The organism is Antarcticibacterium flavum (assembly GCF_006159205.1).
GTDB lineage: Bacteria > Bacteroidota > Bacteroidia > Flavobacteriales > Flavobacteriaceae > Gillisia > Gillisia flava.
Genome location: NZ_CP040812.1, coordinates 403700 through 461370, shown reverse-complemented (window position 1 = coordinate 461370; position 57671 = coordinate 403700). Strand labels below are relative to the sequence as shown.

The following is a 57671-nucleotide window of genomic DNA, read 5'->3' as shown; positions in this document are numbered from 1 at the left end:
AAGTTCAGCTACATCAGCTACTGGAGCCGTAACATCATCAACAATTACTGTTTGAGTTTGAGTGGAAGTGTTTCCGTTTCCATCGTTGAAAGTCCAGGTTACAATATAAGTTCCCTGTTCAGTATAAGTAAGAGCATCTTCAGTAGTTCCTTCTATAGTTCCACCGCAATTATCAGTGGCAGTTGGAACAGCAGCTACAGTTGCAGAACATTCACCTGTTACGGTTGGAAGTTCAGCTACATCGGCTACAGGAGCAGTTACATCTTCTACAATTACAGTTTGAGTCTGAGTGGAAGTGTTTCCGTTTCCATCATCAAAAGTCCAGGTTACGGTATAAGTTCCCTGTTCGTTATAAGTCAACGGATCTGAAGTGGTACCGTTAAATTTCTCACCACTGCAATTATCGGTTGCAGTTGGAATAGCATCTACAGTTACAAAACATTCCGCAGTTATCGTTGGAAGGTCATTCAAGTCCGCCACCGGAGCGCTGGTATCATTCACTTCCACAGTTTGAGTCTGAGTGGAAGTATTTCCGTTCCCATCATCGTAGGTCCATGTTATAGTGAAGGTACCTTGCTCTTCATAAGTTAGAGGATCATTGGTAGTTCCTTCAATAGTTCCTTCGCAGTTATCAGTTGCGGTAGGTACAGTAGTTACTGTTACTGAACAACCTCCAGTTAATGTTTCTAAAGTTGTTACATCAGCTACAGCAGCAGTAACATCTTCTACAATTACAGTCTGCGTCTGAGTGGAAGTGTTTCCATTTCCATCATCAAATGTCCAGGTTACAATATAAGTTCCCTGCTCGGTATAAGTAAGAGCATCTTCAGTAGTACCGTTGATAGTTCCACCACAATTATCAGTGGCAGTTGGAACAACAGCTACAGTTGCAGAACATTCACCAGTTACGGATGGAAGCTCAGCTACATCGGCTACAGGAGCAGTTACATCTTCTACAATTACAGTCTGAGTCTGAGTGGAAGTGTTTCCGTTTCCATCATCAAAAGTCCAGGTTACAGTATAAGTACCCTGTTCAGTATAAATAAGAGCATCTTCAGTAGTACCGTTGATAGTTCCACCACAGTTGTCGGTGGCAGTAGGAACAACAGCTACAGTTGCAGAACACTCACCGGTTACGGTTGGAAGTTCAGCTACATCGGCTACAGGAGCAGTTACATCTTCTACAATTACAGTTTGCGTCTGAGTGGAAGTGTTTCCATTACCATCATCAAAAGTCCAGGTAATCGTATAAGTTCCCTGTTCGTTATAAGTCAACGGATCTGAAGTGGTACCGTTAAATTTCTCACCACTGCAATTATCGGTTGCAGTTGGAATAGCATCTACAGTTACAAAACATTCCGCAGTTATCGTTGGAAGGTCATTCAAGTCCGCCACCGGAGCGCTGGTATCATTCACTTCCACAGTTTGAGTCTGAGTGGAAGTATTTCCGTTCCCATCATCGTAGGTCCATGTTATAGTGAAGGTACCTTGCTCTTCATAAGTTAGAGGATCATTGGTAGTTCCTTCAATAGTTCCTTCGCAGTTATCAGTTGCGGTAGGTACAGCAGTTACTGTTACTGAACAACCTCCAGTTAATGTTTCTAAAGTTGTTACATCAGCTACAGCAGCAGTAACATCTTCTACAATTACAGTCTGCGTCTGAGTGGAAGTGTTTCCATTTCCATCATCAAAAGTCCAGGTTACAGTATAAGTTCCCTGCTCAGTATAAGTAAGAGCATCTTCAGTAGTTCCGTTGATAGTTCCACCACAATTATCAGTGGCAGTTGGAACAACACTTACAGTTGCAGAACATTCACCAGTTACGGATGGAAGCTCAGCTACATCGGCTACAGGAGCGGTAACGTCATCAACGATCACTGTTTGTTCCTGTATTGTGATATTTCCATTACCATCATCAAATGTCCAGGTTACAGTATAAGTTCCCTGCTCGGTATAAGTAAGAGCATCTTCAGTAGTTCCGTTAATAGTTCCACCACAATTATCGGTGGCGGTTGGCACAACAGCTACAGTTGCAGAACATTCACCTGTTACGGTAGGAAGTTCAGCTACATCAGGCACAGGAGCAGTAACGTCATCAACAATTACTGTTTGTTCCTGGGTAGTGATATTTCCATTTCCATCATCAAAGGTCCAGGTTACGGTATAAGTTCCCTGCTCGTTATACGTAAGTGCATCTTCAGTAGTTCCTTCTATAGTTCCACCACAATTGTCAGTGGCAGTAGGAACAACAGCTACAGTTGCAGAACATTCACCTGTTACGGTTGGAAGTTCAGCTACATCTGCTACAGGAGCAGTTACGTCCTCAACGATCACTGTTTGTTCCTGTGTGGTGATATTTCCATTACCATCATCAAAAGTCCAGGTTACAGTATAAGTTCCCTGCTCGTTATACGTAAGTGCATCTTCAGTAGTTCCTTCTATAGTTCCACCGCAATTATCAGTGGCAGTTGGAACAGCAGCTACAGTTGCAGAACACTCACCGGTTACGGTTGGAAGTTCAGCTACATCGGCTACAGGAGCAGTTACATCTTCTACAATTACAGTTTGAGTTTGAGTGGAAGTGTTTCCATTTCCATCATCAAAAGTCCAGGTAATCGTATAAGTTCCCTGTTCGTTATAAGTCAACGGATCTGAAGTGGTACCGTTAAATTTCTCACCACTGCAATTATCGGTTGCAGTTGGAATAGCATCTACAGTTACAAAGCATTCCGCAGTTATCGTTGGAAGGTCATTCAAGTCCGCCACCGGAGCGCTGGTATCATTCACTTCCACAGTTTGAGTCTGAGTGGAAGTATTTCCGTTCCCATCATCGTAGGTCCATGTTATAGTAAAGGTACCTTGCTCTTCATAAGTTAGAGGATCATTGGTAGTTCCTTCAATAGTTCCTTCGCAGTTATCAGTTGCGGTAGGTACAGTGATTACTGTTACTGAACAACCTCCAGTTAATGTTTCTAAAGTTGTTACATCAGCTACAGGAGCAGTAACATCTTCTACAATTATAGTTTGCGTCTGAGTGGAAGTGTTTCCATTTCCATCATCAAATGTCCAGGTTACAATATAAGTTCCCTGCTCGGTATAAGTAAGAGCATCTTCAGTAGTACCGTTGATAGTTCCACCACAATTATCAGTGGCAGTTGGAACAACAGCTACAGTTGCAGAACACTCACCGGTTACGGTTGGAAGTTCAGCTACATCGGCTACAGGAGCAGTTACATCTTCTACAATTACAGTTTGAGTTTGAGTGGAAGTGTTTCCATTACCATCATCAAATGTCCAGGTTACAGTATAAGTTCCCTGCTCGGTATAAGTAAGAGCATCTTCAGTAGTACCGTTGATAGTTCCACCACAATTGTCGGTGGCGGTTGGCACAACAGCTACAGTTGCAGAACATTCACCTGTTACGGTAGGAAGTTCAGCTACATCAGGCACAGGAGCAGTAACGTCATCAACAATTACTGTTTGTTCCTGGGTAGTGATATTTCCATTTCCATCATCAAAGGTCCAGGTTACGGTATAAGTTCCCTGCTCGTTATACGTAAGTGCATCTTCAGTAGTTCCTTCTATAGTTCCACCACAATTGTCAGTGGCAGTAGGAACAACAGCTACAGTTGCAGAACATTCACCTGTTACGGTTGGAAGTTCAGCTACATCTGCTACAGGAGCAGTTACGTCCTCAACGATCACTGTTTGTTCCTGTGTGGTGATATTTCCATTACCATCATCAAAAGTCCAGGTTACAGTATAAGTTCCCTGCCCGGTATAAGTAAGAGCATCTTCAGTAGTTCCGTTGATAGTTCCTCCACAATTGTCGGTGGCAGTTGGAACAACAGCTACAGTTGCAGAACACTCACCTGTTACAGTTGGAAGTTCAGCTACATTAGCTACAGGAGCAGTAACATCTTCTACAATTACAGTTTGAGTCTGAGTGGAAGTGTTTCCGTTTCCATCATCAAAAGTCCAGGTTACGGTATAAGTTCCCTGCTCGGTATAAGTAAGAGCATCTTCAGTAGTTCCGTTAATAGTTCCACCACAATTATCGGTAGCGGTTGGAACAACACTTACAGTTGCAGAACACTCACCGGTTACGGTTGGAAGTTCAGCTACATCGGGTACAGGAGCTTCATTATCAGTTACGGTTACAGTAAAACTGGTAGTAACCGAGTTTCCTGAAGCATCGGTAGCGGTATAAGTAACGGTGCTAATTCCTACCGGGAATTCACCTCCGGAGGCTAAACCTTCTGTTAAGCTCACTTCAGTTCCTTCGCAATTATCCGTAGCAATTGGAACTTCATAGTTCACAACGGCACCACATAATCCTGCATCAACGTTTATATTTATATCCTCTAATTCTGAAAGAACCGGATCTTCTGTGTCGGGAATTTCAACTATTTCAATTTCTGTAGTAGCTGAGATACAGTCTCCATTTATAAATCTTGCACTTATATAGTAATTGTTTGGCGACAAATTATCGAAATTACCAGTAGATTGGTAGTTCTCTCCATCTATACTGTACTCAACTCCATCCATTACAACAATTGAAATTGTACCATTGTTGAGATCACAGGTTGTGTCTAAAGTGGAAGCTACAACTGGGGAATCCGGTGTATGAGATTGTGCATTTACAACGACATCTTCGCTTGCAGCAGAAGTACAACCACCTGTATTGGTTACAGTAAAGTTGTAAGTTCCTCCATTGGCAGTTACCAATCCTGAATCTGAAATGCTAACTACATCAGGATTGAAGTTATAAGTGTTAGCTGAATCGAAATCTGCAATTTGAAAAGATCCGGTTGCAACATCGCAAGTTGGTTGAGTAACTGTTCCTTCAATTGCTCCTACTGGTGTGTCTCTAACTTCAACAATAAACGGTATATAGCAGGTGGAAGAACCTTTTAAGGTTGCATAATAAGTAGTAGAACCTACAGTATTAGGAAGACTTACGTTATATTCTATAGCCTCATTGATAGGAAATTGATTATATATACGAGAACCTTCAGGTAAAATTATTTTAATATCAGTTACAGGAATTTCAGATTCACTCTTGCAATAATTAAATACTAAATCATCTGGAGTTTCCTGACAATTGTCGGCTATGTAAGAGGTTGCATTAATTTTCACCATTAAATTATCGGAAACAGGTTGGCCCTGGCATGCCCCATCTTTCTGATATCCCTGAATAACACCCACATTATTGAAGGTGGTACCGGTAATTTTTCCTTTACCGCTTAAATTACCAGTGATAGGAATTGTAAAGCCATCACCGCATACAGAATTTTTCAGTATAGTACAATTGGTGGTTACCTTAAACTTTACTGTAAGATCTGCCAATATATTATTGGTATTGGAACTTACCGGAAGACTGCCTATGTTCCACACAAGGGAACCATTGATACCCAAATTAGGATTGTAAGTCAAATTATTTGGGGACGGAGCAGGCGTAAAGTAAATATTATTTTGAACCGAATTTGGAATATATTCCACGTTAAAGGGAACGGGAATTATCAATTCAGCATTATCAATTGCTTCCGTTCCTTTATTCTTTACTTCCACTTTATAAGTGATCTCTTCTCCGGGCTGGGCACTATAGGGAGCGTTAACCGGATTATTGTTAATTGAAGTAATGGAGCCCACTCCTTCAATTTTGGGAATATAGGCATCTACCGACATTACCATGTTAAAGATGATATAAGTATCCTGAGTAGAACCGTACCGGAATTTTGTAGAAGTTTGATTATTTCCTATAACATTATTGTTGGCATTTGGGATGGTAAACATACTTATATCCAATCCTGTATTATTGATCAAATTTGGATTTCGGATCCCTTCGGTTTCTATAGAGGAATTGAAAAAATTATTAGTTGCGTTTGCACTGTGGCTAAGGCTTAACCAACCATTATCACTCTTTTTCTGAATTTGAAAATAATCGCCGGAAATAGCATTGTCACCTTCCCCAGCCATAAAGCCTAATTTTACATTTACATTTCCGCTTTGTGCAGTGTTAAATCCTGAAACCGGCAATTCATAATTGGTGGTAATATTTCCTGCTACAAAAGCATAACCATCAAAAACTGTCACATCGCGAAGGTTCATTTGCGCATTTTCATATATTACAACCATTCCCCAGCCGCCGTAAAATCCTATTGCCCCACCATTTCCAGTGGTAAGTTCCATATCAGCAACCCAATAATCCCCTGTTCCTCCGGCTTTCACTAAATCTGTAACTTCTACATAAGCCACGTACATATTGTCATCTCCTGGAAATCTTATATTATCCGGATTTGCAGTGAGCTCTTTGTAAGAAGCATCTGGAGCTTTAAATTTAACTGTTCTCTTGGATCTACTGCTGTTATTGTTGGCGGTTCTTCCCGTCCAGTACAATCCGGCATATACTACATTAGAGCATATTGGATTTGCATCATTTTCAGTTGAAAATGTAAGTTGCGCCATCGACGAATTGCTGGTATTGCTGTCATTGTCTACATCTACCAGAATCATGGTATTATTACTGTTTGTCCTGCTGGTAGAATAATTTTGAAGGGTCAAGTTGGTGTTCCCTATCATGGTAAAGTCACCATTAAGGTTATAGACCTTTTTATTTGGCGTACTTGTAGAAGTACGCTGATTAAAATCTACCCGTACCTGTGCATATATTTGCACAGAATTTCCTAAAATAACAACAAGAAGCAGTATCCAGAAATTTTTTAAACTTCCAGGAATAGCTTTGAAATAGTTTTTTTCCATAGTAACTCTTTTTAAAAAAAGGGAAATAAATGTTTATTCAGGGGTAGCAACCAGATAGATTACCGTAAGATTTCCGGTATTAAGAAACATATTTTCAATTCGGGAAATAGTGCAATTAGAGGCGCATTCCACATAAATAAACTTAAGATTTTTAAAAGACGTAAGGTTAGAAATGTCAATGGGAGCAGAGATTTCACCGGCATCATTAAGTTTAAAGGCAAGCAATTCTACTGTATTAAATAAAATATTTTGTGTCGTTAATAAATCTACCGAATTTGCATAAACTTCAGCCTTAACAGGATTTTCTTTATCAAAGGTCTTTATCTTTTGATCTTCAATATATAAAGTTGGTTGTAGGTTGTAAAAAAGCTTACGAAATTCTTCAGTCTTTGCAGCACTTAAACTTTCACTTGTACTATAATCAGCACTAAATAGATGTTCTAAATTTAATAACTCGGAATTTTGTGAGAATAAACTTATCGGGCTAAAGAGAAAAAGGAATGCCGTTATTAAAGAAGTAGTTTTCCAAATCATAGTATACATTTTTGAATTATATATTCAGTTTAGTTCGGGATAGCGCATAGACGACAACCCCAACAAAAATTGGTTAATTTTAAATTCGTTTGTTTTTCTTAGAGGAATAGTAGGGTTACCATCATCTAATTGTTCAATTCTATGGAACAACATGATCAATACCCGGAAGAATCTGTGGGGGGAATCTAGGTCAAATCGATTTGGGGAACCAATTTGGATTGTATCAATCACGATGTAAAGATTATACGAATCCGCAGTAAAAAAAAGAAAAGACTAAGGTTTTAGATGAGATGTACGTTTTTTGGCATGAAATGCACAAATATTTAATTTTCTATAGGGGAATTCCCCTATTTTTTTGGCTAAAAACCTGTTCCACAGTCATGAAGTTCACTATTTCAATGGGGGATTTCTAGTATTTTAGACCACATTTTTACTGCCTAGAAGGATTTCTCTTAAATGGTTTCCAACCCAAAAAAGCACAATTTCTGAAGGTCATTTTTTATGTACCCCGATCTCTTTATTTTGTTGCTATTAGCTGATATTTATCATAAAAGTTTTGAGATTGGATTTTCTTTCTTACTTGCAAAACTTGTAAATTGCACCAAAGTGTATCGATATGAGCAAAAATCTTGCTAATTACAGGCGTGTATATTCAAAAGGAAAACTTCTGGAAACTGAAATTCCGTCAAATCCCATGGAACTTTTTAAGGATTGGTTTGAAGAAGTAGAAGAAGGTAGAGATCCAATGGAGGTAAATGCCATGACTATATCTACCATAGGAAAAGATGGATATCCAAAGAACAGGGTGGTTCTTCTTAAAGAATTTACTACTGAAGGTTTTATATTCTATACTAATTATGCTTCCGATAAGGGACAGGCCCTTTCTCACAACCCTCATATCTGTATTTCTTTCTTCTGGCCACAAATGGAGCGACAGGTGATAATAAAAGGGAAAGCTGAAAAATATTCAGAAGAAAAAGCCATAGAATATTTCAATTCCCGTCCTCGTGGAAGCCAATTAGGAGCCTGGGCTTCAAATCAAAGCAGTGAAATAAAATCCAGGGAAGTACTTGAAAATCGGCTAAAGGAACTGGAAGAAGAATATGAGGGAAAGGAGGTTCCTAAACCCGATTCCTGGGGAGGATATCTTGTAAGACCAATAGACTTTGAATTTTGGCAGGGTAGGCCCAACAGGCTGCACGACCGTATTTATTTTGAAGTAAAGGATAACCACTGGAAATTTAAAAGACTGGCGCCATGAAAAGATTGATCCTGGTAAGACACGGGAAGTCCTCCTGGAAATATAATGTGGCAGATGATAAGCGGCCATTAAAGAAAAGAGGGTTTAAGGATGGGGAGCTTATTTCTAAAGCCTTCCGGAAATTCTATAGTAAACCTGTTACAATATGGACCAGTCCTGCTGTAAGAGCCCTGGAAACGGCAAAGATCTTTAAAGAAGAATTGGAAGTAGGGGATAGGGATTTTATCATAAAACCTAACCTTTATACTTTTAATAAGAAAGATCTCCTGGCACAAATAAATACTTGTGATCCTGCTGTGGAAAAACTTATTGTCTTTGGACATAATCCCGCTATGACCGGCCTGGTGAATGAACTGGGAAATAAATCATTTGATAATATTCCCACGACGGGACTTACGGTCATAGATTTTGAAACAAATTCCTGGAAAGACCTTCAAAATGGGGAAACTATTCTTAATTTGTTTCCCAAAAATCTGCGATAAATTACATGGGTAACCACCAATACATCAACCGGGAATTAAGCTGGCTACAATTCAATGCACGAGTTCTACAGGAAGCTGAAGATGAGACAGTTCCCCTAATAGAACGTCTTAGGTTTCTTGGGATATTTTCTAATAACCTCGATGAATTTTTCAAGGTTAGGTATGCAACGATAAAGCGCATTGACCTTGCAGGAAAGACAGCTAAAAGCATTTTAGGAGGTATAAAAGCCGGAAAATTGCTGGAGGAAATTACACAAATCGTGATAGACCAACAATCTGAAAGCCTCGAGGTACTGGATAAGATCCAGAAACAACTGGAGGATCACGATATTTATATCATCAATGAGAAGCAGGTATCCTCATCACAGGAAGCTTTTATAAAGAATTATTTTTTATCTAAAGTAAGCCCTGCACTGGTAACAATTATCCTGAATGACCTGGTGGAGGCCCCAAGTTTAAAAGATAGTGCTGCCTACCTGGCAGTAAAAATGGTGATGAAGGAAGAGGTCCCGCAACACGGGATCTCCAGGTTGCTCAAGAGAGATGCACGGGACAAAAAATATGTTCTTATAGAAATACCCAGAAGTATTGATAGGTTCGTGGTCCTGCCTGAAGAGGATGGCAAGCAATATATTATCCTGCTGGATGACCTTATACGTTTTAACCTGAAGACTATTTTCAACATTTTTGAATATGAGAGCGTAAGTGCTCATATGATCAAAATTACCAGGGATGCAGAGCTGGATATTGACAGTGACCTCAGTAAAAGTTTCATTGAAAAAATATCTGCCAGTGTACAGGATAGAATAAAAGGGGACCCGGTACGGTTTGTTTATGATATGAACATAGATGAGGATACCCTGAGTTTTCTAATGGGAAAAATGGGTATTGACTCAACCGATAGCATTATTCCCGGGGGGCGATATCATAACCGCCGCGATTATATGAATTTTCCCAGCCTGGGAAATGAGGAATTACTGTATAAAGCTATAGAACCTTTACCAATACCGGGACTTATTTTACAGGGTAGCCTTTTGGGAATGATTGGTAAAAAAGATTATTTGCTTTACGCACCTTACCAGGCTTTTCAATATGTCGTAAAATTTCTTAGGGAAGCAGCCCTTGATCCAAAGGTAAGATCAATAAAGATCACCATTTACAGGCTTGCAAAAATCTCCCACATAGCCAGCTCCCTAATAAATGCGGTTAAAAACGGAAAGAAGGTTACCGTTCAAATCGAGCTGCGGGCAAGATTTGATGAAGTTGCCAACATTCGTTATGCAGAGCAAATGCAGCAGGAAGGGGTAAATCTTATTTTTGGAGTAACAGGTCTTAAGGTTCATTGTAAAACCTGTGTGATCGAAAGGGAAGAAAAAGGAAAATTGCGTAAGTACGGTTTCCTTAGTACAGGGAACTTCAATGAATCGACCTCCCGTATATATACAGATTATACGCTCTTCACAGGGAACCAGGAAATTCTAAAGGAGATAAATAAAGTATTTGATTTCTTTGAGATCAATTATAAGGTTAGTAGATATAAACACCTGTTGGTATCACCACATTATACAAGAACTGCGCTCCTTAAGCTTATTGGTACAGAAATTGAAAATGCACAGCGGGGAAGACCTGCAGGTATAAGACTTAAGCTAAACAGTTTAAGTGATTTTACATTGATAGACAAGCTATATGAGGCTAGTAATGCCGGAGTGAAAATAAGGCTTATCGTAAGGGGGATATGTTCATTAATACCGGGAATCCCTGGATTAAGTGAGAATATTGAAGCAATAAGTATTGTGGATAAATTCCTTGAACATCCCAGGGTGTATATATTCGAAAATGAAGGAGATCCTAAAATTTATATTTCTTCTGCCGATTGGATGACGCGTAATATGGATTACAGGGTAGAGGTATCCTGTCCTATTTATGATGAGGATATCAAACAGGAGATCCTGGAAACCTTTGAGATAAGCTGGAGTGATAATGTTAAGGCCAGGGTACATTCCAGGGACCAGGACAATGCATACCGCAGAAATGACAATCTGCCGGTGCGGTCGCAGTTTGCGCTCTATGATTATTATAAACAAAAACTTGAAAATTTTAACGGGTGATTGAACAAAGAAAATTAGCAGCCATAGATATAGGTTCCAATGCTGTGAGGTTATTGATAATGACCGTTACAGAGCAGGAAGGAAAAGAGCCGCTTTTCAAAAAAACTTCCCTGGTAAGGGTGCCAATAAGACTGGGAGCAGATGTTTTTATCTCCAAAGTTATTTCAGAAGAAAATACCACCCGAATGGTGGATACTATGCAGGCATTCAAATTATTGATGAAATCTCATAAAATTGAGGCATATCAGGCTTGTGCCACATCTGCCATGCGCGAAGCAAATAATGGGCAGGAAATAGCAAATCTTATTGAAAAGGAGACCGGAGTAACAATACAAATCATCGATGGTAACCATGAGGCCGCAATTATTGCAGCAACAGATCTTCACGCCCTTATCCAGCAGGATAAGACCTATTTGTATGTTGATGTGGGGGAGGTAGTACAGAGTTTACACTATATAGCAGTGGGGAAACCATAGCCTCGAGATCATTTAAACTTGGAACAGTGCGCTTGCTTAAGAATAATGTGGATGATGACCTTTGGGAAGAGGTGGAGTCATGGATCAAGAAGGTAACTGCAAACTATTCCAAGATAGATCTTATAGGATCTGGGGGGGGAATATAAATAACATATTTAAAAGCAGCGGAAAATCTGTAGGTAAACCTTTAAGCTATCTTTATTTAAGTTCTTACTACCAGCTTCTTAATTCATTTACCTATGAGGAAAGGATCACCGAGCTTAATTTAAATGCAGACAGGGCAGACGTTATTATACCTGCTACAAAAATTTACCTTTCTGCCATGAAGTGGACCCGGGCTAGGAGGATCTATGTGCCCAAGATTGGTCTTGCAGATGGGATTATTAAATCCCTATATCAGGAAAGAAGTGCGGTGAACAATTAACCGTGAATGCTTTCTTTTTTACCAAGGTCTTTCATCACTTCGGCTTCAAAGTCAAGAAGTTCCTGCCATTTCTTATTTACTATTTCCCTTTCCCCATATTGCCTCGCAAAATTAAGGAAGAGGGTGTAGTGATTGGCCTCACTAATCATGAGTTGGCGGTAAAAATCCCGTAATTCTTTATCTTCCAGTTGCTCAGAGAGAAGTCGAAACCTTTCGCAACTTCTCGCCTCTATAAGTGCGGCTATAAGAAGCCTGTGTATTAATTGGGTGAGCCGGCTGCCTCCTTTAGGCAAGAATTCCCGTAGCTGCAGTACATATTCATCCTTTCGATCCCATCCCAGTTTAATCCCCCTTGCCAGGATACGGTCGTGAACCATTTTAAAATGGCCCATTTCTTCCCTTACAAGAGCTGTCATAGCAGTTACAAGTTCACTGTATTCAGGATAAGTTACTATAAGGGATACCGCTGTTGAAGCCGCCTTTTGCTCACACCAGGCGTGGTCAATAAGAATTTCCTCTATGTTCTTTTCTGCTATTCTGGCCCATCGCGGGTCTGTGGGTAATTTTAAACCTAACATAATTAAAGATCAAGATCAAAGGTTGTACGCAATTTCTCTATTAAAGGATTTTTTTCCTTTAGCTTATTATATTTCTCAATATTGGTGAAGGCATATTGCTTGGCCTTGGTTTCGTTTACCTGTATATCCAGGGTAATAAACGTATTTTGAAGTTTCTTTTTAAGATAGCCCATAAGGGGGTTCATTCCCCGTTCGAGATCCTTCCTCATAGTATCTGCAGGAAGTTCAATGGTAATTGCTGTCCCTTCCAGCTTGGGCATATCTGTTTCCATGATGGAAGCCAGAATCTTTTCTCCTTTATTTTTCAACCTGTGAATATAATCATCCCAGGCAGCGTGAAGCTGGGTTTCATTGAATTTTTCATTCTTCTCCTCAACCGTCTTTTCGGTATGGCCCTGTTGCTTCGCGAGCAATTCCTTCTTTTTTCGGATACTCGCCAGGGAAAGTCCGCTTACCTTTTCTTTGGAGGTTATGGTCGCTGCCGGTGCAGGGGAGGGTGCTGGATTTTCAGCAGGAGCTTCAACAGGAGCTTCTTCAATGCGACAGGTAGATTTTTCAGGATCTGGCAAGCCTTCAACAGGGGAACTTTTATCTTCCTGTCTTTCAGTTTTAAATTCTGTGTCCGGGACCTGAACTTCCGGTTTGGGAGCAGAATTACCCTGCCCGTATTCGTTATCCCTTACAACTACTTTTTCTTCAGAAGAAAGTTTTAAAGAAGCGGCAGGAGGGAAGTTCTTATAATTTTGAGCAGGAATTATAAACTGCTCAGGCTTTTTTTTTTCTCCATCAAAGGTGATAGAGGCGAGTTGCATTAGGCATAATTCTACCAACAGCCTCTGGTTACGGCTGCTTTTATATTTAAGGTCGCATTCATTTGCGAGTTCAATTCCTTGCATTAAGAATGCTTCGCTGGTCTTTTGCGCCTGTTCGTAATAACTGGTCTTGGTATTTTCTCCTACTTCCAGCAGGCTTATAGTCTTTGGATTTCTGCACACCAAAAGGTCCCTGAAGTGGGAAGCCAGTCCTGCGATAAAATGGTGGCCGTCAAATCCCCTGGCAAGAATTTCGTTGTATTCTACCAGCAGCTGCGGGATATTATTTTCCAGGATTAGGTTGGTTACATTCAGGTAGGTTTCATAATCCAGAACATTCAGGTTTTCAGTAACTGCCTGCCTGGTAAGGTTTGCACCGCTAAAACTTACCACCCTGTCGTAAATAGAAAGGGCATCCCTCATAGCGCCGTCTGCCTTTTGGGCAATGATATGAAGGGCATCCTCCTCTGCTTCAACACCTTCCTGCTCTGCGATATATGCCAGGTAATTGCGGGCATCTGTCACCGTGATCCTTTTAAAGTCAAAGATCTGGCAGCGGGAAAGTATGGTAGGGATTATCTTATGTTTTTCTGTGGTTGCAAGAATGAATATCGCATGCTTTGGTGGCTCCTCCAGGGTTTTAAGGAAAGCATTAAAAGCAGAGGCAGAGAGCATATGGACCTCATCAATGATATACACCTTATACTTTCCTACCTGTGGTGGTATTCTCACCTGGTCAATAAGATTTCTTATATCATCAACAGAGTTATTGGAGGCAGCATCGAGTTCAAAGATATTAAAGGCAAAATCCTCATCTGGCTGTTGTGTGCCGTCGTGATTGATCATTTTTGCCAGGATACGGGCACAGGTTGTTTTTCCTACCCCTCTTGGCCCCGTAAACAAAAGGGCCTGCGCAAGATGATCGTGGTTAATAGCATTTAAAAGTGTGTTGGTAATTGCCTGCTGGCCCACCACGTCTTTAAAGGTTTGGGGGCGGTACTTTCGTGCCGATACAACAAAATGCTCCATTTATAATTTTTGAGTAACAAATATAGAAATACCATTTTTAAGAAGTAAATGTATTATCCGGTTTTTCTTCTGGTTGACCGAATTTTCTTCTGGTAAATTTGTCAGGAATTTTTCCTTTCTTAGTCTAAGCTACAGTATATTTGCGCCGAAGCAGGCCGCCTTATCGCTACCCCGAATTAAAGCGGGATAGAGGAAAGTCTGGACACCATAGGGCAGCATAGTGGGTAACGCCCACCGGTCGTGAGGCCAGGACTAGTGCAACAGAAAGGATGTACAGGTAATGCTGTAGTGAAATCATGTAAACTCTATGCGGTGCAATGCCATGTATACCGGCATTTAAGGGTAGCCCGCCCGTTGCTGGAGGGTAGGCAGCTAAAGGTCTTTGGTAACAAATGATCTGAGATAAATGATAAGGTATTTTTGAAGCAATTCAAAAATAACAGAATCCGGATTACAGGCCTGCTTTTTTATTATTTATAACTTCATCTTTCCAGTCGAGCGCTTCTTCCAGTTCGAGAAAGATACCATAGGGAACTTTTGAAAAATTTTGTTCAAACCCTGCCATCATAAGGGAAGAGGTTTTGCTGCTTACAATCGCTATTCCTGCAAGATTCTCAACAAGATCAAGATTTAGATAGATCGTGGGATCTACATTATAATTGGTAACCCGCTCTGAGATGTAGACAAAATCGCGGCCTTCAAAGAAATTCGAACAGACTTCCACAAGATCCCTTACCTGTTTCTTACTAAAGACTACTCCCTCACGTACACGTGAAATTACATAATCATCGTAAAATTCAAGAATGGTATATTCCAGTTCTATTTTACGTTTTACGTCCTCCATTAACCTAAGGTAAAGAAAAAAAACTAAAAACCGAGTTTCCGTATTTTCTTCCTTCTCTAAAATTAGGCAGTTCAGCCAGTTTCGTGTGTTTTGAATGTTCAACAACAAGAATACCGCCTTCAGTTAAAATATCCTTTTCAAAGACCAGATCAACAATCTTTTTAAACTGCAGGTCCTCAAAATTATATGGCGGGTCTGCAAAAACGATATCACTTTTTATGAAAGCTCTTTCCAAATACTTAAAGACGTCGCTTTTTATAGGGGTAATATCGGCCTCCAACTCTGCAGCAGTTTTTTTGATAAATTTAATGCACTCAAAATTTTCATCTACAGCGGTTATGGGACCAGCCCCTCTGGAGGCAAATTCATAGGAAATATTTCCTGAGCCCGCGAAAAGGTCCAGTACTTTTAACTGGTTAAAATGATATTGATTGTTAAGGATATTGAAAAGAGCTTCCTTAGCCATATCTGTTGTAGGGCGTACAGGTAGTTTTTTGGGTGCTGTGATCTTTTTTCCTCTGTATAGGCCTGAAATTATTCTCATTCTAATGACTTTAGTTGTAAAAATGCTTCCCGCACCAAAAGAGGATTATTGAATTTTTCATTTTGACCGGAAAAAGGTACCTCCAGAAAATGCAGGTATTTTACATAAGTATATAAGATCTTGTAATTTGGAGAATCTTCTGTAATATTTCCCAAAAGATAAAGGTCCAGGGATTCCGGCTCCAGTTTTAATTGTTCCAGGGTAAAAAGAAGATAGTAAATGAAATCCTCTTTTGTATCATACGTAAAGGTATTACAAAAAAGGAGGTCATTACCTTTAACGATGACAAGATCATAATAGCCCTTAAAGCTGTTTAAAATGGCTTTTGTTGACTTGTTTTCCCCTATTTTGAATGCTTCCTCCACCAGCACAGAGCTGCTATGCCTAAATTCGAACTCCCCGTATTTCTCAAAAAAGAAATTATTGATATTCGTATATGGTATATAAACATTCACCAGTTCCCTGTCTTCCAGGTGATCGTGTGCAACCACATCTGTCTTAAGGATCTTGGTGCTGAATTTTAGATATGTGGAAGCTTCATCTTCCACAAAGAACTCTTTGGGAACAAAAGTGTACAGGTCATGAGAAAAAAGCAAATTAACATCCCTTACAGGAAAATTAAGCTGCTCCACAGTGTTGTATAACTTCTCAATATGCTGCAGGATCTTAACAGGATTATATTCCTTATTAAAGTCTTCATTATAGTACCACGTGATCTCCCCGGTTGTTGAATCACGGGTACAAAAAGAAAGTCCATTCAGGCGCACCTGAATGGACATCTTTAAATTACTGTTATTTTCTTTACTGCTCTCTTCCTTTTCCATAAGAATCTGGCCAGTTTGCAGCGGTAGTTACATCTTCCATGGAACCAACACTAATATAAGGACCGTTCACCTGGTCTACAGAAACGACCTGTCTTTCCTGCAGCACAAGATCCCTATCCTGGTCGTGAAGAACAACAGCCTTATCAACTTTTACTTCAAAAACAGGAAGCCTGTTCTCTCTTTTTACTACAGTACCGGCATCCATTTCGAATTCTGCATCAATTCCATCTACAGGGACCTTGCTCATATTCTTATAACGTCCATCCTTGAAAAGAGAATCCTTTACAGATGCATACCCCAAAGTATCAATAAGCACAATGTCTTTATATTGATCTACATTATAAGTTCTTCTATATTCCTCATCGAGTACAGTAGTGTCCCTTCTTTGTGTAAGAACGAATTCTGCGGTATCAATAAAGCGAACCAGGCCATCAAAATCCTTGGCAAATCTCCCTGTAACTTCCTGATGAGCTATTTGGGCAGCACGAATATCCTGAAGACGTTCAATTACCTTAGCGTATCTTTTTTCTTTAACCTTATTAAACTGGATTGGTTCATAAACAGCGTTAAAAACCAGGTAACCCAGGAAAATAATCACAATCCAGAGCAGTAATTGAATGATAAGTTTCATGCTTTTTTAATTTATGTAAATATTAAGAGTTCATCGCAAATCTACAATTTTTTTTTATTCGTAAAAGTTTCTGCCCTAAAAATCCATTGCTATCTTTGATAATTCGAAGAAATTGTATGGAAACTATAACTGCTGAAAAGTTTTATAAGCTATTATTAAATGAATTAGGTTTTTCAGCAAAAATAAAACAGGACATAGCTTTACAGCAACTTGCCTCATTTGCAGTTAATCCAAAACCAGATTCCCTTTTCCTTCTCAAAGGCTTTGCCGGTACAGGAAAGACCACTATAATAAGCGCCCTGGTTAAGAATCTTTGGAAGATAAGGAGAAGCGGTATCCTGCTGGCCCCCACAGGAAGGGCTGCTAAGGTGATCTCCCTCTACTCCGGGCAGGAAGCACAAACAATTCATAAAAAAATATATTTCCCAAAAAAGACTGGGGGTGCAGGAGTGCAGTTTGTGCTGCAACCAAACAAACATAAGAATGCTATTTTTATAGTGGATGAGGCATCGATGATCCCCGATGAGGATCCAGATACAAAACTCTTTCAAAGCAGCGGATTGTTGCCAGATCTTATTGATTACGTAAACTCCGGCCAGAACTGCTCTCTTATATTAATTGGTGATACAGCCCAGTTACCCCCGGTGAAGCTTGATATGAGCCCGGCGCTAGAGGAGAGGAAACTAAGGAATCATTATGATAAGGAGGTAGTGCATATAGAACTGGACGAGGTAGTAAGACAAAGTGAAGAAAGTGATATTCTTTTGAACGCTACGAGAATAAGAGAGGCCCTGGCAATGGAATTCTATGAAAGCTTCAGGTTCCAAATTACGCCGCGGGCAGATGTCGTAAGGCTATTGGACGGGCAGGAAATACTGGATGCCATACAGGATTCCTATGATCATCTTGGACACGAAGATACCTCTATAATCGTACGTTCAAATAAGAGGGCCAATCAATATAACCAGCAAATAAGATCAAGGATCCTGTTCCAGGAGGAAGAGATCTCTGCCGGGGATTATTTGATGGTGGTGAAGAATAATTATTTTTGGATAAAACCTACTTCTGAAGCGGGTTTTATTGCCAATGGGGATATTATAAAAGTACTGGAGATCTTTGCAATTAGAGAACTCTACGGCTTTAGATTTGCTGAAATAAAGGTGCAAATGGTGGATTATCCAAAAATGAAGCCCTTCGAGACCGTTGTAATACTTGACACTCTGGAAAGCAATTCCCCTTCTCTTACCTATGATGAATCGAATAGACTTTACCAGGAGGTGATGAAAGATTATGAAGATGAAACTTCTAAATACAGGAAATTTTTAAAGGTCAAGGGGAATAAATTTTTTAATGCCCTTCAAATCAAATTCTCATATGCTATGACCTGTCATAAATCTCAGGGTGGACAGTGGCATACTATTTTTATAGAGCAACCCTATTTACCTAACGGAATAGACAAAGACTATCTGCGATGGTTGTATACAGCCGTCACCAGGGCACAGGAAAAACTTTACCTTATAGGTTTTAAAGATGACTTTTTTGCCGATGATTAGAAGAGGGTTGCAAAATTTAACAATCATACCAAAGACACAATATGAAGATACCTAAAGAAAAGATCATAGCAATGATCCCTGCCAGATATGAAGCCTCACGTTTCCCTGGTAAACTTATGCAGGACCTCAATGGTAAAACGGTTATAAGAAGAACCTATGAGGCTGCCTTAAATACCGGGTTGTTCGGAGAGGTGTATGTGGTTACAGATAGTGATATAATCGTTGAAGAGATCATTAAGTTTGGAGGAAAAGCTATAAAGAGTAAACTGGTTCACGAAACAGGAAGTGACAGGATAGCGGAAGCCGTACAGGACCTGGATGTGGAGATCGTGCTTAATGTACAGGGGGATGAACCATTGATAGATCACAGGAGCCTGGAGAAACTCCTGCAGGTTTTCGACAATGATCCTGAAGGAAAGATAGACCTGGCATCTTTGAAGACGGCAATGAGCGACAGTGAAGAGATCACCAATCCCAATAACGTGAAAGTGATCACAAATAAGGATGATCTTGCTCTATACTTTTCAAGATTTCCGCTACCATATCCAAGGGATAACCAAAGTGGCGTTACCTATTTCAAACATATAGGAGTCTATGCCTTCCGGAAACAGGCTTTATTGGATTTTTCCAAGCTTTCTATGCTGCCTCTTGAGGCTACAGAAAAGATTGAATGCATACGTTATCTTGAATATGGAAAAACCATAAAAATGGTAGAAACAGATTTTAAAGGCATAGGGATTGACACCCCGGAGGATCTTGAAAAGGCCAAAAAACTAATAAAAAAGTAGAGCCAGGCCCGGTTACCCGTTTAATGCCGACTTATAAGTAGATAATGCCCTTTCCCGGGCTTCCTTATGGTCTACCATTTCACCGGGATACTCATTGGTATCTATTTCCCCGATCCATTCTTTAATATATTTCCTTTCTTTGTCAAATTTCTCAATTTGAGTAGTAGGGTTAAAGATCCTGAAATAAGGGGCGGCATCTACACCGCTGCCAGCAGCCCATTGCCAGTTCCCTACATTGGAGGCCATTTCATAATCCAGTAATTTTTCAGCAAAATAGGCCTCACCCCAGCGCCAGTCTATAAGAAGGTGCTTACACAGGAAACTTGCCGTAAGCATTCTCACCCGGTTATGCATAAAGCCAATCGTATTTAGTTGCCGCATCCCTGCGTCTACCAGGGGGTAACCGGTCTTTCCCTCTTTCCATTTTTCAAATTCACCTTCATTGTTGCGCCAGTCAATACGATCATATTTGGGTTTAAAAGCTTCTGTAACGGTATTTGGAAAGTGATAGAGTATTTGCATAAAAAATTCTCTCCAAATCAATTCCTCCAAGAATGTTTTATTTTCTTCAGTATTAGCTTTTTTAATTATCTTTCTTAAGCCCACAGTTCCAAATCTCAAATGGACTCCCAGGCGTGAGGTCGCATCTTTAGCAGGGAAATTTCTTTTCTTCTCATAATCGGCTATTAAGGTGGGGACACATCGTAATCTGGAATTTCAAGATTTGATCTTTCAAAACCTATATCTCCCAGGCTAAGATTAGGCAGCCTGGTGTTTTGAACCAAATTGTCCAGGTGACTACTGGTATAATGAACCTTAAGATCTGTTTCTTTAAATTTCTCCTTCCATAATTTCATATATGGGGTGTAAACTACATAAGGATCGCCGTCTTTTTTTACTATCTCATCCTGCTCAAAGATCACCTGGTCTTTGAAGGTTTTAAACGAAATATTTTCTGTACTTAAGAAATCTTTTATTTCCTCATCCCTTTGCCTGGAATAAGGTTCATAGTCCCTGTTAGTATAAACCTTCAGGATATTATATTTTTTTGCCAGGTCCTTAAAGATCTCAAGCGGCTTCCCGTGGTATACAGCCAAAGAACTGCCCTTTTGCTGCAATTCCTTTCTTATTTTCTGAATTTGATCATGTATGAAGCTTACCCGCGAATCATCCTTTTTCAATTTGCCCAGGATCTCTGTATCAAAAATAAAAATCGGCAAAACTTGTTGAGTTCCTTTGAGAGCCTCAAGGAAACCCACATTATCATCTATTCTAAGGTCCCTTCTAAACCAGAATATGGAAACTTTGTCACTCATTAATTCATATTTAAACTGGAGAGTCCTCCATCTACTCCAAGCACCTGTCCAGTCATCCAGCTGCTTTTTGATGAAAGTAAGAATTCTGCCATATTTGCTATATCTTTCGCACTCCCTATTCGTTGGAGGGGATGACGCTCTGCCATTTTCGTTCTTTTATCTTCACTGGACAGTAATTTTCCTGCCAGGGGGTATCGGTTAAAGAAGGCGCGATTACATTTACCCTGAAGGTTGGAGCATACTCTGCCGCCAGGGATCTTGCAAACCCTTCGATGGCCCCTTTGCAGCTGCAACACTGGTGTGAAAAGGCATGCCCTTCTGGACTGCGACAGTGCTAAAAAATATGAGGCCGGGGGAGTCCGCATTTTTAAGGTGTGGCAAAAGTCCCTGTACCACCTTTACAAGTGAAAAGAAATTGAGATTCATTTCTTCCTCAAATGCTTCAATTTTCAGCATTTTAAAAGGTTTTAGATTAATACTTCCGGGACAATAAACCAGCCCGTCAATTGAATCGGGAAGATCCAGGTCCTTAATATCATCCTTCAAAACATCGAATGAATGATAGGCTACATCCAGCTCCTCCAGGTTTCCTTTACTTCTTGAAGCTATTATTACATTATTTTCAGGAGCAAGTATTTTGGCTATTTCCAACCCAATACCTCCCGATCCTCCAATTATAAGTATATTCTTTTTCATAATTGTTTTGTTTAAATTATTTATTAGAGTCGGCACCCTCATACTTCCCAAAGAGTTCTATAAGCTTCTCCTGGCGGTACTCGAAAATTTCCTTTAGTTTGGGTTTAACTAAAAATGGATGCACTGCCTGTCCTAAAAATCCTAATGGAAGTTTATAATCAACAATATCTTCCATTTCCACCCCACCATCTATTTCTTTAAGGAAATGTTTATGGTGCCATAATGCATACGGGCCAAAACGCTGCTCGTCTACGAAGTATTCCATATCCTTTACATGGGTGATCTCTGTAACCCATTTAGTTTTTATTCCTGCAACCGGGGTAACTATATACTGGAGAATTTGACCGGGATACATGTGACGGTCTGCTCCCCCAATGATATCAAAGCCCATATAATCTGGTGTTATGGTCTTTAAATTCCTGGGGTCTGAGAGGAAATCCCACGCCTCCTTCAATGACAAAGGAAGCTTTTGCAGGGTGTGGAGTGTATATATCTTCATTTTTTATGTAAAGTTACTTATAAAAATGTTTAATTTAATTATAGAAATGTTAAACAAAAATAATTTTCCTGATGATCTTTTTAATTGACGAATGCTTATATTTGATAAACCAAACTCAATAATATGAAAAGAATAGTTTTATTGCTGGTTGCCGGCCTTGTTTCTTTAGGTGCGACTGCACAAATACAGGCCCCACAGCCAAGCCCTTTCACCAAGGTTGAACAAAAGGTGGGACTTACCGATGTGACACTTGAATATTCACGTCCCGGGATGAGGGACCGTCAAATATTTGGCGATCTGGTGCCATACGGCGAGGTTTGGAGAACAGGTGCCAACTCCAACACAAAGATCACCTTTAGTGACGATGTGGAGATTGGCTCCCAAAAACTGCCAAGAGGTACTTATGGATTATATACCATACCCAATAAACAATCCTGGGAGGTGATCTTTTATAAGGAAGCAGATAACTGGGGTGTTCCTCAAAACTGGCAGGAGGATAAGATAGCTTTAAAAGCCAACGCAGAGGTGACCGAGTTACCTTTTCCTATGGAAACTTTTACTATCTTTTTTGATGATCTAAAAAATGATTCAGCTGTATTGAATATCGTATGGGAAAATACTGTTGCATCCCTGCCAATACAATTTCCTACAGATGCCAAGACTATGGCAAGTATAGAAAAAGTAATGAATGGCCCTTCAGCAAACGATTATTTCGCGGCGGGTTCTTATTACCACGATACCAAAAAGGATAATAAGAAGGCGCTGGAATGGGTGAATAAAGCCATTGAAATGCAGGGTAATGCTCCATTCTGGATGCTACGCAAAAAGTCCCTTATTCAGGCAGATCTTGGAATGAAGAAGGAAGCTATCGCTACAGCAAAGAAGTCACTGGAAATGGCTCAAAAAGCTAATAATGCAGATTATGTGAAGATGAACCAGGATTCCATAAAGGAATGGGAAGCCAATTAATTTGCTACTACATAAAAAGAAAAACCTGCCCCGAGCAGGTTTTTCTTTTTAAAGCCTTCTCCATTCTTATCATACGATTAAAAAAGGAAAATCTTCAGCTAAGGATTTTATTCGTAATTGTGTTATTGGTATCCTACGATTTGAATTTACATTACGCCTTGATATATATAGCCTAAGGTTACCTCAACCTCAACAAGGGGTGGTTTTGAACACTAAAATAGTTAGGAAAATCCACACTTTTTAGAATTGGGTATAGCGCTGTTTTTCATTGACATAGTTTAGTCAAGGTTTTAAATTCCAGCAGCGGAAGCGGTCTAGACTCTTTTATCGGAAAACAATGGTTAAGAATTAAATTATCTCCTGTTTTATTGGACTTTCTTTGGAGAATAGATCATCGTTTGGAGTATCAAAGCCAGCAAAATTACAAGGGCACATCCAAACAGGTTTAACCAGAGGAACTCCATTACTTCGAGATAATATACCAGGATTACCAATACCTGGGTTATAAGGGCGGCAATAAATACCGCGTTGCTTTGAACGTATCTTATAAAGAATGCCAGCAGGAAGATGCCAAGCACATTTCCATAAAAAATAGAACCAATGATATTTACAAGCTGGATAAGGTTGTCAAATAAATTAGCAAAACTGGCAAATGCAATAGCAATTAACCCCCATAGGAAGGTAAAAATCCTTGAAACCTTTACGTAATGTTCCTCACTTTTTGTTTCAGTCATATTACGCTTGTAGAGGTCGATGGTAGTTGTAGAGGCAAGGGCATTAAGCTCTGAAGCTGTTGAGGACATGGCTGCAGATAGGATCACTGCCAGTAAAAGTCCTATAAGTCCGCGTGGCAAATTGTTAAGGATGAAATGTATGAAAACGTAATCCTTGTCATTGGTTTCGACCTTATTATTCGCGGCTCTAATTAGGCCTTTGGCTTTTTCCCTGTTCTCCTTTTCCCTGTTATTAAGTTCCAGGAGCTCTGCTTTGAACTCATTTTTTTCCTGTTGGCCTAAGGTTTGTATATTTTTCCCAAACCCAATAGTGATCTCCTGTTGCTGTTGTTGCAAATTTTGATTTTCTGCCATCAGGCTTTTATAATCATCGGCATAAGGGGAGGCGAGTACAGCTTCCTCTGCAGCAGGATTAAAATTAAGCGGGGATTGATTAAATTGATAGAAGACAAAAACCATTACCCCTACCAGTAAAATGAAGAATTGCATAGGTACTTTCAGCAAACCATTAAAGACCAATCCCAGCTGCATTTCCCTCATGGACCTTCCCGTAAGATAGCGTTGTACCTGGCTTTGATCTGTTCCGAAATAGGAGAGGGCCAGGAATGTACCTCCAATGATCCCACTCCAGAAAGTATACCTGTTTGAAAGATCAAAAGAGAAATCCAGAATATCCATTTTACCGCTGGCTCCGGCAATTTCGAGAGCATTGTTAAAGGTAATATTGGAGGGGAGATAACTTATTATCAGGAAAAAAGCTGTAAACATCCCGGCAAAGATCACAGCCATTTGCTGTTTTTGAGTAACATTTACCGCTTTTGTTCCTCCTGAGACTGTATATATGATCACGAGTACCCCAATAAGAATAGTGAGCGCATTGAGGTTCCAGCCCAATACTGCCGAGAGTATGATGGCAGGGGCAAAGATGGTGATCCCGGCTGAGAGGCCTCTTTGGATAAGAAACAGGATAGCAGTGAGGGATCGTGTTTTGCGATCAAATCTCGATTCAAGATATTCGTAGGCGGTATAAACTTTAAGGCGGTGATAAATAGGGATAAAGACCATACATATGATTACCATGGCAATAGGTAATCCAAAATAAAATTGTACAAATCCCATCCCGTCGTGATATGCCTGTCCAGGGGTAGAAAGGAAAGTTATTGCACTAGCCTGTGTCGCCATGACAGAAAGTCCAATGGTCCACCATTGAGCTGTATTTCCACCACGAATATAATCCTGCACGTCCTGTTGCCCCCGGGTCCTATAAACTCCATAGGTTACGATGAAAATAAGGGTGCCGGCCAGGATGATCCAGTCTATTGGCTGCATTTATGTAAAGATTTTCATTAGAAAGTAAAAGATCAATACATATATAGCATTGGCAAGTAATACCCAGGTGTATGATTTTTTCCAGATGTAATTTTCAGGCTTCTTCATCTTATTTTCCTAAAGAGACCAAATTTGCAAAAAGACGGTATGCTCCGGGAACCCCTTCAGGGAATTGCCTAAAGAAACTTATGCCGGTATAAATATAATTTCCTTTCCCATACTTTGCAATCATGAGGCTACCTTCCCTTGAAGGCTCATTAGTGTCATTCATTGCTAAAATTGGTGTGAACTCCGGGCCCCATTCTCCTGCGAAATACAATCCTCTTTCCTGTACCCAGTTCTCAAAATCCTTTGCGGTGATCTTATTAGGAGTATTTAAAACCGGATGATCAGGAGCCAGAAACCTTACTTCGGCATCTTCCTCAGTCACCCTTTCACGGGATAGTTGTAATTTGAAAGGCGCAATAGGATTCACCACCAGTCCACGGTTGGTATTGTATTGCACAATTAGGTTTCCACCATTTTTTACATATTCATGAAGTTCCTTTTGCCTGTATTTTAACTGCTCCAGGATATTGTAGGCTCTTATTCCAAGAATAACGGCATCATAGTTTTTAAGAGTAGCGGCATTTATTGCATCTGGATGAATTCTTTGCACATCATAGCCTATTTGCTCAAGGCTTTCAGGGATCACATCTCCTGCACCCTCGATGAAAGCAATACGCTGCCCCTTTTTCTCAATATCCAATTTCACCATTTTTGCAGCTGCAGGCATCACCATGACTTGCTTTGGTATATGACGATATGTGAGGTGTACCAGCTCATTGGAATAATTTTTTCCGTTATTATCCAGTATAGGTTCCAGGAGTGTTTCGCTCTGGCCGGCAGGGGGGTGACCTTAAAATTCACTGTATATGCATCTCCTTTTTGCGGAATTGCAATTTGCGAAGAGGCAGGTTCAATCTTCCAGCCCTTTCCGGCCTGCAGGCTAAGAACACCTTTCACATTACTCTTTCCTGCGTAAACAGTTACAGGAACAATTTTGGAAGCAGTATCAGCAAAAACCATGACCCCATCCCTTATTTTTACTGAAACCGGGGGAACGATCTCGAATGGCTGGTATACCTCTCCATCTACGGCATCATTAAATTTATAAACGATCTCTTTGGTAAATGGAATTGCTGTTCCAGAAATTTCAATGAGGAAAGTGGCTGTTATACTGGGTGGAGTTTCAGGCAGACCAATCAATGTCTGGTCTTTAACCCTGTATTTTCCCGGGCCGCTTTTTTCCTTTAGCCAGTAAGGACTGGTATAATCAATATCTGCAGGAATTGGAAGTGAGAAAGTATCTTTCCAGGATTCATTATTGGCCAAAAGAGCATTTACCTGCATTTCCCTGTCTCCTGGCTGAAGGCTGATATTAGTAAGCCTCATTTCACCGGAACTTCGATTGATAGCTTCAAAATTTAATTCTATTTCTTCTGAAGGTACCGCGCCTGGATTTTGTGCAGTTGCCTCCAGGAACAAGCCTGCACTGGCAGCAATGACCTCCTTAATTTGCTCCAGTTTCAATGCCCTCCAATACTGGTCTTCCAATCCCTGGATAAGGGAATATGCTTTTATTAACTGCGGAAGGCTCGCCGCGGGATCCTCGAAATTATATTCCTTCTCCACAGCTTCCAGTATCTTTCCAATCTCTGTTCCTCCCTTTACTCTGTTCCAGGAAGTATCTATCCCTTCAAATACAGAAGTTTCTCCTGCAGGAAGATCCCCTTTTATCATTTCCAGGTATTCCTTTTGGGTACCCCGGCTCCCTGTGCTGCCAAATCCCTGGGATTGATGCTGGCTGCGACTAAGCGCCGCAATTTCGGGATTGGATAATCCTAATAACGGGAAGTAAACTCCTGTTTCAAATTCAAGAAATGTAGAATCCAGTGCTTCTTCAAAAGCTTCCTCACTTCCATAAAACCAGGGAGAGGTGTTAAAATATAATTTCTTAGGCTGGTGGGGCGTGGTATATTCCAGTTGATCTTTAAAAGTAGAAGGGTCTCCCGCAAGATCAAATGCATCCATAGCAAGCAGGGCAGAGGCGGTATGTTGCCCGTGAGTTTCTCCTGCTGTACGGTGGTTGAACCTGTTAATAATTACATCTGGCCTAAATTTTCTTATTGCCCAAACCACATCCCCCAGGACCTCATTACTGTTCCAAAATTCCATAGCCTCTTGTGGGGTCTTGGTGTAGCCAAAATCTATGGCGCGGGTAAAAAGCTGCTCCCCGCCATCAATATTCCTGGCTGCAAGAAGTTCCTGTGTCCTTATTAGACCCAGTTGTTCTTTGAGTTCAGGGCCAATAAGATTTTGACCACCATCCCCGCGGGTGATTGAGAGATAGGCAGTCCTGGCATGTACGGCATTTGAAAAATATGAAATGAGCCGGGTGTTTTCATCATCTGGATGTGCGGCAACATAGAGGACAGATCCCAGGAAATTCAGTTTTTTTATAGCCTGATGGATCTCAGCAGAATTTAATTTTTTAGGACTTTGTGCCGGGGCAAAAAAGAAAGTCAGTGAGAAAAGGAGGAATAAAAATTTTCGCATTTACAAAAAATTGTTGTCAACCTCCCAAATATATGAACTTTAAGATTGTAAGAGAACTTTTAATCTTTTCTTTTACAAGCTGTCCTTACCTTCATCGAGGTAGACATCCTTTTGCACCAAAGTCACCGCTTTTTGAAGAATTAGGTTATTGGGGTAGGTGGTAAGTTCGCCGTCATCTGTCCTTAAGTGTAAATGAAAAGCCCTGATATCTTCGATCACAGCTTCTATAGGCATGTCTTTATCATGTATCTTAATTTTATCTCCTATCCTGTATGGAAAGGAAAAGAACATGATGATCCCGGAGGTGATATTACTAAGTATGGACCAAATAGCAAAAAGGGCTACCCCTATGACCGCAAACGTAGAAGAAAAGATAAGGGAAAGATCACCCAGGTCCATTCCCCAGGCAAAGGAAAAAAGGAAAAAGGCGATCAAAAGGATGAGGATATTAATGTACTTAAACATTAACCTGGTCCTTGTTATGTTTATTTCAGTTCTTTTGCCCACTTTATGAGCTGCCTGCTTGAGGATAAATTGCAATAAGACCAGAATAACTATAATAGCTATGGTCTTACCTAGCTGTGTACTGTAGGTGGTAAGGAAATCGTACATTAATTTAGTTTCAGGTTGTCGCGCAAAGGTAAATCATTATTGGAATTCCTGGTCCAGTAATCAATTTTAAGCCTGGATTTTTTTGTTGCAGTAGATCGTACTTCCTCCCCATCCCTTTGAGAAACCTCCTCCCATTTTTCAATTGGATGTGGAAAGACAGGGTGATGATAAATAAGAAGTTTTCTTTGAAGCTTTGGATATGAAATGCGGTATACAGATAGGCCTTTATCCATGTAAAATTCCGCGAAAGCATCATAAGCTTTTATCTCGATGTGGGCCAGTCTTATATATTCAAACGATGGGATCATCTTGATATTTCCGGTAGGAAGCAATTGAGGGTCTATGCGTATTTGGTTCCAAACCTCATTTTCCAGGTGGTATCGTGACAGGGAAGGAAACTGGTCTTCCTCTCCTTCAAAATAAGAGTGTGAAAGTATTTCATACTTATTCCTGTTATTAAGCTGCATATAAACCTGCCCGCACCATTCCTGTATGGAAGCAGTGACCTTAAGGGCATGGGAATTCCCTTCCAAAGGATAAAATGTGCTTTGCATGATGGAATAGGGATAAATTCCGGTAAGGAAATTTTTAGTGGCATTTAGTTTTAATACGGGTACAGAATTCTCACTTTTTCGATTGGCTTTTACCTGTTCCTCTTTAAGGAAATCTTCGGTAACAAAAATGAGGGCTGCTTCTCCTTCTCTGGGTTCTCCATACCGGTATTGCAACAGGTCATAGGAAGTTATTTCAGCTTCCCCTGCAAACCAGTAATCCTTGAAATCCTGGGACAGTTCCCTTTCTGGCAGGATAGATTCGCCGGTGTCCCCGCCTTTACAACCAGATAAAAGAATACCTGAAAAGAGTAAGAAAAACCTGAGAGCGGGATGGAAAGACATTTTGTAAAGTTTTGATTAAAATTACAAATTTTTACCGGATGCGATATCAACAAGACATCTGTAAACCAAATGAGTTGGCAGTCCAACTACATTGAAATAACTTCCCTCCACATGGGTTATCCCAATCAACCCAATCCATTCTTGTATACCATAGGCCCCGGCTTTATCCAAGGGGTGATAATTTATTATATAATGATCAATTTCAAACTTTGTAAGTTCTTTAAAGGTAACTTTAGTGACATTGCTTACAGTTTCCTGCAGCTCATTGGTAGTGAAGGTCACAGAGCTTATCACTTCGTGGGTTTTTCCTGAAAGAGATTCCAGCATTTTAAAGGCTTCTGAAGTTGTTTCCGGTTTTCCTAAGGCTTTATCCTGGTGCCATACAATAGTGTCGCTTGTGATGAGGATCTCGTTGTCCTTTAATTCTTTCAGAAACACTTCAGCTTTAAGCTGTGCCAGGTAATTGGTTATCTGCTCACGTTTCAAGTTTTCAGGATAGACCTCTTTCACCGGTTTGGTCCTAACAATAAACGGAATATCCAATTCTTTTAGGAACTGGTGTCTTCTTGGAGAGCCCGAAGCAAGAATAATATGATAATTCTTAAGTAAGTCTTTCAGCATGAAATTATATTATAAAAGGATAAAGACCCAGGGAAAGCAATCCCAGTGCCATAACTATTTTCAATAACAAGCTTAACCTCGCATAATGGATCTTCTTCTTTGCGTTTAACAGGTTCACCTCAAAAATAAGCAGGGGCCCCACAATAAGAATAAGCACATAGATCACCGCATAGGTATTGGTAAAAAGGTATTCATACATATACCATATAATTGTGGCAAGTGGAATTAACCCTAGGGCAAAGATGATCTTATTTGCCCGGGAACGGCCCACAGCTATTGGAAGGCTGTTCCTGCCGGTATTATAATCCCCTGTAACATCTTCCTGGTCTTTGACCATCTCCCGCAGCAGGTTGATCATAAAAGCAAAAGTAGCATAATCCAGCAGTATGGAAAATATAACTGCCTGGGTGTTCTGGTTTTGAGGGGTTATGGCTGGTAGAAGATCATATAATCCAACAATGATGATTACCATTGCTACCAGCAGGCTTATAATAATATTGCCCACCAGGATCACTTGCTTTAGATACGTAGCGTACAAATAAAGAAGGGCTGAAATTATGATGAATATAGCTGAAAATCCCGGGCGGCCAATGAGATTGGATAGATAAAAACCAATGCCCACCCCGGTGACAGTGAGAATAAGGTATAGATTATACCCAAATTTTTCTGAAATTCTGGACGGGATCACTTGCCGGTGAGGTTTATTGAGCCTGTCTGTCTCCACATCATAAAGGTCATTAATAATATTTCCTGCTGCCGCTATGCAAACCGTTGCCAGGCAAAGCAGGAAAAAATCGAATGCACCCAGAGTTACAGCTATCCCGAAGCTTTCAAAAAGAGCATATTTAATTAAGAACTGGCAGGCTATTACGAGCAAAAGATTTTGAAACCTTATTAGCTTTAGAAGGGAAAGAAACATTAATAGAATTTAATGAGAAACAAATTTTAGTCCTACAAGGGAAATAATTAGGGTGGTAAGAAAGAACAATCGCCAAAAGTGAACAGGTTCCTTGAAGATCCATATCCCAAGCAAAGCGGTGCCCACGGCACCTATTCCTGTCCAAACTGCATATGCCGTACCTATTGGAAGGGTTTGTGTAGCCTTATATAAAAGAGCCATACTTATTGCGAGGGATAAGAGGAAACCCACAAGCCACCAGGTGGCAGTTGTACCCGAGGAAAATTTTGCCTTTCCCAGGCAAAACGCAAATCCTACTTCAAATAAGCCTGCTATTACAAGATATACCCAATTCATAAAGCACTGTGATTGGTGAGCCACTTGCCCTGTACTTTCAATACCTGCTCAATTACATCGCGCACACAGCCTTTTCCACCCTTCCTGTGGGAGACATAACGGCTTATCTCCTTGATCTCTGCAGCTGCATCCTGTGGACAACAAGGCATGCCAACCATTTTCATGGCATAAAGATCGGGGATGTCATCACCCATATAAAGGACATTTTCGCGGTCAATTTCATAAATATCAAAGAATTCATCGAGTTGTTCCACTTTATCGTTGATACCCAGGTAAATATTTGTGATCCCCAGGTCCCGAAGGCGTTTTCTTACACCTTCATTTTTTCCTCCTGAAATGATACAAACATGGAATCCGGCCAATTGAGCAGTTTTTAAGGCGTAGCCATCTTTAATGTTCATAGTACGCAGCAACTCACCCTCTGTGCTCACCTGTATGGAGCCATCTGTAAGTACCCCGTCTACATCAAAGATGAAGGTGGTTATGTGATTAAGATATTCTTTATAATTCTTTTCCATGAAGTTTCTTTATAGAATTGGTTAAGAGGTTATAGATTGTTTTTTGGTCCTCATTTAATAATCCAAGATGTTCGTTAATCACATCACTATCTCCTCGTTTTGCCGGACCTGTTTGGGCATCAAAAGGGCTTAAATTTTTTATTTTCAAAGCTGTCTCTTTTATGAGTGGATGCAGGATCTCAAAGGGAATCTTATTTTGCCTGCAAATTTGCTCGCCCTGGGAATATAAAAAATTCACAAAGTTACTTACAAACACTGCCGCCACGTGAAGGGATCTTCTTTGTTCACTATTTATCTTATAAACGGCCGGAGAGATCTTTAGTGCCAGTTGTTCTGTCATTTTTAGCTGCGACTCATTTTTTGCCTCAATGCAAATAGGAATTTCTTTAAAATCAACTGGTTTATTTTTGCTGAAGGTTTGCAGGGGATAAAAAACTCCCGCCTTTTCAAAACTCTCAAAAGCTGCCAAAGGAGTGGCGCCAGATGTATGAAGCATAAGGGCATCCCGGTAATGCACCCGGTCTGCAAGTAACGATATTGCTTCATCCTTAAGAGCGAAAAGGTAGATATCTGCGGGAAAAACTTCGGTAAAATCTGTGGTTACAGGAACTTTTTCCTTGAAAAACTCCAGGCTTTTTTCCCGGTGGTTATAGACCTGTATCACTTCATAATCCTCGATTTCAGCAAAAGCCCGGAATAAATGCGTTGCAACATTCCCGGCTCCAAATAGTACGATGCTCTTCATTCGGCTAAAATACCAAAAAAACGCCGATTAAAATTAACATTTGTCTGCCGGTTTTGCGCGGGAATAAGCACGGCTAAATGTTTAAATTTCGTTAAATTTGCACCGATTTAAAGTAATCATAATGCAGAATAAAATTGCGTCTGTCTTGTTCTCTACCCGAATAATGGCAGTCTTGTTCATTGTCTTTTCCATTGCCATGGCACTTGGAACATTTATAGAAAGCTGGTATACAATTGAAACTGCCAGGATTATGATCTACAATGCCTGGTGGTTCGAGGCAATTATGGTCTTTTTTGTAATCAATTTCGCCGGTAATATTTATCGTTATAATCTACACAAAAGGGAAAAATGGTCTTCTCTTTTAATCCACCTTTCTTTTGTACTTATCCTTGTTGGGGCCTTTGTTACCCGATATATAAGTTATGAGGGCATAATGCCAATAAGGGAAGGGGAAACTACAAACACTTTCCTTTCAGAAAAAACCTATCTCACTGCTTACCTTGATGGTGAAATAAACGGCGAGCCCAGGCGCAGGGTAATAGAAAAACCTGTTCTTCTGGCTCCTGAAACCGAGAATGATGTTACAATCCATACAGATTATAATGGGCAACCCGTGACAATTGAGGTAGTTAACTATTTGCACTGGGCAGAAGAAGGCCTTATTTTAAGTGAAAGTGGTGACAATTACATTCAAATTGTTGAAGCCGGTGACGGTGGAAGGCACGAGCATTACTTAAAGGAAGGAGATGTTGCAAATATCCATAATGTTCTCTTTGCCTATAATAAGCCTACAGAAGGAGCTATTAATTTTGTGGTTGACGAAGAGGAGGGAACCTATAAGATTGATACGCCTTTTGAAGGAAGCTATATGAGAATGGCAGATGAGTATGAGGGAGAAGTTAAAGGAGACAGCCTTCAGCCTTTTCAACTGCGCTCTCTGTACAACCTTGGAGGAATGCAATTTGTGGTTCCCGAGCCGGTCGCTCGTGGGATCTATGATATCATCCCTACAGAAACAAAGGAGCAGGGACAGTCCAGTGCTGTTACGGTTAAGGTAACTTCTGGCGGCGAAGCCACTACCGTAAGTATGCTTGGAGGCAAGGGAATAGTGAATCCTCCACAACAAATTGAAGTGGGTGGCCTCGAGGTGTATTTAAGTTATGGTTCCAAGGAAATGGAGCTGCCTTTTAGTATGAGGCTTGATGATTTTATTGCTGAAAAATATCCCGGTACAGAAAATAACCCCACCCCCAGTTACTCTTCATATAAAAGTAAAGTAACGGTTTTTGAGGAGGACGGGGAAAGCTGGCCATACGAGATCTATATGAACCATGTTTTGGATAAAGCAGGGTACAGGTTCTTCCAGGCGTCTTTTGATCCCGATGAAAAAGGAACGGTACTTTCTGTGAACCACGATTATTGGGGCACCTGGATCACTTATATAGGCTATACACTTTTATACCTGGGGTTGATGCTCATCCTGTTTGATAAAGGAAGCAGGTTTGGAAAATTAAAGGAAATGCTGGAAAAGGTGAAGGCAAGGAAAGCAAAATTAAAATCCACTGCCGCGGCATTGTTGCTGTTTACCTCTTTTGGTTTTGCCCAGGTACAGGATACGATACCGGCCTCTGCACCGGTAACCGAGGAACAGGAACCGGAACATGGTCATATAAGGACAAGTAAGGAACAGGTGGATTCCATTATAAATGCCACTGCTGTAAGTGCAGAACATGCTGCCAAATTTGGAAAGCTGGTAATACAAGATGCAGGTGGTAGAATGAAGCCTGCCAATACTTTTTCATCTGAATTGCTGCGGAAGCTTAGTAAGAAAGATAAATACGAAGGCCTTAATGCCGACCAGGTGCTTATATCTATGACTGAAAATCCTGCACTTTGGTATAATGCACCAATGATCTACGTGAAACCCAATAATGATAGCATAAGGCATATTACAGGTGTTCCTGAAGATCAAAAATACCTGGCAATGACAGATTTCTTTGACAGGACCGGGGTTTATAAATTATCACCACACCTCGAAGGAGCCTATAAAGCGGCTGTTCCAAATCAATTTCAAAAAGACTTTATTGAGACAGACAGGAAGGTGAATTTATTATTCTATGCCCTACAGGGGGAAATGTTGCGAATATTTCCTATCCCTGAAGATGAGAACAATACCTGGGTGTCCTATACCAAAGTGGCCGAGTCTAATTTTAAGGGGATGGACTCCGTATATGTGCGGCAAATCCTGCCAATTTATATGAATACTCTACGGGAGGCACGAAAGACAGGGGACTATGAGCGGGCAGACGAACTCCTGGAAAGCATCGTAGGTTTCCAAAAGAAATTTGGAGGTGAAGTGAGGCCCTCACAACAAAAAATAGATGCAGAGGTACTTTATAACAAGTATGATATCTTTAGAAACCTCTTTAGCATGTATTTGTTTGGTGGTTTAATTATGCTAATCCTGGTGATAGTTCAAATATTCAAGGATTCCAAACTTATAAATATCTTAATAAAATCAAGTGCAATTATACTTTTGCTCTTTTTCATTCTGCACACCCTTGGACTTGCAGCAAGATGGTATATCTCAGGGCACGCCCCTGGAGTGATGCATATGAGTCTATGATCTATGTTGCCTGGGCAACGATGTTCTTTGGATTGGCCTTTGGAAGAAAAAGTGATCTTACCATAGCTTCAACTGCATTTGTGACAGCAATGATATTAATGATCGCTCACTGGAACTGGATGGATCCTTCTATAGCCAATTTACAGCCTGTACTGGATTCCTACTGGTTAATGATACACGTTTCTGTAATTGTAGGTAGTTATGGCCCATTCACGCTGGGGATGATCCTTGGAGCAGTAGCCCTTCTCTTAATGATCATGACCAATGACAGAAACAAGGCCAAGATGGAATTAAATATTAAGGAGATCACCATCATTACAGAAATGGCTCTTACCGTTGGCCTTGTTATGTTGACAATCGGGAATTTCCTTGGAGGCCAGTGGGCAAATGAAAGCTGGGGCCGCTACTGGGGCTGGGATCCTAAGGAAACCTGGGCACTTGTAAGTATTATGGTTTATGCCTTTGTCATTCATATGAGACTGGTGCCGGGCTTAAGGAGCAGGTGGTTCTTTAACCTTATGGCAATAATTGCTTTCGCCAGTATTTTAATGACCTATTTTGGTGTGAACTTTTACCTGGCAGGACTTCACTCCTATGCAAGTGGTGATAAGGTTATCACCCCCACCTTCGTGTATTATTCAATTGCAGTAGTAGCCGTATTAGGTGCTTTATCTTACTGGAAATATGATATGTACTACAGCAAAAAATCAAAGAAGCCAAAGGTGAAACCGGTGAAGGAAAAAAGTTAATTTAATCCTGTTTACATAAAAAAATCCTGCCGACCGGCAGGATTTTTTATATCTAATAAAGTGTAAAAAGGTTTATTTTAATGCTCCCACCATATCTTTGGGTTGCACCCATTCGTCAAATTCCTCTTTGGTCACATAACCAAGGTTTACAGCTTCCTCCTTAAGGGTAGTGCCGTTTTGATGAGCTGTATTGGCAATCTCTGCAGCTTTGTAATAACCAATCTTTGTATTTAGAGCAGTCACAAGCATAAGGGAATTATCCAAATGTTCCTTGATTCGCTGGTGGTTTGGTTCTATACCCTGTGCACAATGTTCATCAAAGGAAACACAGGCATCACCTAGTAATTGAGCACTCTGCAGGAAGTTTGCGGCCATTACAGGTTTAAATACATTAAGCTCAAATTGTCCCTGCATCCCTCCAACACTTAGTGCCACATCATTCCCCATAACCTGGGCGCAGACCATAGTTAGAGCTTCGCATTGGGTTGGGTTTACTTTGCCGGGCATAATTGAAGAACCGGGCTCATTGGCAGGAATATTAATTTCCCCAATCCCGCTTCTTGGGCCAGAGGCAAGCATCCTTATATCATTACCTATTTTATTAAGAGAAACTGCAAGTTGTTTTAGAGCCCCGTGAGCCTCCACAAGGGCATCATGTGCCGCCAAAGCCTCAAATTTATTGGGAGCCGAGGTGAATGGTAGTTCTGTGAACTTTGCGATAAATTCGGCTACCCTCTTGGAATACCCCTTGGGAGTATTAAGTCCTGTTCCCACTGCAGTACCTCCAAGCGCAAGTTCTGCCAGGTGAGGTAAGGTGTTTTCCAGGGCCTTGATCCCGTAATCCAGTTGGGCAACATACCCGCTAAATTCCTGTCCCAGGGTTAGGGGAGTGGCATCCATAAAATGGGTGCGTCCTATTTTTACAACATCACGAAATTCTTCCGATTTCTTTTTAAGGGTATTTCTAAGTTTCTTAACCCCCGGTAAAGTCACCTTTACCACTTTGTGGTAAGCAGCAATATGCATCCCGGTAGGGAATGTATCATTGGACGATTGCGATTTATTTACGTCATCATTTGGCTGCAGGGTCTTTTCACCCTCACCAATAGTTTTCCCCGCAAGCTGGTGGGCACGGTTGGCAATCACCTCGTTTAGGTTCATATTACTTTGAGTACCACTTCCTGTTTGCCATATTACCAGTGGGAACTGGTCATCGTGTTTTCCTTCAAGGATCTCATCGCAAACCTGCGCTATGTAATCCCTTTTTTCTACCGGGAGAACCCCCAGTTCACAATTAGTAAATGCAGCAGCTTTTTTGAGGTATGCAAAACCATACACTATTTCCAAAGGCATGGAACCTGCCGGGCCAATTTTAAAATTATTCCTTGAACGTTCGGTTTGGGCTCCCCAAAGTTTATTCGAAGGAACCTTAACTTCACCCATGGTGTCTTTCTCTATACGATAGTCCATAATTTATTAAGATTAGAATACAAATTTACATTTTCACATTTTTTAATGCTTTAATTTATATACAAATTTTTGAAATGTTTTCAATTATCTTCAAGGATAAGAGCAGGTTGAAAGTGGAAATATTTTTTTCTGAAAATTTTAAATTTAATTGGCACATAAATTTAAGAGTTGCTATCTTTGCTACACTTTGAAAATCCTTAGAAACTATGTTCGAATTTGATCAATACCTTGGCTTCATAGCCTTTCTTGTTATCCTAACGATGGGATTTTGGCTTATGATATTCTTAATGGCTATTCTTCCTTACTGGATTGGAGGATCCATCGCAGAAACAATGAAAGAATACAAGGAAAAGAGAAAACGTCAAAAGGAAGCCAAAAAGCTTCAATAGACTCTTGCCAACTGGTAAAACAGGTTTTCTTAAATAAGGCATATATCCCCGGATAGCCGGTACAATATAAAATAAAAAAGTCGCCAGTTAGGGCGACTTTTTTCATGTAGGGATTCCTTCAGTAAATTCTACTTTATCCCAATGTAAAATTATCATTTTTAACTCATTATTGTCGGGTTAAAGAGTCTGGACCGCTTCCGCTGCTAGAATATAGAACCTGGACTAAAATTTACTTCAATGGAAAACATCGCTTTACCCACCTCTAAAAACCGTGGATTTTCCTAAACTATTTTAGATTCAAAACCATCCCCATGTTGAGGTTGATATGACCTCCAGACTATACATAGCAAGGCTAAACGGAAATTCAGATTTTATTAATCGGACACCAATGATTTTTAATTCTAAAGCGGGAAAGGGAAATGTCTAAATAAATATGGCTGCCAAAATAGGCAGCCATAATATGATTGATTCTGTTGGATTGTGGTTATCCCTCGAAATCTCCGTCCATATCCCCGCTATCCTGTTGGCGATTCCTGCGGTCCTGCTCTCTTTTTTGCTGGTTGAACCTATATACAAGGGAAAGGTTGAAAGAGCGCTCTCTCCACTGGAATTCACTATCTCTATCAAAAAATTCTGTAGATGTAAAGGAACGTCTTTTCCTGGAATTCAAAAGGTCTCTTACGTTAAAGGAAATTGTCGCATTATCGTTAAAAATATCTTTACTCAATGCCAGGTCAATAGAAAGAATTCCTTCCTGTCTTCCCTGTACGTCATCTGATGGTCCCCTGTAGAATGCATTGGTTTGCCATTCTATACTTGCGGGTAAAGAAACCTTGGAGCTAAATCTTCCAAACCAGCTGGTATTTTGAACGCTATAATCCTGTCCTTCAAATTCCCCTTCAGTATTGAACTGGAAAAAGTTAAAGCTACCATTAAGACGTAACCAACTTGCCGGGTTGTATAAGAAACCAAGTTCTCCACCAATTCTTTCATTTGTTGCAAGGTTTACCGGGATTGTCCTGGTAATAGGAATTTCATCTCCAGGGGTAACCGCACCTGTAAACTCTTCGATCCTTTGGAAGGCATCTGTCTCAAGCTGATAGTATACAGAGGAGGTAAAAGTCAATTTCCCCCATCTTTTAAGATAACCCAGGTCCCACGCATTTGCAAAAGCGGGCCTTAGATTTGGATTACCCTGGAATACATTTGTTCTACTTGATCTTGAAGGGAAAGGGTTGATGAACCATCCACGTGGTCTGTTGATCCTTCGGTTATATCCAAGTGTAATGTTTTCCTGGTCTCCTATTTCATAAATAAGATTGACTGTTGGAAATAAGCCCAGGTAGTTATTATCGAAATCTGTATCAATTGTAAAACCGAATTCTTCTCTAAGCTCCTCATCTGTTAACCTGGAATCTATATTTCCTTTTAACTGGGTGTTTTCAAGCCTCAAGCCCAAAAGGAAAGAAAAATCTCCGAATTTGGTACCATACTGTGAATACAGTGCATTCACATTTTCTGTATAATCAAAAACGTTTGTTAATCTTTCATTTACCTCCCCATCAAAAAGGAGTTCATAATCTGTTACAGTATTTTCAAACTCTCCTCTAAAACCGGCTTCAAACTGTGAATTTTCGCCTATTGGAAGAACATAATCTGCCTGGATAAGATATTCTGTTTCATCCTCGGTTTGGGCAATTGTTTCTTCTATAAAGTTTCTTTCAATATTCTCTCTACTAAAGGTTTGGTTCTCTGTGATAAATCCTGTTCCAACTTCATTCCCTTTTCCTATCTGGATATCGGCGGTAAGCTGGTGACCTTTATCATTAAAGCGGTTAATGTAATTCACAGAGAATTGATACCTGTTATCCTTTTCTGTTTCCAGCTCCCTACGAAGGGTTTGTTCCACAAGTGAGCCGCTTCTATACCTGTCACTATTGTTGGTAGTGATATCTTCATCTTCCCCGTATCTATAGAAGATACTGGCCGTTAGGGAGGATTGATCGTTTAGGTAATACTCAACTCCAAAATTGGTGTTGAAGTTTCGGTTTAACCTGTTTACGATCCTTCTTTCATAGATCCTGTCAAATTCCGGGTCTACAAGTTCACCTTCACTGTTTCGTCTGGGCCTGTAGCGGGTATCACTCCAGTTATTTCCCGGTGCATCAAAATAGCGGAAACCTGTAGTATTAAAAATATTGAATTTATCTGTTCTTAGGTTTACATTGGCAGAGATCCCTGCATTATCGGGATACCCTGCGTTGGCAGTAAGGGAACCGTTAAAACCTAATGTCTTTTCCTTTCGAAGGATAATATTTAAGATACCTGCAGTTCCTTCAGCATCATAACGGGCAGAGGGAGAAGTGATAACTTCAACCCGCTCAATGGCTTCTGCCGGTAATTGTGCGAGTACATCTGTAGATCCAAAACCAGCCATTGCAGATGGTTTTCCATTAATAAGTATTCTTACATTATCATTACCTCTCAAGCTTATTCCTCCTTCAACATCTACGGCTACAGATGGTACATTGTTAAGGGCATCGGCCACGGTTCCTCCTGCAGTGGTAAGGTCTTTTCCAATATTATAGATCTTTTTATCGAGTCGTACTTCCACCTCTGTAGTTTCAGCAACAACCACAACCTCATCCAGGCTGTCCTGGCTTATTCCCAATTCGATGGTTCCCAGGTTAAGATCTGCGTTTACCTGCCGATTGTTAAAACGCTTTGGTTCAAAGGAGATATATTCAATTGTAATATTATATGTACCCGGTCCTACTTTAAGGGCAAAGTTTCCCTCAAGATCTGTAACCCCGCCATCAAGGTATTCGGGATCATTGGGTTTGGTTATGGAAATGGTAGCATATTCAAGCGGCACCCCCATATCGTCATCTATAACCTTACCGGAAATAGTGTACTCACTGGATTGAGCAAAGGAATTAAGGGGAAGGGTAAAAAATAAAATCAGCAGGAAGCTGATGGGAAGGAACTTATTAATCATAACACGTTTTTGGTGTTAGACCCATTTTTAACCCAAAGGTTTAAATCACAATCGTTAAAAAACCGTTAAAGACTGGGGTTTTGCTATGTTTTCCTGCCTAAGAAGCTGAAACTGAATCAATAATTGTATCCGGAATTTTTTTATTTATTCCAACATAGGCATTGAACTGGGAATCACTAAGGATCTTTTTAAGGTTTCGGTGTTCCTTTACCTGCACCTTTTTAAGCTTCTGTATCTTCCTGTACTCCGGGATACTATCATTTATAATGGCGTTTTTCCTTATGGTATATGTAATAATAAGATCTTCAAGCCTTAGTTTTTGCTCAAGTGTAAGATCAAGCTTCTCCTGCCATGCAAGTGCTAGCTCATTGGCTATTTCTTTAATTTCCCTTCTGCTTTGCTCGTGAATATAAATTTGGGAATACACAAAGCCTCCAACTGTAATTGCAGCCAGACCTAGAAGTAATATCCTGCTTTCTTTTTTCATCATAGGATCTTTCGGGTTCCTAATTTATAAAATTTTTTCAATATTTGAGGGAGGCCTGCCAATGACAGCCTTATCATTTTTCTCTACTATTGGTCGTTCAATAAGCTTGGGATTTTCTGCCATTATTGCGACCAATTCCCGGTCACTAAGGTCCCGATCCTTATAGTTTTCTTTCCAAATACTTTCATTCCTTCGCACTAGTTGTACCGGTGCTATTTGAAGTTTGGATATAAGGGTGTCCAGTTCGGCTTCAGTGAGAGGTTCCTTTAAATATTCTCTGGTTTCAAATTTCTGGCCAGATTTCTCTAAGATCTCCAGGCCTTCTCTTGATTTTCTGCAGCGGGGGTTGTGGTAGATCGTTATCATTGAATTTCTTTTACTATAAAATACACAATAAAATTAAGTTTCAAAAACTTTTAAGTCCCTAATCAATCATCATTCCTTTGTCCCATCATCATAAGATAGGCCTTAAGGAATTTATCGATCTCCCCATCCATAACGGCTTCCACATTACCTATCTCTGCAGCGGTGCGAACATCTTTAACCAGTTTGTAAGGGTGCATCACATAATTCCTTATTTGGGAACCCCATTCTATCTTCATTTTGGAATCCTCTATTTCCCGGCGCTGTGCCTGCTGCTTTTGAAGTTCTATTTCATACAGCTGGCTCTTAAGCAGTTGCATGGCCTTAGTTTTGTTTTCCAGCTGTGATCTTGTTTCAGAATTCTCTACAACGATCCCCGTGGGGGCGTGACGAAGGCGGACTGCAGTTTCAACTTTATTTACATTTTGCCCTCCTGCACCAGATGATCTCATGGTTTCCCATGAAATATCTGCAGGGTTGATCTCTATTTCAATAGTATCATCTGCCAGTGGATAAACATACACTGAAGCAAAGGAAGTATGTCGTTTTGCATTGCTGTCAAAAGGGGAAATTCGCACCAACCTGTGGACCCCGTTCTCACCTTTTAACCAGCCAAAGGAGTATTCTCCTTCAATTTCAATGGTAACGGTTTTTATTCCTGCGACTTCACCTGCCTGGTAATTGAGTTCTCTAACTTTAAACCCCTTATTCTCTGCCCATCGCAAATACATGCGCATAAGCATCTCTGCCCAGTCACAACTTTCTGTCCCACCTGCACCTGCTGTCACCTGTAGAACCGCACTTAAGCTGTCGCCTTCTTCAGAAAGCATGTTCTTGAACTCCAGATCTTCTATGAGGTCTACCGCATCTTCATAACGGGAAACCACATCCTCTTCTGTTGCTTCCTTTTCTTTATAAAATTCATAAAGTACCTCGAGGTCCTCTACCAGGGTTTCTCCTTTAAGATAATCTTCCACCCACTTTTTTTCAGAATTAAGCTCGCGCATCAATGCCTCTGCCTCTTTAGGATTGTCCCAAAAGTCAGGCGAATAGGTTTTCTCCTCTAAATTGGTGATTTCTATTTGTTTGGCATCAACGTCAAAGATACCTCCTTAACGCAACCAGGCGATCCTTAAGATCTTTTATTTGTTCAGTATTGATCATTTTCAATAAATATTTGCGTAAAAATAGAATTAAAGCCCCCTTTTAGAAAACTATTTTGCATTTATTTTATAGTTTTAGGCTCCTTAAAACTCCGCTACATGAAGGCTCTTTTTTCTATCGCGCTTATTTTCAGTATAATAATGAGCGCTCAATCACAATTCCTGGAAAGCAAGGAAGATCTTGTAAAACAGGAAGGTTATTTTAATTTTTATTATTCAGAAAAAGATGGTGCGATCTACCTGGAGGTAGAAAGGCTCAATGATGAATTTCTATATGTTCCTTCGCTTGCCACAGGGCTTGGTTCCAATGATATTGGACTTGATAGGGGGCAACTGGGAAATGAGGCTATTGTGAGATTTGAAAAAGCCGGAAAAAAGCTGTTGCTGGTGCAGCCAAATATGAAATACCGCGCCATAACAGATAATGATGCTGAAAGAAAGAGCGTCGAGGAAGCTTTTGCACGTTCTGTACTATATGGATTCGAAATTAAAGAGGAAACCGAAGGGAAGTATATTATTGATCTTACCCCGTTTTTAATGGAAGATGCCCACGGGGTTGCTTCCCGCCTGCAAAGGGGAAATCACGGAAGTTTTAAAATTAATAATAATAAGAGTGCCCTGCACCTCCCACGTACGAAAGCATTTCCTGAAAATGTGGAGTTTGAGGCTATGCTCACTTTTGAAGGTGAGGCAGCAAGCGGGACTTTAAGGAGTGTTGCACCCAATGCTCAAAATCTTACTGTGAATCTTCACCACTCCTTTGTGAAATTACCAGATGAAAATTATGAGAAAAGAAGCTTCTCCCCGGGAAGTGGAGCTATCTCAATGTCCTATTATGATTATTCGACCCCTGTTTATGAACCACTTGAAAAGAAATTCATAATTAGGCACAGGTTAAAGAAAAAGGATCCCGGGGCTGAAATAAGTGAGGCAGTAGAACCTATTATATATTACCTGGATCCCGGCACCCCCGAGCCCGTAAGGACTGCGCTTCTAGAGGGCGCAAAGTGGTGGGGGAAGGCCTTTGAAGCTATAGGTTATAAGGATGCGTACCAGGTTAAAATGCTTCCTGAAGATGTAGACCCACTGGATGTGCGTTATAATGTGATTCAATGGGTACACAGGTCTACCAGGGGATGGAGCTATGGCGCGAGCGTGGTAGACCCAAGAACAGGAGAGATCATTAAAGGTCATGTGAGCCTTGGAAGTTTAAGAATACGCCAGGACCTAATGATCGCACAGGCTTTGCTCGATAAACCATTTGCCGAAAGGGATGATAATTATAATGAAATGATGGATCTTGCAATTGCCAGGATTCGCCAGCTCTCTGCCCACGAAGTGGGGCATACTCTTGGATTTACCCATAATTTTGCTGCCAGTACAAATAACAATTCCTCTGTGATGGATTACCCCCACCCAATGATCAACCTAAAAGATGGAAATGTTGATCTTACTAATGCTTACGACAGTGGAATAGGGGAGTGGGATAAATTCACTGTAAAATATTCTTATTCTCCTGTACCGGCGGGTTCTACTGAAGAAGAATTTCTAAGGACTACCCTTCTCGAAGCTCAGGAAAAGGGACTTGAATTTATTAGTGACAGTGATGCCAGGGCTACCGGCGGAGCTCACGCAGGTGCTCATTTATGGGATAATTCCAAAAACCCTTCCCTTGAACTGGAAAGGGTGCTTGAGCTAAGAAAACAGGCTATAGCCAATTTTTCTATTGATAATATTCGTACGGGAGAGACCTACTCTGTACTTGAAGATGTCTTCGTCCCGCTATATTTTTTCCATAGGTATCAAACAGAAGCAGCCGTTAAGCGTATTGGCGGACTTAATTATAGGTACGCCGTGAAGGGGGACAATGAGACGGTGGTGGAAGCCCTGGACGCCGAAGCCCAAACACAGGCTTTAAGGGTAGTACTCCGCACTTTGGATGCACAGGAGCTGGCAATTCCAAGGGATAAGCTGAAACTTTTTCCACCAAGGGCATTTGGATTTTCAAGGTCCCGGGAATCTTTTAAAAGCAATACAGGAGTGGCTTTTGATGCTCTGGGAGCTGCTGCCACAGCCAGTGATATGACCCTTGGATTACTTCTTAATCCCGAAAGAGCGGCAAGACTTATACAGCAAAAAGCGATTGACCAAAGCCTTCCCGGTCTTCCGGAGGTTATAGATCAATTATTGGCAAAAAGTATTCAGACAACAAAAGAGGATATGTATTTACAGGAAGTTCAAAATTCTATAAATTATAATGTGCTACAGCATTTGATGAATTTGGCGGTTCACAAGGATGCGATCCCGCAGGTGAAGGCGATTACCAATTATAAACTGGTAGAGCTGGAAGATTGGTTCAGAAAGAACAGGAAAAAGAATCCCGTGATCTACAGGCAGTTTTTGGAGGATATTAGCCAATTCAGGAAAGATCCTTCAGAATTTAAAGCTTTACCGGTAGCGCCACAAATACCCGATGGCTCCCCGATAGGAAATTTTTAAAAAGAATTATTCAGAAAAAATATCAGAAAAATATAGAAATGAAAGAGATAGACTTAAGAAGTGATACCGTAACGAAACCTACCAAAGGAATGCTGGAGGCTATTATGAATGCCGAAGTTGGAGATGACGTATACAAAGAGGACCCTACGGTAAATGCCCTGGAGGAGAAACTGGCGAGGATGTTCGGAAAAGAAGAAGCGCTGTTCTTCCCTACCGGGAGTATGGCCAACCAGGCGGCGATAAAACTGCACACCCAGCCTGCAGATCAGCTAATTTGTGATAAATGGGCCCATGTTTACAATTATGAGGGAGGAGGGGCTTCCTTTAACAGCGGGGTTTCCTGTAAACTCGTCGATGGAGACAGGGGGATGATAACCGCGCGGCAGGTGGAGGAAAATATCAATCCGCCAGATTTTTATCACAGTCCGCTAACCACGCTTGTGTGCCTTGAGAATACCACTAATAAGGGAGGGGGAGCCTGTTACGATTTTGAGGAAATAAGAAAGATAAGAAAGGTTTGTGATGAGCACGGGCTTGGGCTACACCTGGATGGTGCCCGGCTGGTAAATGCCCTGGTTGCGAAAAAGGAGGATCCCAAAGACTACGGAAAGATATTTGACACTATTTCCATTTGTCTATCTAAAGGTCTTGGGACACCTATAGGAACTGTATTAGTAGGGGATAAGGAAATTATGAAAAACGCTATGAGGGTACGTAAAGTTCTTGGAGGTGGAATGAGACAGGTAGGTTTCATGGCCGCTGCAGGTATATACGCACTCGATAATCACATGGAGCGGCTGGCAGATGATCATAGAAGAGCTTCAGAACTTGGACAAACACTTAAGAAGCAGGAATTTATTGGGGAGGTAGAGCCAGTGGAAACCAACATCGTGATCTTCTACCTCAAGAACCCTAAAAATGAAGCTGCCTTTATGGAACAGCTAAAGCAGCAGAATATAAGAATAAGCAATATGGGCCAGGGTAAATTGAGGATTGTGACCCACCTGGATTATTCAGAAGAAATGCACCAACGATTTCTGGAAGTGCTTAAAAATATTCGGCTGTAAAAAGCAAAAATTAAAAAACCCTTTAGGAATTCCTGAAGGGTTTTTTAAACTTCGAGATTTTCTTGAATTGTAAGTTTATTTGACCTCGCAAATAAAACAATTTATTTCAGTCTAGATTCCAGATTCTAGCAGCGAAGCGGTCCAGAGTCTATTTCCGGACAGCAACGATCTCAATACTCATATCTCAATACTCAATACTACTTTACTATTCCAGATTCCAGCAGCGAAGTGGTCCAGAGTCTATTTCCGGACAGCAACGATCTCAATACTCATATCTCAATACTCAATACTACTTTACTTTCCCAGCATTTCATCCATCCCCGGGATATCGGGCATGCCATCCTTTGCTACTGCAGCCAGTTCTGCCTCGTGAATGTCAGACGCCTTTTGAATGGCTTTATTTAAAGTTAGCACCAAATAATCTTCCAGTTGCTCCTTATCCTCCAGGAGTTCATCTGCAATAGAAATATTCTTTATCTCCCGTGCAGCGGTGATTGTTACCTTTAACAGGCCATCACTGGATTTTTCTTCAAGTGTTACCGTCTTTAACCTCTCTTTTGTTGCCTCAACTTTTTCCTGGGTTTCCCTGAGTTTATTCATCATACCCATCATATCTCCAAACATAATTTTTCCTTTTAAATTTTAATAAAATCAAATTTACTAAATTACCTTTTCTTATTGCGAAACATTAATAGAGTATTAGTTATTTTCTTTGGAAGCTTTACCTTTGCGATCGCACATAATTCTTCAGATTTGAAAAAAGTTATTACCCCTTTGAATAAAGACGTTACCCCGCCACAGGCAAAAAAAATAGCCAGGGAACTGGCAGCTCACGATAAGATTAGACTGGATGAATATTATTGGATGAACGACAGGGAAAATCCTGATGTGATCCATTACCTGAACAGTGAAAATGAGTATAACGAATATTTGACCGCTCATACAAAGCAGTTGCAGGAAAATTTATTTAAGGAAATGCGAGCCAGGATCAAGGAAGATGATTCCTCTGTACCTTATAAGCTGAATGGCTACTGGTATTTGACCCGCTTTGAGAAAGGGAAGGACTACCCGGTATATTCCCGAAAAAAAGAAACCTTAGATGCTCCTGAAGAAGTGCTCTTCAATGTGAATGAAATGGCTGAAGGTTTTGACTACTACAGCCTTGGTGGCCTTAATGTAAGCCCCGATAATAAGCTTGTTGCTTTTGGAGTAGATACTCTAAGCCGTAGAAAATATACGATCCAAATAAAGAATCTTGAAACCGGGGAAATATTGCCTGAGAAGATCCTTACCACCACAGGAGGCTCGACCTGGGCAAATGATAATAAAACTCTTTTTTACACCAAAAAGGATGAGCAAACCCTCAGATCCAATCAAATATACAAACATATACTTGGTACAGACCCGGCAGATGATGTGCTGGTTTATGAGGAAAAGGACGAAACTTTCAATACATATATCTATAAATCAAAATCAAGGAAGTATCTTATTATAGGCTCCGGTAGTACTCTCACCAGTGAATACAGGATCCTTAATGCCAATACTCCTGAAAAGGATTTTAAACCTTTTCAAAGCCGTATACGGGGCCTTGAATATGGAATAAGCCATTATGAAGATCATTTCTATATTCTAACAAATAAGGACGGTGCAACGAATTTCAAATTAATGAAAACCAGCGTTGATCATACGGAAGCCGAAAACTGGGAAGAAGTTGTTCCCCACAGGGAAGATCACCTTTTGGAGGACCTGGATATTTTCAAGGATTATTTGGTACTTAGTGAGCGGCATAACGGCCTTAACAAAATAAAGATCACCAGGTGGGATACAGGCGAGAGTTATTACCTGCCATTTGATAATGAGACCTATACTGCATATACCAGCATTAACCCAGATTTCGATACCAATATTCTAAGGTATACCTACAATTCCCTGAATACGCCAACATCTGTAGTTGATTTTAATATGACAACCCGGGAAAAGAATGTACTTAAGGAGCAGGAGGTTTTGGGAGGTGAATTTGATAAGGACAATTATACTACAGAAAGGATTTGGGCTACGGCTGAAGACGGTACAAAAGTGCCGGTTTCTCTCATTTACAGAAAAGGTATTGAGAAAAACGGAAAAAACCCATTATTACAGTACGCATACGGTTCCTATGGTTCTACGATAGACCCTTATTTTTCCAGTGCGCGGCTGTCTCTCCTGGATCGCGGGTTTATATATGCGATCGCCCATATAAGAGGAGGGGAGTATCTTGGAAGAAAATGGTATGAGGATGGAAAGTTGATGAATAAAATGAACACCTTTACCGATTTTATTGATGTGTCAAAGCATTTAATTTCTAAAAAATATACCTCTGCAGAGCATCTATATGCAATGGGTGGCTCTGCGGGTGGATTGTTGATGGGGGCAGTGGCAAACATGGCCCCGCAATTATATAACGGTATTATCGCGGCAGTTCCCTTTGTGGACGTGGTCACAACCATGCTTGATGATAGCATTCCTCTTACAACCGGAGAATATGATGAATGGGGAAATCCTAATGATAAAGAGTATTTTGAATATATGTTATCCTATTCCCCTTACGACAATGTAATGGCTCAGGATTATCCACATATGCTGGTCACTACCGGGCTCCACGATTCCCAGGTGCAATACTGGGAACCGGCCAAGTGGGTAGCTAAGCTGCGGGAGATGAAAACCGATAGCAATATTCTTCTTTTTCACACCAATATGGATGCCGGCCATGGAGGAGCTTCAGGTAGATTTGAAGCGCTGAAAGAGGTGGCAGAGGAGTACGCTTTTTTACTCGATTTAGAAGGAATAACAGAATAATTAAAATATTTCCCTTAACTTTGACCAGATATAATTAAGATTGTTTTAACTTTTAAAGCAATTTTATCATACCCGAAATTGCAGAAAAACTTCAGTTATGAAAGAAGAGATACAGGTTTATGACAATGTATTGCAATTGATAGGGAAAACCCCCTTGATACATTTAAACTCCATCACCAGTGGCTTTAAAGGAGACTTCTTTGCTAAAGTAGAAGCCTTTAATCCCGGCCACTCCACCAAAGACAGGATCGCCTTATATATTATAGAAGAAGCAGAGCGTAAAGGAATTTTAAAACCGGGAGATACTATCATAGAAACAACATCTGGTAATACAGGTTTTAGCATAGCTATGGTTAGTATCATCAAAGGCTATGAATGTATCCTTGCAGTAAGTTCCAAATCCTCGCCAGATAAGATTGATATGTTGCGCACTATGGGAGCCAAGGTCCACGTTTGCCCCGCTCACGTTGCTGCAGATGATCCACGTTCCTATTATGAAGTTGCAAAGAAACTGCACCAGGAGAGAAAGGGGTCTGTATATATAAACCAATATTTCAATGAGCTTAATATGGATGCTCATTTTCATTCCACCGGTCCGGAAATATGGGCGCAAACAGAAGGAAAGATCACCCATCTGGTTGCCTGCAGTGGTACAGGAGGAACAATTTCTGGTACTGCAAGATTTCTAAAGGAAAAAAATCCTTCTATTAAAGTCATAGGAATAGACGCCTTTGGATCTGTCCTCAAGAAATACCACGAGACCAAAGAATTTGATACAGATGAGATCTACCCATACCGCATAGAAGGTTTGGGAAAAAATCTTATTCCCACTGCAACAGACTTTGATGTAATAGATAAATTCATCAAGGTTACAGATGAGGAAAGTGCACACACGGCAAGGGAGTTGGCCAAGACTGAAGGCCTTTTTGTAGGTTATACAAGTGGAGCAGCTATGCAGGGCATAAAACAACTGGCAGAAGCAGGTGAATTTAAAAAGGACAGCAAAGTAGTCGTAATTTTCCCGGATCATGGATCCCGATATATGAGCAAGATCTATAGCGATACCTGGATGGCAGAGCAGGGATTTTTTGATACAAAGAACCAGGCAGAGGCACAACCCGTTGAAATTGTGGACTAAAATGGATACTGCGATCACATAATAAACTCAAAGCATCCTCCTAAAGGATGCTTTTGTTTGAAGACAGGTTACGTTAATTAAATAAATTGTCGAATTGAGTTGTATTTTTTTACTTTTGCAGCTCTTTTAATAAAAGATGTATGAGAGATCTATTTGATAAAATATATAAGGATAAAGGGCCCCTGGGTAAATGGGCACAGCAGGCAGAAGGTTATTTTGTTTTCCCTAAACTGGAAGGACCTATCTCCAATAGAATGAAGTTTCGCGGCAAGGAAGTGATCACCTGGAGTATTAATGATTACCTGGGACTTGCGAACCATCCTGAAGTGCGTAAAGTAGATGCTGAAGCAGCTGCAGAATATGGATCTGCATACCCTATGGGAGCCAGGATGATGAGCGGTCATACAGACCTTCACGAAAGGTTGCAGGATGAGCTTGCTTCTTTTGTAAACAAGCAGGCAGCTTACCTACTTAATTTTGGGTACCAGGGGATGGTCTCTACTATCGATGCCCTGGTTTCAAAAAGTGATGTGATCGTGTATGATGTAGATGCCCATGCCTGTATCATTGATGGGGTGCGTCTTCATTTAGGACAGCGCTTTACCTATAAGCACAATGACCTGGAAAGTATAGAAAAGAACCTTCAACGTGCTACCAAGATTTGTGAGCAAACAGGAGGTGGAATTCTACTTATTTCTGAAGGTGTTTTTGGAATGCGAGGGGAGCAGGGTAAATTGAAGGAAATTGCTGCTTTAAAGAAAAAATATAATTTCAGGCTATTCGTAGATGATGCTCATGGATTTGGAACTTTAGGTGCAACCGGAGCAGGAGCAGGTGAAGAGCAGGGAGTACAGGACGAGATCGATGTTTATTTTGCAACCTTCGCAAAATCTCTTGCCAGCACAGGAGCTTTTATAGCGGGAGATAAAGAAATAATGGATTATCTCAAATACAACCTGAGATCTCAAATGTTCGCCAAATCTTTGCAAATGCAATTGGTAGTTGGTGCTCTTAAGCGTCTGGATATGTTAAGGACCATGCCCGAGCTTAAGACGAAGTTGTGGGAGAATGTAAACGCCTTGCAAAACGGATTAAAATCCCGCGGATTTGATATTGGTACCACACAAAGTTGTGTTACCCCGGTTTACCTGCAGGGAAGTATACCAGAAGCCATGGCATTGGTGAAAGACCTTCGTGAGAACTATGGGGTTTTCTGTTCTATTGTAGTATATCCTGTAATTCCTAAGGGACTTATCCTGCTTAGAATGATCCCAACAGCCACCCATACAATGGAAGATATTGAAGAAACCCTTGAGGCCTTCTCATCCATTAGAGAACGGCTTGAGAACGGAACATACAAAAGACTATCTGCAGCAGTAGCTGCCTCACATGGAGAGTAATCTGTTTGTGATATATATTAGAAAATCCGCTGTAAAGGCGGATTTTTTTTGTTAGGATAAAAAGGATTTTATTTTAATCTCTCCCACGGAATGGTATTGTACCTAAAATAGCTGAAGAATTTAAGGCTTTGCAGTAGAGGTTGTGTAATTCTTTTTTAGCTTATTTTTAGTCTGGCTTCTATATTCCAGCAGCGCAGCGGTCCAGACTCAATTTTCTGAATATTATTCCGCTATTGCTGCGAAGTATCCGGCCTGCCTCCTCCAATATTCCTGTCTCCTTCAAATTCGTCTTCAAAGGTTTCATCTTTGGTATGCATGTCAAACCTGTAAGAGAATCCGGCTGCTACCTGCCATCTTGAAGGAGTATTCTTGAAATTTATTAAGCCAGAGATATCAAATTGCAGGTTGTCACCAACAAGGTAAGCCACACCGGTACGTGCAAGATCATCGGCATAAATATTACTTATTATACCCTGATATTCCAGGAAACCGGCAAATTGAGGTGTAAACGCATGGGTAAGGGTGAAAATCCCGGCATAAGTAGGGTTTGCTTCAGATACCTTATCGAGTATTAAATTTGTGACAAAGACCCAGCCTCCGGCCCAGTTGTTTTGGGTAGAGAGAATGAATTTAGGACTTATGGAATTCTCTCCTTCATAAAGATAAGGATTGTCTCCAAAAGTGAAGTTTGCACCTGCATATACGGCAACAGCCGGGATTAAGGTTTTCCACTTAAAACGTTGATTTGCCCTCCAGCTATACAGGTTTGGCTGGTCTGGCCTTATGCTTCGGGAAGGGTCAAAAATTAAATATTTTACTCCTAAAGTATTCGTTCGAAAATTACTCTGGTTAAACTCCCGGTCCCTGGCACCCATTTGAATAGTTGTGGTTTCATCCTGAAAAGAACCAATAAGGCTTATCTCCAGGGCTTCAAAGAAAAGGCCATATCTTATGGCATAATCTGCCCCAAGGATATCTGTATCTGTAGCTCGCAGGTTATGATAATCGTTTCCTAAATATCCCCCGGCCTCAAACTGGAGAACCCCTGTTCCAACAGAAAATGCCCCCTGGGACGCTCCTGGCCTGTTAGAGTTGATTGTTTCGGTATACTGCGCGCTCACAGTTAAAAGCCCGGTTACGATGAAGCTGAAAAAGCTGAGAATTATCTTGCGGTTTCGCATAAGTACTGTGGTTAGAGAACATCAAATATAGAAGATTTTATTAATTTTTTAGGAGGGTTATACTACAATTGTCTCCCCATAATAGTAATTTTGCACAAACTGAAGAATAATGTACGCAGCTTCTTTTGAAGGTATTTTAAAGACCATTTTAATAATATTATTGATCTATTTTGGATTCAAGCTCTTCATCAAATGGTTTGGGCCAATGATCCTCAAATACTTCCTTGGAAAAATTGGAAAGAAATTCCAGGAACAGTTCAACCAGGCTCCACCTTCTGCTTCAAAAAAGAAAGAAGGAGAAGTTGTAATAGAAAAAAAGCCAGGAAAAGGCAGGAAATCCAACAAAGATGTGGGAGAGTACATCGATTACGAAGAAATTGATTAATTTTCGACCTTCACAAATACTACCTCAATGATTAAGTCTTTAAAAGGTATTCTCCCCCATATTCTCATTCTTTTAGGTTTCATAGTTCTTTCCCTCGCATATTTTAACCCTGTACTCCAGGGAAAGGAAATCTTCCAGAGTGATATTGTGCAGTATACCGGGATGGCAAAGCAACAGAATGACTTTAGAGCCAGGACCGGAGAGGAACCTTATTGGACAGACGCAGCTTTTGGAGGTATGCCCACCTATCAACTGGGCGCGAATTATCCTCATAATTATGTGAAGAAACTCGATTCAGTACTCAGGTTTCTGCCCCGCCCGGCCGACTATCTTTTCCTGTATTTTCTGGGTTTTTATATTCTTATGCTGGTTTTGAAACTCGATTATCGTCTAGCCTTTTTGGGGGCGATCGCTTTTGGTTTTTCCACATACCTTATTATAATCCTGGGGGTTGGACATAATGCCAAGGCCCATGCCATTGCCTACATGCCTATGGTCCTGGCGGGGATAATACTATGTTTCCGCAGCAAATATATAGCTGGATTCTTGCTTCTGGCGGTTGCCATGGCCCTGGAAATAGGAGCCAATCACTTCCAGATGACCTATTACCTGTTGTTGCTGGTAATTATTCTTGGGATTGCTTATCTGGTAGATGCACTAAGAAAGAATATGTTGCCTCATTATTTCAAGGCGCTTGGGGTTATGGTGGGAGCCGTGATTCTCGCCATTGGTGCCAATGCAACCAATTTGCTTGCCACACAGGAATATACCGGTTTTAGTACCCGTGGGGATACAGGTTTGACAATTACCCCCCAGGGAAATGAGAAACCTGCTGCCGGGCTCACCTATGATTATATAACTGAATACAGCTACGGTATAGTAGAATCCTTCAATTTGTTTATTCCCCGCTTTATGGGAGGTTCAAGTTCAGAAAAACTGGATGAGAACAGCGCAATGTATGAGCAGCTGCTGCAAATGGGAGCCTCACCAATGCAGGCGATGGATTTTGCCCAAAATGCACCAACCTATTGGGGAGACCAGCCTTTTGTTGGCGCGCCGGCTTATATAGGAGCTACAGTTCTATTTCTTTTTGTATTTGCACTTTTCCTTATTAGAGGTAGATTGAAGTGGTGGGTTGTTGGTGGTAGCATCCTGGCCCTTATGCTTTCATGGGGAAAGAATTTCCCACTTCTTACAGAGTTCTTTATTGATTTTGTGCCGCTTTACAATAAATTTAGGGCGGTTTCCTCCATCCAGGTTATCATTGAACTATGTGTGCCAATCCTGGCTGTCGTTGGGCTTTACAGGCTGTTCAATGAAGTGGTGAAAAATGAAGAAAAACTATTTGCCTTGAAATGGGCTACTATTATAACCGGAGGTACGGCTGTACTTTTCCTGCTGTTTAAGAACACCTTGTTTAATTTTAGCGGTGGGAATGATGCTATCTATATGGAACAAATGGGTGCCGGCTTTGTGCGGGCACTTAAAGAGGACAGAAAAGCCATCTTCACGACAGATGCTGTTCGTTCCCTCATATTTGTAATTCTTTCAGCCGCCTTGATCTGGATGTACCTTAAGCAAAAGGCAGGTAAAAACCTCCTGGTGCTTGGTTTTTCACTACTTATCCTCGCCGATCTTATTGCTGTGGACAGAAGGTATGTGAATAACGATGATTTTGTAGCTGCAAGACAAATGAAACAACCATTTCAACAAACTACTGCAGATGCACAGATCCTGCAAGACCAGGGGCATTATAGGGTGTTTGATGTGGCTGAAAGTCCGTTTAATACAGGAAGAACATCATACTTCCATAATTCAGTTGGGGGCTACCATGCTGCCAAGCCGGGAAGAATGCAGGACCTTTATGATTTCTATATTTCGCAGAACAATATGGAGATCCTGAATATGCTGAATGTAAAGTATTTTATCATTCCTACTGAAGAAGGCCCCCGGGCACAACAAAACCCTGAGGCCTTTGGCAATGCCTGGACGGTATCCAATATTAAATGGGTGGAGGATGCCAATGATGCCATGCTAAGCCTGGGAGAGGAGGATCTATCCTCTACTGCCATTATCAACCGTGAATTCAGTAACCTCGTTCCATCTGAAGTAAACCGGGATCCTTCTGCTCGTATAGAACTTGTAAGCCAGGAACCTAATGAGCTGGTTTATGAAACCTCTGCAGGCAGCGATCAATTAGTACTGTTTTCAGAGATATACTATCCTAATGGCTGGAGGGCTTACATCAACGGGGAAGCTGCAGAACACTTTAGGGCCAATTATGTCCTACGGGCGATGATGATACCTGCAGGAGAGAATACTGTTACCTTCAAATTTGAACCCGGGGTTGTGAAAACAGGTAGCTCGATTGCCCTGGCAAGTTCAATAATATTGGGATTACTTTTATTGGGCGCTCTTTTTTATACCTTTAAGGAGCGAAACACCAAAGAAGAGGTTTAGGCATATCGCACCACCACATAAATGAGAAAAGTCCTTATCATCACATATTACTGGCCTCCGGCCGGTGGTCCCGGCGTGCAACGCTGGCTTAAATTTGTGAAATATTTACCAGACTTTGGCGTGGAGCCTGTTGTCTACACTCCTTTAAACCCTCATTACCCGCTGCAGGATACCTCGTTGGAGCAGGAGGTGCCCAATGGGGTGGAAGTGATTAAACAAAAGATCCTGGAGCCTTATTCGGTTTCGAAATTGTTTTCCAGAAAACAAACTACCACCATAAGCTCAGGGATAATTGCTGAAGAGGATAAACAAAGCCTGCTGCAGAAAATGATGCTTTTTATTAGGGGCAATTTATTCATTCCCGATGCCCGGGTGCTATGGGTGAAACCATCTGTAAGCTTTCTGAAGGATTACCTTCAAAAGAATAATATAGAAACGATAATAACCACCGGTCCCCCGCATAGCCTGCACCTTATAGGCCTGGAACTTCAGAAGAAATTAAAAGTGAAATGGATTGCCGACTTCCGTGATCCCTGGACTAATATAGGCTATCATAAAAAACTGAAACTTACCGGCAGGGCAGCCAGAAAGCATAAGGAACTGGAACTGGAGGTGCTAAAAAGTGCCGATCAAATCGTAACGACCAGTTTTACCACTGCTGAAGAATTCAGGCAAAAAACTTCCCGACCGGTAACTGTGATCACCAATGGATTTGACGATACCGGGAGAAATGCGGTAGATCAGGATAAATCTTTTACCATCTCCCATATTGGCTCTTTACTTTCCGGGCGCAATCCTTTGAACCTTTGGCAAGTGCTGGGGGAGCTGAAGGAGGAAAATGAGAATTTTAAAGAAGACCTTAAACTGCAACTGACGGGAGTGGTAAGTGAAGAAGTGATTCAAGGAATTAAAACCGCAGGCCTGGAAAAAAATCTTGAATTGAAGGATTACGTAACCCATAACCAAGCCCTTGTCTTACAACAAAGGGCACGACTTCTCCTGCTTATAGAGATCAACAGCGAAGTGACACGGGGTATTATTCCTGGGAAGGTTTTTGAGTATTTGGCAGCCGGGAGGCCAATTATAGCCGTAGGCCCTGAAAATTGGGATGTCAATAGGATCCTCGGGGAGACAGGAGCCGGGAAGGTGTTTGGCTATACAGATGGTGAAATATTAAAAGAAGCAATTCTGAAAGTTTACAGAGATTATAAGCAAGGGGAAGAAGGGGTGATCACCAGAGATATAATGGCATATTCGCGCAGGAATCTTTCAGGAAAAATGGCATCATTAATAAAGGTGGGATGGGAATAATAATAAACCAGTCTTTTAAAAATATGGTGACCACCTATTTCGGGTTTGGAATAGGAGCAGTGAATACCTTATTCCTGTTTACATATTTCCTGGAAAAAGAATACTATGGCCTTATAAGCTTCCTGCTTTCAGCAGCAAATTTGATATGGCCATTAATGGCCTTCGGGGTTCATAATACCCTTGTAAAATTCTATTCCTCCTATAAAACCAGGGAGACAAGAGATAAATTTTTAACGCTTATCCTGGTTTTGCCTTTAATGGTTTCCCTGTTGCTGGGGCTCCTGGGGTTCTTTAGTTATTCCCTGCTCCTGGATTATTTTTCAGGCGGTAATGAACTTGTACAGCCTTATGTTTGGCTAATTTTCGTGATCGCTGTGGCCACTGCATATTTTGAGGTGTTCTTTGCCTGGAGCAAAGTGAATTACCACAGTGTTTTCGGGAATTTTATGAAAGAGGTTTTTCACAGGATATGTATAACTGTATTATTGTTCCTGGTTTTTCTTGAGGTGCTCTCGGTAGAGTATTTTGTTTATGCGATGGCCGGGGTATTTTTATTAAGGGCAGGAGCTATGCAGATTTATGCTTTCTCACTTTATAAACCAAAATTCAATTTTTCGCTTCCATATAATATAGCCTCTATTCTCAAATATTCTGCTCTTATCCTTATCGCAGGATCTGTAGCTATGATACTTCTGGACCTTGATAAGGTGAT

41 protein-coding genes, 1 other RNA gene and 4 pseudogenes (2 of these 46 running past the window's edge) are annotated in these 57671 nt (G+C 40.8%); 19 read left to right on the top strand and 27 right to left on the bottom strand.

All coding sequences use genetic code 11. The features are described from left to right. Together FHG64_RS02095 and FHG64_RS02090 are read right to left on the bottom strand one after the other, a co-directional pair. On the bottom strand, positions 1 to 6762 hold the 5' portion of the coding sequence (locus FHG64_RS02095; RefSeq protein ID WP_139064857.1) for an HYR-like domain-containing protein. 3732 nt of this gene lie to the left of the window's left edge; 6762 of the gene's 10494 nt are visible here — the first part of the coding sequence; its start codon is at positions 6760 to 6762; its stop codon lies off the left edge, out of view. A 33-nt stretch (positions 6763 to 6795) separates the two neighbouring features. Then, entirely contained in the window at positions 6796 to 7296 is a 501-nt protein-coding gene (locus FHG64_RS02090) for a hypothetical protein (RefSeq protein WP_139064856.1), read from the bottom strand. Positions 7297 to 7912: 616 nt separating this feature from the next. Between FHG64_RS02090 and pdxH the strand changes: the two genes are divergently transcribed. The 4 genes and pseudogenes from pdxH (at position 7913) to FHG64_RS02070 (ending at position 12047) form a co-directional block, all read left to right on the top strand. Next, the gene (gene pdxH, locus FHG64_RS02085) at positions 7913 to 8557 is read left to right on the top strand and encodes a pyridoxamine 5'-phosphate oxidase (RefSeq protein WP_139064855.1); all 645 of its coding nucleotides are present in this window, start codon (positions 7913 to 7915) and stop codon (positions 8555 to 8557) included. Further along, positions 8554 to 9039, top strand: a complete 486-nt coding sequence (locus tag FHG64_RS02080) for a SixA phosphatase family protein (protein ID WP_139064854.1) — start codon at positions 8554 to 8556, stop codon at positions 9037 to 9039. The genes pdxH and FHG64_RS02080 overlap by 4 nt, the downstream gene beginning before the upstream one ends. 5 nt (positions 9040 to 9044) lie before the next feature. After that, positions 9045 to 11147, top strand: coding sequence for a polyphosphate kinase 1 (ppk1, locus tag FHG64_RS02075; RefSeq protein ID WP_139064853.1), 2103 nt, complete (start codon positions 9045 to 9047; stop codon positions 11145 to 11147). Next, positions 11144 to 12047: pseudogene (locus FHG64_RS02070) on the top strand (Ppx/GppA phosphatase family protein). Before ppk1 ends, FHG64_RS02070 begins: the two are co-directional and overlap by 4 nt. Here FHG64_RS02070 and miaE read toward each other — a convergent pair. Both miaE and FHG64_RS02060 read right to left on the bottom strand, forming a co-directional pair. Beyond that, complete coding sequence (gene miaE, locus FHG64_RS02065) at positions 12044 to 12625, bottom strand: tRNA-(ms[2]io[6]A)-hydroxylase (RefSeq protein WP_139064852.1); 582 nt, start codon at positions 12623 to 12625, stop codon at positions 12044 to 12046. The pseudogene FHG64_RS02070 and the gene miaE sit on opposite strands and share 4 nt — an antisense overlap. A 2-nt stretch (positions 12626 to 12627) precedes the next feature. Next, a complete protein-coding gene (locus FHG64_RS02060) occupies positions 12628 to 14466 on the bottom strand; it encodes a DNA polymerase III subunit gamma/tau (RefSeq protein WP_139064851.1) in 1839 nt (612 codons plus the stop codon). 147 nt (positions 14467 to 14613) lie between these two features. On the opposite strand from FHG64_RS02060, the gene rnpB reads away from it, so the two are divergent. Beyond that, positions 14614 to 14936, top strand: an RNA gene (gene rnpB / locus FHG64_RS02055) — RNase P RNA component class A. A gap of 378 nt (positions 14937 to 15314) precedes the next feature. On the opposite strand, the gene rsmD is transcribed toward rnpB, so the two are convergent. Genes rsmD through FHG64_RS02035 form a run of 3 tightly spaced genes read right to left on the bottom strand, consistent with a single transcriptional unit; the run spans position 15315 to position 17309 of the window. After that, a complete protein-coding gene (gene rsmD / locus FHG64_RS02045; RefSeq protein ID WP_139064850.1) occupies positions 15315 to 15854 on the bottom strand; it encodes a 16S rRNA (guanine(966)-N(2))-methyltransferase RsmD in 540 nt (179 codons plus the stop codon). Next, positions 15851 to 16678 carry a DUF3822 family protein gene (locus tag FHG64_RS02040; protein WP_139064849.1) on the bottom strand — a complete coding sequence of 276 codons (828 nt, stop codon included), beginning with the start codon at positions 16676 to 16678 and terminating at the stop codon, positions 15851 to 15853. The genes rsmD and FHG64_RS02040 overlap by 4 nt, the downstream gene beginning before the upstream one ends. Next, complete coding sequence (locus FHG64_RS02035) at positions 16656 to 17309, bottom strand: hypothetical protein (RefSeq protein WP_139064848.1); 654 nt, start codon at positions 17307 to 17309, stop codon at positions 16656 to 16658. The genes FHG64_RS02040 and FHG64_RS02035 overlap by 23 nt, the downstream gene beginning before the upstream one ends. 116 nt (positions 17310 to 17425) lie before the next feature. On the opposite strand from FHG64_RS02035, the gene FHG64_RS02030 reads away from it, so the two are divergent. Continuing rightward, positions 17426 to 18862, top strand: a complete 1437-nt coding sequence (locus FHG64_RS02030) for an ATP-dependent DNA helicase (RefSeq protein ID WP_174760397.1) — start codon at positions 17426 to 17428, stop codon at positions 18860 to 18862. Between the two features lie 41 nt (positions 18863 to 18903). Beyond that, positions 18904 to 19650: a 3-deoxy-manno-octulosonate cytidylyltransferase gene (gene kdsB, locus FHG64_RS02025; protein WP_139064847.1), complete on the top strand. Its 747-nt coding sequence runs from the start codon at positions 18904 to 18906 to the stop codon at positions 19648 to 19650. Between the two features lie 12 nt (positions 19651 to 19662). Here kdsB and FHG64_RS02020 read toward each other — a convergent pair. The 3 genes and pseudogenes from FHG64_RS02020 to FHG64_RS02010 form a co-directional block, all read right to left on the bottom strand. Then, positions 19663 to 20966: pseudogene (locus tag FHG64_RS02020) on the bottom strand (cryptochrome/photolyase family protein). Next, positions 20966 to 21662: pseudogene (locus FHG64_RS02015) on the bottom strand (SDR family NAD(P)-dependent oxidoreductase). The pseudogenes FHG64_RS02020 and FHG64_RS02015 overlap by 1 nt, the downstream one beginning before the upstream one ends. A gap of 16 nt (positions 21663 to 21678) precedes the next feature. Next, positions 21679 to 22161, bottom strand: a complete 483-nt coding sequence (locus FHG64_RS02010; protein WP_139064846.1) for an SRPBCC family protein — start codon at positions 22159 to 22161, stop codon at positions 21679 to 21681. Positions 22162 to 22284: 123 nt separating this feature from the next. On the opposite strand from FHG64_RS02010, the gene FHG64_RS02005 reads away from it, so the two are divergent. After that, positions 22285 to 23130 (top strand): DUF2911 domain-containing protein, encoded by an 846-nt coding sequence (locus FHG64_RS02005; protein ID WP_139064845.1) that lies wholly within the window; start codon positions 22285 to 22287, stop codon positions 23128 to 23130. Positions 23131 to 23495: 365 nt separating this feature from the next. On the opposite strand, the gene FHG64_RS02000 is transcribed toward FHG64_RS02005, so the two are convergent. The 10 genes from FHG64_RS02000 to FHG64_RS01960 all read right to left on the bottom strand — a co-directional run bounded on the left by FHG64_RS02000 (position 23496) and on the right by FHG64_RS01960 (position 32438). Beyond that, positions 23496 to 25193 carry a sodium:solute symporter gene (locus FHG64_RS02000; RefSeq protein WP_139064844.1) on the bottom strand — a complete coding sequence of 566 codons (1698 nt, stop codon included), beginning with the start codon at positions 25191 to 25193 and terminating at the stop codon, positions 23496 to 23498. A 109-nt stretch (positions 25194 to 25302) separates the two neighbouring features. Continuing rightward, positions 25303 to 25968, bottom strand: a complete 666-nt coding sequence (locus tag FHG64_RS19850) for a hypothetical protein (RefSeq protein WP_317133584.1) — start codon at positions 25966 to 25968, stop codon at positions 25303 to 25305. Further along, positions 25968 to 27791 carry a PIG-L family deacetylase gene (locus FHG64_RS01995; protein ID WP_317133583.1) on the bottom strand — a complete coding sequence of 608 codons (1824 nt, stop codon included), beginning with the start codon at positions 27789 to 27791 and terminating at the stop codon, positions 25968 to 25970. Before FHG64_RS01995 ends, FHG64_RS19850 begins: the two co-directional genes overlap by 1 nt. Positions 27792 to 27863: 72 nt before the next feature. Continuing rightward, positions 27864 to 28403, bottom strand: coding sequence for a mechanosensitive ion channel domain-containing protein (locus FHG64_RS01990; protein WP_139064843.1), 540 nt, complete (start codon positions 28401 to 28403; stop codon positions 27864 to 27866). Then, positions 28403 to 29299: a septum formation inhibitor Maf gene (locus FHG64_RS01985; RefSeq protein ID WP_139064842.1), complete on the bottom strand. Its 897-nt coding sequence runs from the start codon at positions 29297 to 29299 to the stop codon at positions 28403 to 28405. The genes FHG64_RS01990 and FHG64_RS01985 overlap by 1 nt, the downstream gene beginning before the upstream one ends. Before the next feature lie 21 nt (positions 29300 to 29320). Further along, entirely contained in the window at positions 29321 to 29920 is a 600-nt protein-coding gene (locus tag FHG64_RS01980) for a Maf family nucleotide pyrophosphatase (RefSeq protein WP_139064841.1), read from the bottom strand. Positions 29921 to 29924: 4 nt separating this feature from the next. Beyond that, complete coding sequence (locus FHG64_RS01975) at positions 29925 to 30839, bottom strand: geranylgeranylglycerol-phosphate geranylgeranyltransferase (protein WP_139064840.1); 915 nt, start codon at positions 30837 to 30839, stop codon at positions 29925 to 29927. Positions 30840 to 30848: 9 nt separating this feature from the next. After that, positions 30849 to 31175, bottom strand: a complete 327-nt coding sequence (locus FHG64_RS01970) for a DMT family transporter (RefSeq protein ID WP_139064839.1) — start codon at positions 31173 to 31175, stop codon at positions 30849 to 30851. Then, positions 31172 to 31693, bottom strand: a complete 522-nt coding sequence (locus tag FHG64_RS01965) for a KdsC family phosphatase (RefSeq protein WP_139064838.1) — start codon at positions 31691 to 31693, stop codon at positions 31172 to 31174. The genes FHG64_RS01970 and FHG64_RS01965 overlap by 4 nt, the downstream gene beginning before the upstream one ends. After that, positions 31677 to 32438, bottom strand: coding sequence for a Rossmann-like and DUF2520 domain-containing protein (locus FHG64_RS01960; RefSeq protein ID WP_139064837.1), 762 nt, complete (start codon positions 32436 to 32438; stop codon positions 31677 to 31679). The genes FHG64_RS01965 and FHG64_RS01960 overlap by 17 nt, the downstream gene beginning before the upstream one ends. Positions 32439 to 32559: 121 nt before the next feature. Here FHG64_RS01960 and ccsA point away from each other — a divergent pair. Next, positions 32560 to 35813, top strand: a pseudogene (gene ccsA / locus FHG64_RS01955) (cytochrome c biogenesis protein CcsA). Between the two features lie 72 nt (positions 35814 to 35885). Here ccsA and fumC read toward each other — a convergent pair. Beyond that, positions 35886 to 37283: a class II fumarate hydratase gene (gene fumC, locus FHG64_RS01950; protein WP_139064836.1), complete on the bottom strand. Its 1398-nt coding sequence runs from the start codon at positions 37281 to 37283 to the stop codon at positions 35886 to 35888. A gap of 206 nt (positions 37284 to 37489) precedes the next feature. Between fumC and FHG64_RS01945 the strand changes: the two genes are divergently transcribed. Continuing rightward, positions 37490 to 37672 carry a hypothetical protein gene (locus FHG64_RS01945; protein ID WP_139064835.1) on the top strand — a complete coding sequence of 61 codons (183 nt, stop codon included), beginning with the start codon at positions 37490 to 37492 and terminating at the stop codon, positions 37670 to 37672. 484 nt (positions 37673 to 38156) lie between these two features. On the opposite strand, the gene FHG64_RS01940 is transcribed toward FHG64_RS01945, so the two are convergent. The 4 genes from FHG64_RS01940 to prfB form a co-directional block, all read right to left on the bottom strand. After that, the gene (locus FHG64_RS01940; protein WP_139064834.1) at positions 38157 to 40670 is read right to left on the bottom strand and encodes a TonB-dependent receptor domain-containing protein; all 2514 of its coding nucleotides are present in this window, start codon (positions 40668 to 40670) and stop codon (positions 38157 to 38159) included. A gap of 97 nt (positions 40671 to 40767) precedes the next feature. Continuing rightward, positions 40768 to 41160, bottom strand: a complete 393-nt coding sequence (locus tag FHG64_RS01935; protein WP_246054248.1) for a hypothetical protein — start codon at positions 41158 to 41160, stop codon at positions 40768 to 40770. A 21-nt stretch (positions 41161 to 41181) separates the two neighbouring features. Then, on the bottom strand, positions 41182 to 41523 hold the full coding sequence (gene arsC, locus FHG64_RS01930) for an arsenate reductase (glutaredoxin) (RefSeq protein ID WP_139064833.1): 342 nt from the start codon (positions 41521 to 41523) through the stop codon (positions 41182 to 41184). 62 nt (positions 41524 to 41585) lie between these two features. Continuing rightward, positions 41586 to 42684, bottom strand: a protein-coding gene (gene prfB, locus FHG64_RS01925; protein WP_139064832.1) for a peptide chain release factor 2 whose coding sequence is annotated in 2 segments (ribosomal slippage) — positions 41586 to 42620 and positions 42622 to 42684 — 1098 coding nt in all. Because the reading frame shifts where the segments join, the coding sequence is not laid out codon by codon here. A gap of 98 nt (positions 42685 to 42782) precedes the next feature. On the opposite strand from prfB, the gene FHG64_RS01920 reads away from it, so the two are divergent. Both FHG64_RS01920 and FHG64_RS01915 read left to right on the top strand, forming a co-directional pair. After that, entirely contained in the window at positions 42783 to 45182 is a 2400-nt protein-coding gene (locus FHG64_RS01920; protein WP_139064831.1) for a zinc-dependent metalloprotease, read from the top strand. Between the two features lie 38 nt (positions 45183 to 45220). Then, positions 45221 to 46249, top strand: a complete 1029-nt coding sequence (locus FHG64_RS01915) for a threonine aldolase family protein (RefSeq protein WP_139064830.1) — start codon at positions 45221 to 45223, stop codon at positions 46247 to 46249. Positions 46250 to 46543: 294 nt separating this feature from the next. Here FHG64_RS01915 and FHG64_RS01910 read toward each other — a convergent pair whose 3' ends face one another. Continuing rightward, a complete protein-coding gene (locus tag FHG64_RS01910) occupies positions 46544 to 46873 on the bottom strand; it encodes a YbaB/EbfC family nucleoid-associated protein (RefSeq protein ID WP_139064829.1) in 330 nt (109 codons plus the stop codon). Positions 46874 to 46981: 108 nt separating this feature from the next. Here FHG64_RS01910 and FHG64_RS01905 point away from each other — a divergent pair, with 108 nt between their 5' ends. The 3 genes from FHG64_RS01905 (at position 46982) to FHG64_RS01895 (ending at position 51622) form a co-directional block, all read left to right on the top strand. Next, positions 46982 to 49084 (top strand): S9 family peptidase, encoded by a 2103-nt coding sequence (locus FHG64_RS01905; protein ID WP_394344231.1) that lies wholly within the window; start codon positions 46982 to 46984, stop codon positions 49082 to 49084. 97 nt (positions 49085 to 49181) lie between these two features. Further along, on the top strand, positions 49182 to 50222 hold the full coding sequence (locus tag FHG64_RS01900) for a PLP-dependent cysteine synthase family protein (RefSeq protein WP_139064828.1): 1041 nt from the start codon (positions 49182 to 49184) through the stop codon (positions 50220 to 50222). Between the two features lie 140 nt (positions 50223 to 50362). Then, the gene (locus FHG64_RS01895; protein ID WP_139064827.1) at positions 50363 to 51622 is read left to right on the top strand and encodes an aminotransferase class I/II-fold pyridoxal phosphate-dependent enzyme; all 1260 of its coding nucleotides are present in this window, start codon (positions 50363 to 50365) and stop codon (positions 51620 to 51622) included. Between the two features lie 230 nt (positions 51623 to 51852). On the opposite strand, the gene FHG64_RS01890 is transcribed toward FHG64_RS01895, so the two are convergent. Further along, a complete protein-coding gene (locus tag FHG64_RS01890) occupies positions 51853 to 52803 on the bottom strand; it encodes a transporter (RefSeq protein WP_139064826.1) in 951 nt (316 codons plus the stop codon). Between the two features lie 109 nt (positions 52804 to 52912). On the opposite strand from FHG64_RS01890, the gene FHG64_RS01885 reads away from it, so the two are divergent. The 4 genes in view from FHG64_RS01885 to FHG64_RS01870 are tightly spaced (at most 27 nt apart) and all read left to right on the top strand, a layout consistent with a single transcriptional unit that may run on beyond the window. Next, the gene (locus FHG64_RS01885) at positions 52913 to 53188 is read left to right on the top strand and encodes a DUF4834 family protein (RefSeq protein ID WP_139064825.1); all 276 of its coding nucleotides are present in this window, start codon (positions 52913 to 52915) and stop codon (positions 53186 to 53188) included. 27 nt (positions 53189 to 53215) lie between these two features. Then, on the top strand, positions 53216 to 55648 hold the full coding sequence (locus FHG64_RS01880; RefSeq protein WP_139064824.1) for a YfhO family protein: 2433 nt from the start codon (positions 53216 to 53218) through the stop codon (positions 55646 to 55648). Between the two features lie 21 nt (positions 55649 to 55669). Further along, a complete protein-coding gene (locus tag FHG64_RS01875) occupies positions 55670 to 56959 on the top strand; it encodes a glycosyltransferase family 4 protein (RefSeq protein WP_139064823.1) in 1290 nt (429 codons plus the stop codon). Further along, positions 56950 to 57671, top strand: partial view of an oligosaccharide flippase family protein gene (locus tag FHG64_RS01870; RefSeq protein WP_139064822.1) — the 5' portion only. It continues 763 nt past the right edge of the window; only the first 722 of its 1485 coding nucleotides appear in the window; the start codon lies at positions 56950 to 56952; its stop codon lies off the right edge, out of view. The genes FHG64_RS01875 and FHG64_RS01870 overlap by 10 nt, the downstream gene beginning before the upstream one ends.

Coding starts and splice junctions, on each gene's coding strand:
- ppk1 (WP_139064853.1), top strand. CDS start 9,045: ATGGGTAACCACCAATACATCAACCGGGAATTAAGCTGGCTACAATTC.
- FHG64_RS01910 (WP_139064829.1), bottom strand. CDS start 46,873: ATGTTTGGAGATATGATGGGTATGATGAATAAACTCAGGGAAACCCAG.
- FHG64_RS02040 (WP_139064849.1), bottom strand. CDS start 16,678: ATGGAAAAGGAAGAGAGCAGTAAAGAAAATAACAGTAATTTAAAGATG.
- FHG64_RS02080 (WP_139064854.1), top strand. CDS start 8,554: ATGAAAAGATTGATCCTGGTAAGACACGGGAAGTCCTCCTGGAAATAT.
- FHG64_RS01890 (WP_139064826.1), bottom strand. CDS start 52,803: ATGCGAAACCGCAAGATAATTCTCAGCTTTTTCAGCTTCATCGTAACC.
- FHG64_RS01915 (WP_139064830.1), top strand. CDS start 45,221: ATGAAAGAGATAGACTTAAGAAGTGATACCGTAACGAAACCTACCAAA.
- FHG64_RS01940 (WP_139064834.1), bottom strand. CDS start 40,670: ATGATTAATAAGTTCCTTCCCATCAGCTTCCTGCTGATTTTATTTTTT.
- FHG64_RS01975 (WP_139064840.1), bottom strand. CDS start 30,839: ATGTTTCTTTCCCTTCTAAAGCTAATAAGGTTTCAAAATCTTTTGCTC.
- pdxH (WP_139064855.1), top strand. CDS start 7,913: ATGAGCAAAAATCTTGCTAATTACAGGCGTGTATATTCAAAAGGAAAA.
- FHG64_RS02010 (WP_139064846.1), bottom strand. CDS start 22,161: ATGAAGATATATACACTCCACACCCTGCAAAAGCTTCCTTTGTCATTG.
- FHG64_RS01995 (WP_317133583.1), bottom strand. CDS start 27,791: ATGCGAAAATTTTTATTCCTCCTTTTCTCACTGACTTTCTTTTTTGCC.
- FHG64_RS01875 (WP_139064823.1), top strand. CDS start 55,670: ATGAGAAAAGTCCTTATCATCACATATTACTGGCCTCCGGCCGGTGGT.
- FHG64_RS01960 (WP_139064837.1), bottom strand. CDS start 32,438: ATGAAGAGCATCGTACTATTTGGAGCCGGGAATGTTGCAACGCATTTA.
- FHG64_RS01880 (WP_139064824.1), top strand. CDS start 53,216: ATGATTAAGTCTTTAAAAGGTATTCTCCCCCATATTCTCATTCTTTTA.
- fumC (WP_139064836.1), bottom strand. CDS start 37,283: ATGGACTATCGTATAGAGAAAGACACCATGGGTGAAGTTAAGGTTCCT.
- FHG64_RS01985 (WP_139064842.1), bottom strand. CDS start 29,299: ATGTCTTTCCATCCCGCTCTCAGGTTTTTCTTACTCTTTTCAGGTATT.
- FHG64_RS02035 (WP_139064848.1), bottom strand. CDS start 17,309: ATGAAACTTATCATTCAATTACTGCTCTGGATTGTGATTATTTTCCTG.
- FHG64_RS01935 (WP_246054248.1), bottom strand. CDS start 41,160: ATGATGAAAAAAGAAAGCAGGATATTACTTCTAGGTCTGGCTGCAATT.
- FHG64_RS01945 (WP_139064835.1), top strand. CDS start 37,490: ATGTTCGAATTTGATCAATACCTTGGCTTCATAGCCTTTCTTGTTATC.
- FHG64_RS02000 (WP_139064844.1), bottom strand. CDS start 25,193: ATGCAGCCAATAGACTGGATCATCCTGGCCGGCACCCTTATTTTCATC.
- FHG64_RS01920 (WP_139064831.1), top strand. CDS start 42,783: ATGAAGGCTCTTTTTTCTATCGCGCTTATTTTCAGTATAATAATGAGC.
- FHG64_RS01965 (WP_139064838.1), bottom strand. CDS start 31,693: ATGGAAAAGAATTATAAAGAATATCTTAATCACATAACCACCTTCATC.
- FHG64_RS01885 (WP_139064825.1), top strand. CDS start 52,913: ATGTACGCAGCTTCTTTTGAAGGTATTTTAAAGACCATTTTAATAATA.
- rsmD (WP_139064850.1), bottom strand. CDS start 15,854: ATGAGAATAATTTCAGGCCTATACAGAGGAAAAAAGATCACAGCACCC.
- FHG64_RS01970 (WP_139064839.1), bottom strand. CDS start 31,175: ATGAATTGGGTATATCTTGTAATAGCAGGCTTATTTGAAGTAGGATTT.
- FHG64_RS01990 (WP_139064843.1), bottom strand. CDS start 28,403: ATGTACGATTTCCTTACCACCTACAGTACACAGCTAGGTAAGACCATA.
- FHG64_RS19850 (WP_317133584.1), bottom strand. CDS start 25,968: ATGCCTGCAGCTGCAAAAATGGTGAAATTGGATATTGAGAAAAAGGGG.
- FHG64_RS02060 (WP_139064851.1), bottom strand. CDS start 14,466: ATGGAGCATTTTGTTGTATCGGCACGAAAGTACCGCCCCCAAACCTTT.
- kdsB (WP_139064847.1), top strand. CDS start 18,904: ATGAAGATACCTAAAGAAAAGATCATAGCAATGATCCCTGCCAGATAT.
- arsC (WP_139064833.1), bottom strand. CDS start 41,523: ATGATAACGATCTACCACAACCCCCGCTGCAGAAAATCAAGAGAAGGC.
- FHG64_RS02090 (WP_139064856.1), bottom strand. CDS start 7,296: ATGATTTGGAAAACTACTTCTTTAATAACGGCATTCCTTTTTCTCTTT.
- FHG64_RS02030 (WP_174760397.1), top strand. CDS start 17,426: ATGGAAACTATAACTGCTGAAAAGTTTTATAAGCTATTATTAAATGAA.
- FHG64_RS02005 (WP_139064845.1), top strand. CDS start 22,285: ATGAAAAGAATAGTTTTATTGCTGGTTGCCGGCCTTGTTTCTTTAGGT.
- FHG64_RS01900 (WP_139064828.1), top strand. CDS start 49,182: ATGAAAGAAGAGATACAGGTTTATGACAATGTATTGCAATTGATAGGG.
- FHG64_RS01980 (WP_139064841.1), bottom strand. CDS start 29,920: ATGCTGAAAGACTTACTTAAGAATTATCATATTATTCTTGCTTCGGGC.
- FHG64_RS01895 (WP_139064827.1), top strand. CDS start 50,363: ATGAGAGATCTATTTGATAAAATATATAAGGATAAAGGGCCCCTGGGT.
- miaE (WP_139064852.1), bottom strand. CDS start 12,625: ATGTTAGGTTTAAAATTACCCACAGACCCGCGATGGGCCAGAATAGCA.